The sequence below is a fragment of the Hyalangium versicolor genome, assembly GCF_020103695.1.
In the GTDB taxonomy this organism is placed as follows: Bacteria; Myxococcota; Myxococcia; order Myxococcales; family Myxococcaceae; genus Hyalangium; species Hyalangium versicolor.
This window is the reverse complement of sequence record NZ_JAHXBF010000028.1, coordinates 56,949-114,619: the sequence shown is the minus strand read 5'-3', so window position 1 is coordinate 114,619 and position 57,671 is coordinate 56,949. Positions and strand designations below refer to the sequence as shown.

Sequence of the window (57,671 nt, the reverse complement as noted above, 5' to 3'; positions counted from 1 at the left end):
GGCTGTCCGAGTGGACCTGGGTGCGTCCGGAAGCGGAGGACCTGGGGCCCGCCCGGAAGCTGGCGGTCCATGCGGAGGACGTGCTGGACGGAGTGCGGCGAGCCGACACGCTGGACGAGGCGGTGGCTGACTGCGTGTGGGTGGTGGGAACGAGTTCGCGCAAGGTGGAGGGGAAGCGGCGGCTGTCTCCCCGGGCCGTGGGAGAGGAGTTGGTGGCTCGGGCCGCGCAAGGGCCGGTGGCGGTCGTCTTCGGAGACGAGCGCAGCGGGCTGACGAACGCGGAGGTGGAGCGCTGCCACGATCTGTCCGCGGTGCCGACGGATCCTTCGCAGCCCTCCATCAACCTGGCGCAGGCGGTGTTGCTGTATGCCTACGAGGTGCGGATGGCTTCGTTGGCGGCGGCCCCTCCCGCGCCTGCTCCGCTGCCGGTGGCAGCCTCGGATGAGGAGCTGGCGAGGGTGGAGGCGACGCTGGGGGAGACACTGAAGACCGGAGGGTTCCTCGTGGATGAGCACCCGGGGCGTACGGGGCTGAGGGACTTGTTTGCGCCTCTGCGAAGGTCTCGGCTCACGAGGAACGAGGCTCGCTTGTGGCTGGCGGCGCTCCATACGCTCCGCAAGCGGCTCATCTCGGACCGAAGCCAACCTCCCAGCTGAGAACCCCTCTCCTCCTCGAACACCCGGCAAGCGGGGAGACAGCTCGAAGCGGTTCGCTCTGGGGGACCTACCTTCCTGGGAAAGGTCACCCCATCTGGAGCCAACCATGAATCACATGCCTTACGAAGACACCGGGATGAGCGCCAGCCCCGATCAGGAGCCCCAGCGAGAAGCACCGTCGCACGAGGATCCAGGCCGTACACCTCATTCCGCCGAGGGCACCGAGAACGAAAGGGAGGTTCCCCTGGAGGAGCCCGGCAAGACGCCCGGCTCGGCCGAGGGCGAGGACCCCGACAACCTGCCTGAAGCACCCCGCTACTGACCAACAGAGGACTGGACCTCCCGAAACTCCCCCCTATGCTCCACCAGTCTTGCGAATCGGTGGTCCATGTTCTTCCTCGATACTCTGAGCGAGTACCTCCAAAGCCTCCGGAATCCGGGTACTCAGCCAGAGCCTCCACCGCCTCCCCTCATCGAACCGGCCGCCGCTCGCCTCCATCTCGTGCGATGCCTCGAGCGATTGGAGAAAGAAGCACAGGCGCGAAGTCCTGACTCGCTTGAGTGGCAGACGCGGCAAAACGAGTACCTGCTCGACTTCTGGCACCGGGACGACGCGGTCGCGCGCTTCGCACAGCGCCTGAGCGAGCTCCTCGGCCACAGCATCGCGAGAGACGCCTCGAAGGAGGAGGTCACCTCTTGGATAAAGACGGGCCTTGCTCGCCGGCTGGGACTCCCGGAAGGCCTGCCTACCCGTACCCTCACCCTGGAGTTGGACCGGCTGGCGGGCATCGCCGCGGATGACGTCTTCAATTCCGCCTACGTCACGCGCACGGAGGTTGCCGTCTATGCCCAGGCCATCCGGGCGACACGCAAGGCGGGGCTGTCCCACGAGCTCACGCCTCTTGGCCGCGTCTTCCTGGAACTGAGCGGCAGGGATACCATCCGATGGCTGCTCCACATCGAAGCTGCCCAGGCCACCGGGAACTCTGATCCTTGGCGGCTGAGCAGGAACATCGCCCACCTGCTCTTGAAGAATTGTCCCTGGACACTCACCTGGAACAGAAGTCCCAGCATCGTCTCCGAACCGTTTCTCTCGTGGGTCGCGCTCCATCGCCTCAAGGCGCTCGGCCTGCTCTCCATCCGAGATCAGTTCCTCAATCACGAGACGACGCTGGACCTCTCACAGGTGGGACACGAACTCCTCATGGAGATCGCCAACGAGGAGGAGTCGCCCATGTCGCTGCTGGCGAGCTCTCTCATCGACGATCTCACACGCTCCGCGATCGAACTGGCCAGCGGTTCCGGCAACCAGAATGTCGCCAGCGCCCATGCCAGCGCCGCTGCCGAAGCGACAGCGCGTCAGGCACGGCTCGTGGCTCACGAACTCCGCAACGTCCTGGTGCCGGTCAAGACGACCCTCAGCGCGCTCTATCGGGAAGTGCTGCTGGCACCACCTGGCGAGGCGATAGGACGCAGGAGAGAGAGCATCGACAAGGGGCTCGATGCCGCATTCCGGTTCATCGAACAACTGGTCAAGGTCTCTGCTTTGGGAGCAGTGCCAACCGAGCTCTTCGATCCCTCGTCGGCCATTCGGGATGCGGTGTCCTCCATCACCGAGGAGAGCGGACTGCCGATCGAAACCTCTCTTCCGAAGGATCTTCCTCCCGTCACGGGTCACCGGGCTCGCTTCGTGTTGGCCATCAGCAACCTGCTGCGCAACGCGGCACAGGCCGTGGCACCCGAGTCCCCCCAGATTCGCCTCCTGGCATCCTCTATCGAGAATGCGCGTGCGGTGCTCATCACCATCGATGACAATGGCCCAGGCGTCCCCGAGAACATGCGCCAGGCCATCTTCAACGAGGGCGTCTTCCTCCGCCCAGGAGGCAGCGGACTGGGACTTGCCCTGGTCCGAGAGGTGTTCGAAAAGGAGATGAAGGGGCTGGTGGGCTGTACCTCCTCCCCCCTTGGCGGTGCACGATTCGTGCTCCGTGTACCTACCACTGGCCTGGAGCGGCGATGACTCCGTCCGGAAGAATCCTCATCGTCGACGATGAGCCTGCTTTCCTCGACACCTACCTCCTCATCCTGGGGACAGAGGGCTATGCCGTCGAGGCCGCCCCGGACGCCTCCACTGCCCTTTCGAAGCTCGAGGAGCCGGGGTGGGATCTGGTACTGCTCGACAGGAAGCTCCAGGGCCACTATGGCCCCGACACCGGACTGGACCTCATTCGCGACATCCAAGCGCGAGCCCCCGGTGCCAAGGTCATCCTCGTCACGGGAGTCGCGGACTCGGAGTCCGTGGAGCGCGCGTTCTCGGCAGGAGCCTATGACTACCTGGAGAAGAACGCGTATCTGGAGGCCATTCTCAAGGCCAAGGTCCGCAACGCCATGGAAGCGGCTCGCGAGCGGCGCATGGCCGCGTTGGCCAACGGTAAGCGGGAAGAGACGCTTCGAGAACTCTGGAGCCAGGTGCGCACGGAGCGCGATCCGCACCGGAAGGGCAAGCACCTCGAGGATCTCGTCGCGCTCCTGTTCAAGTCGATCCCTGGCTTCGAGCGGACCCAGACCGATCGCAAGAGTCTCGACGAGCAGATCGATATCCTCATTCCCAATGAATCGGCGGACCCTTTCTGGCAGCAATCGCAGTCGCAGTACTTCCTGGGCGAGTGCAAGAACTGGTCGAAGCCAGTAGACCCCAAGGAACTCGACTCCTTCCGCCTGGACATCAAGCGCCGCTACGGCCGCTGCCGGCTGGGCTTCTTCGTCGCTCTGGGAGGGTTCACCCGAGGCTCCCTCTCCCGGTTGGCGGCAGCGCGTGAGGACGATGCCCTCATCGTCACCCTGGAAGCTCCCCAGGTGAATGAGCTCGTCGAAGCCCGAGACCGGAACGCGAAGCTGAAAGAGCTGCACTCCCGAGCCGTGATGGCCAGCACCCAGGACACTTGATCCCATGGCCCGCAAGTCCCATCCCCGTCAGCCCTCGCCCCCCCAGGACAAGCCCCCGAGCCGAAGCCGCTGGGAGGGCAAGGCGAAGCCTGACTGGCTGTCGCGAGCCCTCGCCCGCGCGGGCGTCCTTCCCCTCCCCGAAGCCGAGGAGGCCATCCGCGCCGGCCGCGTCAGCATCAACGGACGCGTGGTGAAGCAGCCGCTCGCCCCCGTGCCCGAAGGCGCCGTGCTCAAAGTAGACGGAATCGCGATCCAACGTGAGGCGGAGACACGGGTGCTGGCCTTCCACAAGCCCGCGGACCTGCTCACCTCCACCGTGAGCCAGCACCGCACGGGCACGGTCTACGAGGTGCTGCTGCCCCAACTCCCGAACGAGCTTGCCGGCTACACCTGGCACGCCATCGGCCGGCTAGACCGGGGCACCACGGGGCTGCTGCTCTTCACCAACGACGAGAAGCTCGTAGCCCACGCCACGTCTCCGGAGACGCACCTGCCCAAGCGCTACGTAGCCACGGTTCAGGGAACGGCCACCGAAGACAAGGTCGAGCCCCTGCGCAAAGGCGTAATGCTGGAGGACGGCCCGACCCGGCCCGCCAAGGTGAAGCTCCGAGACGAACACACCGTGGAAGTCACCGTCACCGAGGGCCGCCACCACCAGGTGAAGCGCATGCTCGGAGCCGTGGGGTTGCCCGTGCGTGCCCTGCACCGCGAGGCCGTGGGCGGCGTCGAGCTGGACGTCTCCGAGGGCACCTTCCGCCTGCTCACGCCCGAGGAGATCTCCCAAGGCCTGCGCTACAGCGGAAGACCCCAAGGTCCGACGAGCACCCCGCCCGAGGTCCACGAGGGCTGAGTACAGGACAGCAGCAACGAGAGGGCCTCCTGCCTCCTGGCCCGCTGGACTATGCATCGAATGTTTGCGAGTCCTTCGCCGCGCGGAGCAGACGATGCACGCCCACCGCCTCCTCCTGCTTCACCTCCTCACCTTGATCTGGGGCCTTCTCATGACGACACCCGCGTCAGCAGCCACTCCCGATCCACTCCTCACCGAGCTGAAGCGGCTCACCGCCTACGAAGCCAAGGAGCCGCCAGACGTGAAGGAGGTGCGCTCGGAGAAGCGCGGAGACATGACGGTCACCGAGCTGACCTACACGAGTCCGCTCGGAGGCCCAGTCCCGGCCCTGCTCGTGCGTCCCTCGGGCAAAGGCCCCTTCCCGGCCGTGCTCTTCCAGCACTGGGGCGAGGGCAGCAAGACCGAGTTCCTCGATGAGGCGCTCTCGCTGGCCCACGCGGGCGTGGTGAGCCTGATCATCGACGCCCCCTTCGTCCGTCCCGATCCCTGGCGCAAGCCGGTGGTGGGCCTCCAGATGGGAGACACCGGGCGACAGGCCGTGGTGGACCTGCGACGAGGCGTGGACGTCCTGACCCTCCGCCCGGAGGTCGACAGCAAGCGCCTGGCGTACGTGGGCCACAGCTTCGGAGCGACCCTCGGAGGCGCCCTGGCCGGCGCGGAGCCCCGGCTGAAGGCCTTCGTGCTGATGTCCGGCTACGGCGACGTCTCGGAGCTCCTGCGCAACGGCCCCGGGCCCGCCGAGGCTTTGCGCAAGAGCACGCCCCCCGACAAGTACGAGGCCTTCTTGAAGACCCTCGCCCCCTTCGACGGCATCGTGGGCATCCGCGCGGCCTCCGCGGCCTTCTTCTTCCAGTACCCGCGCTCGGATCAAGCCGTCCCCTTCGACCGGATGCAGAAGTACTTTGAGGCCGCGCCCCAGACGAAGCTCCTCAAGACCTACGAGGGAGGCCACGAGTTCAACGAGGCCGCGCGCCGGGATCGAGCCCAGTGGCTGCGCACCTGGCTCGGCTTCGGAGAGCTGCCCGGCCTGGGCCTCCCGATGATCGCCGAGTCCCCCATCTCATCTCCCGCCTGGAAGGCAGCCCAGGCCCCCGAGGTGGTCAAGCTCCGCCCGGTCCTCACCATGCCCGGCATGGAGGAGATCGAGGTCCGCAAGGACATCGTCTACAAGCGCGCGGGCCCCCAGGAGCTCAAGCTCGACATCTACATCCCGGACGTGGCGAAGCGGCGCACCGTACCCGTGGTGGTGCTGGCCCACGGCCTGGTTCCCCCAAACATGGTGCCCTTCCTCAAGGACACCACCTCCTTCATCGGCGAGGCGCGCTGGTTGGCGGCCCACGGCCTCATCGTCGCGGTGCCGGAGCTCGGCACTCCCATCCGAGGCCCCGAACCCGCCCAGTGGTTCACAGGCGTGCCCGACGTGGCGGCGAACTTCCAGGATGCCATCGCCTTCGTGCGCCGAGAGGCAGCCACCTACCGGATCGATCCCGAGAAGGTCGCCGTCATGGCCCTCTCCGGAGGCGGCCTCTGGGGACTGACGCCTGCACTCAATGATCCACCGCCCTACCTCAAGTGCGCCGTGGCCTGGTACCCCCTGCTGGGCACCCTGCCCCCCCTGCCCTCGGAGCTGAACCCGCTGGAGCTGCTGCGCAAGACACAGAAGCCCGTGCCCATGCTCCTGGTCCGCGCCGGCCGGGACATGCCCCAGCTCAACGCCGTGATCGATGCCTTCGTGAAGGAAGCTCGGAGCCATAATGCGCCGCTCACGCTGCTCGAACTGCCGGAGGCTCAGCACTCCTTCGAACTGCTCGACGACGTGGAGAGCAGCCGGGACGCCATGCGCCGCACGGCGGCCTTCCTCAACGAGCACCTCCGCCCTTGAGACCAACACTCTCCGTGCAAGCTCCTTCAAAGCCCGGAGCCAGTCGCGTAGTTTTCCCCCGCAGCGTGGAAGGGTGCTCCGGGAATGGCTGACTTCGATCTGGTGGTGATTGGCTCTGGCCCCGCGGGTGAGCAGGGCGCCGTACAGGCTGCGCGCCTGGGCAAGCGCGTGGCCGTGGTGGAACGCGAGCCCGTGCTCGGCGGCACCGCGGCCAACACCGGCACCCTGCCCTCCAAGACCCTGCGCGAGACGGCGCTCTACCTCTCCGGTTACCGAGCGCGCGGCCTCTATGGCGTGGAGACCACCCTGCGCCACCAGGCCACGGTGACCGACTTCCTCTATCGCGAGCGCCGGGTGAAGGAGACCGAGCGCCAGCGCATCTCCGTCAACCTCCAGAACAACAAGGTGGAGCTGCTCCAGGGCCTCGGCTCGCTCAAGGACGCGCACACCGTCGTGGTGCGCCGCGAGGACCAGCCCGATCGTCGGCTCACGACCGATTGCGTCCTCATCGCCACGGGCTCCTCACCCTATCGCCCCCCGATGTACCCCTTCGGCGATCCCCGGGTGCATGACTCGGACGAGATCCTCGAGCTGCCCGCGCTGCCCAAGGCCCTGGTCGTCGTGGGCGGCGGAGTCATCGGCTGCGAGTACGCCTGCATGTTCGCCGCGCTGGGCACGGCGGTGACGCTGGTGGATCTCAAGAAGGAGCTGCTGGGCTTCCTGGACGACGAGTTCTCCGAGCTGCTGCGCCAGCGCATGGAGCAGCTCGGCGTGCGGATGCGCTTCGGGTTCTCGGTGGAGTCCATCCACGTACCGGAGCAATCCTCCGAGTGCATCCGCCTCACGCTCTCCGGCGGCGAGGTGCTCGAGGTGGATCAGGTGCTGGTGGCCTCGGGCCGCTCGGCCAACACCGCGGGGCTCGGACTGGAGCCACTGGGCGTCAAGTTCGGCAAGCGCGGCCACATCGAGGTGGGCCCCACGTACCAGACGGCTGTGCCCCACATCTACGCGGTGGGGGACGTGATCGGCTTTCCGGCGCTGGCCTCCACTTCCATGGAGCAGGCGCGTCTGGCGGTGCTCCATGCCTTCGGACACCCGTTCAAGCTCGCACCGGTGCTGCCCTACGGCATCTACACCATCCCCGAGGTCTCCATGGCCGGCGAGACGGAGGAGGCCCTGCGCGAGAAGGGCGTCCCCTACGTGGCGGGCCGCGCTGCCTTCCTCACCAACCCTCGGGGCCAGATCATCGGAGAGACGCACGGCCTGCTGAAGCTGCTCTTCCACCGGGACAGCCTCCAACTGCTGGGCGTCCACGTGCTGGGCGAGCAGGCCGCGGAGCTGGTGCACGTGGGCCTCACCGCGCTGGTGGCCGGCGCTGGCGCTCAGCTCTTCGTGGAGACGTGCTTCAACTACCCGACACTCTCCGAGGCCTACAAGACCGCCACCTACGACGCGATCCAGCAGCTCACGGCCGGGTCGCGGTGAGTACCGAGCGGCTCACCGCGTGCCCTTGAGACTCCCCACCGTGAGCCCCGTCATCAGCGGCGCCACGCGGTTGATGCCATCCCCAGAGGAGCGCGCCAGCGTGGTGGCCGGAGCGGCCGTCGCGGCCTTCGCGGGAGGCGCACCCTTGCTGCCCGAGGCGCCTCGCAGCAGCTCCCGCACACGGTTCCACCGGACCTTCTCGTCGGAGACCAGGCGGGAGAGCTCGTCACGCGCGGCGGGATCCTCCAGCTCGCTCGCCGCCGCCGCTACTTTGTCGAGGAACGGCATCAGGTAGCCAAAGTCCCTGTCGAATGCGTCGGGGTTCGCCACGTGTACCTCCGCCAAGAGCCGGGCAGGCACCCTACCCCATCCTTGCGCAGGGAGGGGAATCTCCGCCGTGCCGAGTGTCCACCGCTGGGGGCCCTGGGTCGGGCCGCCGCCACCCGACCGAGGGAAAGGAGCCAGGAACATCCGGTGGTGGAATGCACCGCGGGTGAACATTCTCTCCGAGAGAAGCCCTGCCAGAGCGCACCATGCAGCTTGAAGCCAACAAGCGGAACGGGCCCGCGTCCACGCTCACGAGCGCGACGGAGCCCTCGGAACCTGGCGAGGAGCAGGACTTCGAGGACTCCCTGCTCCAGGCGGTCGCCGAGCCCCCCTCGCCCCTGCGCCTGCCTGCCCCGGGGACACGCCTGGGGGGCCCCAGCGGAGATCGCTTCGAGATCCTCGAGAAGCTGGGGGGCGGAGCCATGGGCTGCGTCTTCCGAGCGTGGGACGAGGCGCTGCAGCGCACGGTGGCCCTGAAGTTCCTCATGCCTCGGGGCAAGCTGCCGGGCGGATTGGTGAGCTCGCTGCTCCAGCAGGAGGCCCGAGCCGCGGCCCATCTCGACCACGAGCACATCGTCCGCATCTTCGATGTCGCGGAGTGGGACACGCCTTCCTGGGCGCCCCGCGTCCCCTTCCTGGTGATGGAGTACCTGGAGGGCGAGCCCCTGGCCGTGCTGCTGCGGCGCGGGCGGCTGAACGTGCGCCGGGCGCTGGAGCTGCTGGAGGGCATCACCGCGGGGCTGGCCCACGCCCACGCGAGGCACGTCATCCACCGCGACCTCAAGCCTCGCAACATCTTCCTCACGAATGAGGGCCGGGTGAAGTTGCTCGACTTCGGCCTGGCCCACGTCATCCCAACGCCCACGGCCTCGACGCTCCCCCACCTGCCCATGGCGGGCTCACCTCCTTATATGGCTCCGGAGCAGTGGCGAGGCGCGCCGCAGGATGCTCGAACGGATGTCTGGGCCATCGGCGTGCTGCTGCACGAGATGCTCACCGGCGAGCCCCTCTATCGAGCCGAGTCGGCGGAGGAGGTCCGCGAGAAGGTGGTGGCTCCGGAGCCGGTGCCCTGGGTGATCGAGCGCCTCCCGGACCTGCCCGAGGGAGTAGCAGCACTGCTGGCCAAGGCCTTGGCCAAGGCACCCGAGGCACGTTTCCCCACGGCGGTAGAGCTGCACCAGCAGGTGTGCCAACTCCTGGAGCAACTCGGCCCCGCGTCTTCGAAACCAGCGACTGCGCCTCAACGCCGACAGGTCTCCCTGGTGGCCTGCCAGTTGGGAAGCGCTGGCGGCGACCTGGATGAACTGGAAGCCGAGGACGCGGGCGAGCTCCAGGCCGCCTTCCACCGCCTCTTCTCCGAGATTCTCCTCACGCATGGGGGCTCCGTGGCCTCGTGCCTGGGCAACCAGGGGCTCGCGTGCTTCGGCTATCCGCGAGCGCATGAAGATGATTCGGAGCAGGCAGTGCACACCGCGCTGAGCCTGGCCGAGACGCTGCCCGGGGCCCTTCACAAGGCCCTGCCCCACCTGCCGCGCTCGCGGTTCGAGGTGCGGGTGGGCGTGCACTCGGGCGCGGTGGTGGTGGATCGAGCCTTCTCCGATTCACAGCCCGGTGGGGTCCTCACGATCCAGGGGGAGGCGCCCTCGATGGCCGCGGAGTTGGCCCGGCAGGCGGATGCCGGCGCGGTGCTGCTCAGCGACACGACGTGGACACTGGTGCGCGGCGCCTTCAAAGCGGAGGCCCTGCCTCTCCCCACCCACTCTGGCACGGCGAACGAATCTCACGGAGTCGTCCACCGCCTGCTGGGTCCTCTTCAGGTCCCGCTGCGGTTCGCGCGGGTGCTGCATGCCGGTGGGCTCTCGCCCCTCGTGGGCCGGGAGCAGGAGTTGCGAGCGCTCACCGAGCGTTGGGAGCAGGCCATGCGCGGCGAGGGCGGCTGCGTGCTGCTGCTCGGCGAAGCGGGCCTGGGCAAGTCCCGCCTCATCCAGGAGCTGTGCGGGAGGGTGCCAACGGAGGTAGCAGCGGTGGCCAGAAGCCAGTGCTGGCCTCAACTGCGCAACAGCGCCTTCCACCCCATCATCGAGTTGCTGCGCACCCTGCTTCACCTGGGCCCGCAGCCCCACGAGGCCTCGCTGCGAGAGCAGCTGGGCGCGCTCGGCCTGGAGCCCGAAGCCGCGGGGCTGCTCGCACAACTGCTCTGTCCCTCCACCTCCACGCTCCTGCTGCTCCCACGGCTGGAGCCCGCGCAGCAGCAGGCCTGGCGCGCGAAGCTCGGCGCGGCGCTGATCTCCCTGGCACAGAAGGTCTCGGGCGGGTGCCCCATCCTCGCCATCCTGGAGGATGTGCACTGGGCCGATCCCTCCACGGTGGCGCTGCTGGGCATGCTGACCCAGCGGCTCGAGGGCAAGCGGCTGCTCCTGGTGCTGAGCGCACGCCCCGAGTTCCAGCCACCCTGGCCTCAGCCCGCCTCCCTGGAGCGGCTCGTGCTCGGGAGGCTGTCGCCGGAAATGTCCGCCACCCTGGTGAAGGAGGTCGCCCGGGGCCAGCCTCTGTCGACCGAGGCCGTGGAAGCCCTTGTGGCCAGGACGGATGGCGTGCCCCTTTTCATGGAGGAGATGGTGCGAAGGGTGATCGCGCTCGCCCCCCGCTCGGGCGCGCCGGTGGAGAAGCCCCCCATCCCCATCACCCTGCACGAGCTGCTGCTGGCTCGCCTGGACGCTCTGCCTTCGCGACAGCGAGCACTGGCGCAGCGCTGCGCCGTGGTGGGGCGTGACTTCAGCACCACCCTCCTCTCCTATCTGTGGGACCAGGAAGAGGGCTCGCTGGAAACGGAGCTGGCAGGGCTGCTCGCGTCCGGGCTGCTCCAGCAACAAGAGGAAGCCACGGGGTACCAGTTCCGGCACGTGCTCTTCCAGGAGGCGGCCTACCTGTCCCTCACGCGAAGCTTGCGGAGGCAGTACCACGCCCGCACCGCCCAGGCGCTGGCGGAGCATTTCCCCGAGGTCGCCGAGGAGCGTCCGGAGGTGCTCGCCCACCACCACACCCAGGCTGGGGCCCCCAGCCCCGCCATCCGCTGGTGGGTCCGAGCCGGCGAGCTGGCCGAGCGGCGCTCCGCGGACCCAGAGGCGGTGGGCCACTTCACCCAGGCGCTGAAGCTGCTGCGCGAGCTGCCGGATGAGGCGGAACGCAACCGGCACGAGTTGCTGATCCAGCTGATGCTGGGGCTCTCACGCATGAGGACGCAGGGCTTCCGTGCTCCCGAAGTCGAGCGGGCCTATGCGCGCGCCGAGGAGCTCTTGCTCACAGGCCAGGAGGGGACGTTCCGGCTGGGGCTGCTCACCTGGGGAATCTCCTCCTATTACTTCGGGCGGGCCGAGTTCGATCGGATGCTTCGGCTGGCCGAGGCCATGGTCTCCCGGGGCCGGAGCACGAGGGACCCGGCGATCCTCGTCGAGGGCCACCGGATGATGGCGACGGCGCTGCTCATGCGCGGAGAGCTGGTGGCCGCCTCGGAGCAGATCCAGCGGGCGGTGGCCTTCTCGCGCTTCCGGCCGGACCAGCACCCGGCCCTGCTGCTGGAGTACGGAATCGATCCCGCAGTGGCGGCGCTGGTCATCGGCTCGGGGATCCACGCGCTCCTGGGCCGGCTCTCCGAGGCCCGGCGGCAGACCCGAGAGGCCCTGCGCCTGGGGCGGAGGCTCGGCGATCCAAGAACGACCGCCTTCGCCCTCACGTACACGGCGCTGCACTGCGTGCACATCCGAGATCCTGAGTGCGCCCTGAAGCGGGCGGACGAGGCCATCACGCTCTGCCGAGAGCACCACTTCGACGCCTGGTTGCTGGTGTCACTGTTCACCAGGGGTTGGGCACTCGCCGAGTTGGGGCTGACGCGCGAAGGCGAGGACCTCATGCGGCAGGCCATCGGGCACTGGAAGAAAGCGGGCTGGTGGGCCCATCTGCCCGGGGCCGTGGCTCGCCTCGCCGAACTGCATCTGCGACAAGGACAAAGCGAGGAAGGGTTCCTGGCGCTGCGCGAGGCCCAGGAGTGGACGCGCAAAACGGGCGTGCACATGGAGGACTCGATCCACGCTCGGCTGCATGGAGAACTGCTGCGCCAGATCGGCCAGGAAGACCAGGCCCGGAGCCAGCTCCTGCGAGCGCTCATCATCGCCCGGCGGCAGCACCACCGGCTCGCCGAGCTACGCGCGGCCAGCAGCCTGGCCCGGCAGCTCCGGGACCAGGATCAGCGGCAGCGAGCGTGGCGCCTGCTGGAGCGGCGCTGCAACGGGTTCACCCCGCACCGAGAGCCCACGGACCTGCGGGAGGCGCGCGCGCTGCTGTCCGAGCTCGCACTCACGCATGCGCCTGGAGCACCTGTCGCGCCGCCAGGGAGCTGAGCGCGAGGATGGTCCACTGCGGGTTGACGGTGAGGCTGGTGGGGAACACCGAGGCGTCCGCCACGTACACGTTGTCGAACCCGACGACGCGGAAGGACTCGTCCACGACCCGCTCCGAAGCGTGAAGCGAGTGCGCTCCGGCCATGAGGTTTCCGCCCTGGGGATGCGCCGTGTTGACGAGCAGATCTTCCAGGCGAAGGGGGCGCTGGGAGAGCCGCTGCTCGAACTCGCGGATGACGGCAGGTTCCGGCTCCAGCTCCACGCCGGGACGGGTGGGCAGGATGACGCGTCGGGCCCCAGCCCCCCGGGCCAGCTCCAGCAGCGTCACCAGGGCAAAGCGCAGGTGGGCCTGATCCTCGGGGCCGAGCTGCCAGGAGAAGGCGCGGCCGTTCAGGAGATCGCCACGGGATTCGATGCGGCCATTGGGCTCGGAGCCCACCAGTGCGCCGATGTTGAGCAGGTGCCTATAGCGCTCCATCACCGAGCGGTGGCGGTCGAAGTAGAAGGGCAGCGTGAGGGCAAAGGCACCGGGAGGATTGAAGTAGGTCTCGAAGATGGCGCGGCCCTGGGGGTCCACGCTCCCGAGGGTGATCTGGTCCCCATCGAAGGCGTCCACCACCGCGGGCAGTTCGAGCGTCGCGGGCAGGGCGAAGTTGCAGCTCATCTGCTGGCCGACCCTGCCGTCCACGCCACTGCGCATGAGCAGGTGGCTGCTGGCGATCACCCCGCCCGCGATGACGATCCCCTTGCGTACCTGGATGCGGTGCAGTGCCCCACCGACGGAGCGCACCAGTACCGAGTCCGCGCGCCGTCCAGAGGCACTGAAGCTGACAGCGTCACTGAGCGGGATGAAGTCCACTCCGCGCGCCTCGGCCCAGGGGATGTACGTCTCCAGCATGGAGCGCTTGCAGAGATACTTGTTGCCCAGGTTCCACAGCCCGTCTCCCAGGGCTCGAGGCGCGTTGACCTCCACCACCCGCGCGGGTTCGAGCACACCAGCTCCGTGCTCCGTGTTGAGGGTCTCCACCGCCCGTTCGAAGGCGGCTCGAACGACCCCGTTGATACCGTCGGGAGACAACGTGCCAATCTCCAGCTCCCGGGCGACGCGATCGTACTCGCCGGCCAGCGAGCTCAGATCCAATCCATACTCCTGCTGCCAGCGCTCCTGCACACGAGCGGGCATCCGGTAGCAGACGGCGTTGTTGATGACGCTGGTGCCGCCGACGCACTCTCCCTGGAGGATGATCATGTCCGCGCGTTTGGTCTGCTGGATGCCGCCTTCCTTGTAGAGCCGGGCCACCATCTCCAGCTCGTACTCGGTGAAATCCTGAAGGGGTGAGTAGCGCGCGCCTCGCTCGATCACGGCGATGGAGGCGCCCGTCTCGGCGCTGGCCAGACGGTAGGCCATCATCGCCCCACCCGGCCCCGAGCCCACGACGAGGTAGTCCACCGCGTCGGGCAGGAGCGCACGCCCCTCCAGGGGAGTCGCCACGCGCGGAGCAAGGTCCCTGCGCTCTCGGCTGCCAGGAGGGCGCCAGTTGGCGGGGTCACTCTCGCTCCGAGGCAGCGGCGCCACCTCCGAGGGCGGTGGAGCCGAGGGCAGCTCCTCGCTCTGCAGCCGAGCCCTCGCTCCCGGGGGCACATAGCCAATGCGCGCGTGCTGGGTGCGGCCCGCATAGGCGGCAAAGAGCACCAGCGACTGGGCGGCCACGGAGAGCTGGAAGGCCATGTCCGCCATCTCGGGAACGAATGAACGATGCCGTTCCTCCTCGGGCCGCAGGAGGTACTTGCGCAGGAAGAACTTCCGCTCCTCGGGAGACATCACCGAGAAACCGGGGCGCAGCCCAAACAGTGGAGGAAGCACCACCTCCATGACCCAGAAGGGGAAATTGATCAGGCCCCGCTTGCGCCCACGGATCTCCGCGGCGTACCGATCCACGGCCTGCAACACATCCGAGCGCTCGCCCTCGGGAAGCAGCGCATCGTGGATGCCAGCGATGGCCTGAGCCCCGGGAGCATGAAACGAGGTGATGGTGTACTCCACGTTGAAGTAGAGGCTGCGCAAGGCCGCGAGCACGGCTACCACCACCGCGAACTCCAGTGAGTGGGCCAGCAGGTAGCCCGGAATGGGAATGGCCGCACCACCAGACCGGGCCACCGAGGCGCTGCCGACGCCCAACATCACGAGCCCCACGAAGCTGGCCAGCCCGAGCGAGAGGAAGAGCGTCCGTGAGAGCCCATCGCGCACGCGCTGGGAGCGCGCCATCAGCACACTGACCAGGGCGACGGTGACATAGAGGGTAAGGGAGTTGCCCAGCCCCGGGTCTGGAGACTCGAAGAGGGCATCCCAACCCACCGCGGGCAGACGACCCAAGCGCCCGATGAGCGAGACCACGACGACGACACACGCATAGCCAGCGATCGCGAACAGCACGTACCGCCAGATCTGAGTGGGCAGAGAGAAGGACGCCGGCAGCTTCTCCGCCAGTCGAGAGACAGACTCCTTCCGGGAGCGCGCCATCACCCAGAGGAAGAGGATCAGCATGCCGCCATCCACTCCCGCTGAGACGAGCAGGAAGTCCCGGTAGGGCGTGGTCGCGGGAGTGAGCTGGTGAAAGGCCAGAGAGCTGGCCACGGAAGCGGCGTGCCCGACGAACAGGGCAAGCGCGCACGTCCAGCGAAGCCCTCGGTTGTAGGCGCCAACGAAGGCAAGACTCGCCATGAGACTGATCTTCGCCACAGTGTTGGTGGCGAGGTACGCATTCTCATAGGTCATGTCGAAGAGCATGCGCACCTGGGCGGGCCAGGACGCGGACCCGAGCCCTCCGAGCAGCAGCAGCCCCAGGTAGCCGAGATAGGCCAGCCCCAACAGGCGAAGGATCCAGAAGCCGCTGTCGCGAGGAGGCCGAGCCACCCTCTCCTCGGTCCACTCCGGGGGGAACATCGCCGCGTTGGGGACCGCCGCGGCGCGAGGCGCCAGCACCTGGGCCACGAGCCGGCTGAGCCAAAGACAAACGGGGCCAACGAGCACCGCGTCCACGGACAACGTGATGAGGAAGCGCAAGGCCGCAGGTTCGATCTGGAGGATGAACGTCCCCGGCGTGTAATCCCAGAGAGCAGGCAACCCGCGGGCCCGATAGTGGTGCTCGAGATACAGATCGAGCACGTACAGCGGAACCAGGACGATGGCGTAGTGGACCAGCGAGCTCGACTTGCGGAAGGCCACCACGAGCGGCGCGGCGATCAGGCTGAAGATCGCCACCTCGGCGACACAGAGCCAGGGACTGGGAAACCGCACCACATCGAAGACGCGGGTGATGAGCAGCACCAGCGCCACCGTCACCATTGCCGTCACGCCCATGGCGAGCGGATAGCGCACACGGGCGGACAGCCGATCGAGCGGATCAACCCCCACCTGACCTCGGATGCTGAGAAAGGGAGACAAGGGCCCCTCCTTCGAAGAAAGGACCCCAGCAGGAAGCCTGCGCCTCTCCGCCTACCGTGGCCCGTACCGTGCTTGGAGGCAGAGTCCACTCCCACGAAATGTGACGCGACCCAGCCTGCCAGGGAGTCCTTCTCCGCCTGCCTGGACAGCCACGGCTCTGTGGTTCCTGAGCCCACGTGCGCCGCCAGGGTCTGCTGAGACCCGTAGAAAAACCCTCAGTGAGACACCGATTGACAGCTCTATCCGATTTCGCGAGGCTTGATACAAATCAAATAGTGTCATCCCCGTTCATCCCCCACGGAGGCATATGCAACGCCCTGGTCTTCACATCCTGGCCCTCTCTCTCGCCCTTGGAACCGCCGAAGCAGGCCCGGCCCAAGCCCCCGCCCTGGCCAAGAGCGTCACCACCGACAACCTGACTGTGTATTCAGGCACGCGGGCCACCTCTCCAGAGCAGGCTTTGCGCGACAACGCAGAGCGCTTCGGCCTGCCCGCCGGCCTCGAGAATCTGGTCCTGGTTCAGGTGAAGGAATCCCTTCTCGGCAAGCACTATCACTACCAGCAGATGCTGCTGGATCTGCCCGTTGACGGCGCGGAGATCGTTGTCTCGATCGGCAAGGACGGCCAGCTCCTGCAGATCTACAACTCGAGCCGGCATGTCAGCGCGGACATGGAGGAGGATGCGGTCAACCAACTGCATCTGAAGGCGCAGCTCTCCAGCGAGTCCGCCCTCGATCGCGCCTGGGCCAACATGCGGGTCCAGAATCCCCTGGTCGACCTGCCCAAGAGCGAGCAGGTCTGGATCCCCGGCAAGGACGGCTTCCAGCTCTCGTACAAGGTGTCCATCGCGGCGCAGATGCCTACCGGCGGCTTCGTGCAATACATCAACGCCCAGGATGGCAGCCTGATCGACTCCTACTCCACGTCCATGCCGCGCAACGGCAAGTTCGAGGAGCGCACCCTCGCCGAGCGCCAGCGGACACTCGGCTCGCCCCTGAATCGCAAGGCCGAGACGGCTGCGATCGAGCGGCAAAAGCGTCTGGCCAAGTCGGTGGCTTCGCCCACTCCGACCTTCGTCAACGGCTCCGGTTTCGTGTTCGATCCGGATCCGCGCACCACGCTGAACAACGACAGCTTGACGGACTCCTCGGCCGCGTCCGCCTTCGATGCGGCCTATTTCAACAAGCCGCTGCGCGACATCACGCTCAGTGGCGGCGTGTATTCGCTCGCCGGCGCATACGTCAACATCACGGACATCGAGTCGCCGAACACCGCGCCTTCCACCACCACCAACGGCGCCTGGACCGCCAAGCGTGGCAGTGATGCGTTCGACGACACCAACACCTACTTCCAGCTCGACCAGAACCAGCGCTACATCCAGTCGCTCGGGTTCACCAACATCATCAACCGCCCGCTCGATGTCGACACCAACGGCGTTGATGGTGACGACAACTCGCACTACAGCTACGGCGGCACCACGGACTACCTGGCCTTCGGTCATGGCTGCGTCAACGACAGCGAAGACGCCGACGTGATCCTCCACGAGTACGGCCATGGCATCCAGCACAACATCAACTCGAGCTGGTCCGGTGGTGATACCGGCGCCATGGGCGAGGGCTTTGGCGACTACTGGGCGGGTTCGTATTCCTACAGCACGCCGAATGGCCCCACGTACCACCCCGAGTGGGTGTTCAGCTGGGACGGTCATAGCGACTGCTGGAGCGGCCGGGCGCTGAACCGCACCGATGCCAAGTACAACAGCTCCAAGACCTATGGTGCGCACCAGTCGATCACCGAGGGCGGCGTCACCTTCCAGTCCGACGAGCTGTGGTCCGCGCCCCTGTTCCAGGCGCTGACCAGCCTGATGGCGAGTGGCAAGTCCCGCGCGAACGTCGACAAGATCATCCTCCAGGCGCACTTCGGCCTGGGCTCGGGCGTGAAGATGCCGGCGATGGCAACGGCCATCGTCAACGCCGCGCACACTCTGTTCCCGAACGATACGACCTACGAGAACACCTTCAGGACGAAGTTCCAGGCGCAAAACATCCTCACCTCGGTCATCACGGGCCCGACCATCAACGAGACCGAATCCAACAACACCCAGGCCACGGCCAACGTGATCTCCACCAGCGGCACCACCGTCAACGCCGCGATGGCCACGAGCAGCGATGTCGACTTCTTCAAGGTCACCCTGGCGGCGGGCAAGACCCTGACCGCGACGATGACGCCCAACTCGACCTCTGACTACGATCTGTACCTGATCAGCAGCACGGGCACCCAGTTGGCCCAGAGCATCAAGGGTACCGGCCAGGCGGACGTGGTCTCCCGGAGCAACACCGGCACGACGTCGGTCGACCTCTATGTCAAGGTGATCTACTACACCGGCGGCACCGGCTCGACCAACGGCAAGTACTCGCTGGTGACTGCCTGGTAATGGGCTGATCGTTGTAGCTTGAATTGAGAAGAGGCCCACCTGGAAACAGGTGGGCCTTTTTTCGTGGGGCTTCCGCGATCATCGCTTTCAGGTCAGCGAGACAGAAGGGACGAGGGAGTGGACACCGGCAGGGAGCGGTACTCCGATGCGTTCACGGCCACGAACGAAGCACTGATGGGAGCAGGATCCGGCTCACGGCTCACGGCCACGAGCCCAGGCTCCGGTGGACCATAGGGCCCATCCCATCAGCACGGGCTGGAAGAACAGCCGGACGAATCGCTTGGTATCCGTATCGAGGCCGAACGCGGAGATGCGCTTCGCGTACTGGTGCAGGTTGCCGGGAAAGACCAGCAGGTAGAAGGCGGCCAGTCCCAGGCCCATGAGCCCCTTGCGCCGACGAGTGAAGAGCAAGGACAGCCCGAGCCCTATCTCGACCACCCCCGACAGCAGGACCACGGTGTCCTTGTCCATGGGCACCCAGTCGGGCACCTGCGCCTGAAAAGGCGCCCGCGCGAAGGTGAGGTGCCCCGTGCCGGCCCCCACCATCATCGTGCCCAGCAGCTCACGGCCCGCGTTCTGCAAAGGTGTTGTTCGAGTTTCGTGCAGCATTCCGCCCCTCCTCTCAATCCTCCTCCCCTCAACAGGACTCCCCAGCGGGCCTGTTCCACGGCAGGGCTCGCGCACGCCCTGCATCCACCGGCGATTTGCCAACAGCCGCTTGAGACGGACGCCTGGCAGGTGTGGTTGCGAGCGGCGTCCCCAGGCATTGCACGCCGCGGCGTTTGGTTCAGCGGCGCAGCTCGAAGTAGAGCGTGCGCAGGTCCTCGGCCTCCTGACGCACGTGAGCGTCGAGCGCCGTGCGGGCCTCGGACGACAGGGCTCGGAGGCTGTCCCCCGCGTCCGTCTCGAGCTGCTCCAGGATGTCCTCCACCAGCAACTCCAGCAGGGCCTGGGCTTGAGGGCTCTCGAGGCTCGGTGGCGGACCCAGCTTGGACACCGCGCTCGCCAGCCGCGCCTCGTTCGCATACGCCGTCGCCATGCCGCGCAGGTCATCGAGGGAGAGCCACGCGCCGCGCTGCGGTGCCGGCTTCCACTTCGTCGCGCCGTGGAAGCGCTCGTCCTCCGCGAACTCGGCGATCTTGTGCTTGAGCACCGGCCGCACCTTCCCCTTCGCCGTGGGCACCCACAGGTCCTTCTGGGGCTTGAGAACGATGCCCTCCGCCAGGTTGCCTCGCAGCGGCGGCAGCCCGAACCAGCCCGGCACGTGGCTCTCGAACCCTGTCGGGTACTCCAGCGCATCCTCATAGCTGCCGATGAACAGCGGCTTCGCGGCGAGCACGCCCTCCGCCTCGCACAACTTCAGCAGCACGTCGTAGTCCAGGTAGTGCCGCTCCCCTCGCGCATCCTCGCGCGCGAGATCGAACGCGCAGAACTCGATGCGCGGCGAGTAGTACACCCCCGTCTGCACCGCCTGCACTCCCGGCACCGGCGGCACCTCCGGGTGCGGATAGGCCCCGCCGAACAGCTCTCCATAGAGGGCCACGCGCATCGCGTCCGGGTACCGCGACCGCACTTCCTGATGCAGCCGGAGCACCGCCGGGACGAGCCGGGGCAGCAACGCGGTGTGCCCGAAGAAGTCCTCGCCCTCTGCCAGCAGCGCCTTGCGCCGGGCGCAACGCACCGTCTGCCCGTCACTCAGCAGCGCGAAATTGGCACCATGGATCTTCTCGGTCACCACCCATGGGCTCTTCTTCAGCGCCCGGTATCCCGTGTCATCCAGCCCCCACTGCTCCGGGCGCTCGACGATCTTCTCGTAGCTCGTGTGCTGCGGCTCCGCCTCATTCATGTGAAAGCTCCTCGCGCCGCCCTTGACGCCTCACTGGTAGGATCCCAGACGCACAATTCGTGGCCAGGGCGAGGCTCGCGGGCAGCGTCACCGCCTGGCGCTCATGCGACGCCGAGGCCTGCCCCGCCCCGGCACCGAGGGCCAAGACGCGGGACAAAACAAATCGCCCGAGATGCTTTCCAGGCGAGCCGTGGCACGGCTGGAAATCTCGGGCTTTGAGAGCACACAGAGCCCCGAGTGTCCCGCATTTGGGACAACAACTTTCCCCAACCATGCGTGGAGAATTGTTTTGTCCCGAGGCTTGTCCACCGGAGCTGACCATGCGCGCCGAATCGTCGAACGAGGCCACCCGTAGCGAATCCACGACCAAGTCCGAGAGCAAGTCGGAGAAGGACAACCAGCGGGCGGAGAAAGCGAACGACGAGGCGAAGAAGGCCGCACAGGAAGCAAAGAAGGCCGCGGAGGAGGCAAAGAGGGCCGCCGACGAGGCCAACCGTGCCACCACCGAGGCAGCGCGCCGCAGCGCCACCCAGCGCGCCGAGCAGGCTGCCCGCAACGCCGCAGCCGCGAGCGCCAAGGCCCAGGCTGCCGCACAGACCGCGGAGCAGGCGGCCAAGGCCGCCCACCAGAGCGCCGGCTCGAACCCGGTGGATGCACGTGCGGCTCAGGCTGCCGACAAGGCGGCGGGCGCGGCGCGATCGGCGGCCCAGGCGGCCTCCCTGGCCTCGACTGACTCCGTGAAGACGCTCAACACGCTGCGCACGCCGGGCAAGGCGGACAGCTTCGCGGCCTCCAGCAGCGCCTCCGCCTCCAGTCCTGCCAGCAGCGCAGCGACGGCGGGAGTGCGAATGCCCCCGCTGCCCCCTGCCGCTCAGGCCACCGTCGATCAGGCCCGGCAAGCCCAGGCCACCGCACAGGCCGCCGCGGCCGCCAGCACCCGGGCTGAGTTGAATGTGCAGCAAGCGCAGACCGCGCTGCTCCAGGCACAGCGCGCGGCAACGCTTGCCCGGAACGATCTGGAAAAGGGCCCCCAGGGCCCCGATCGCGGGGGCTACCAGGCCAGGATGTTGAAGGATGCGGCCGACAGCGCGATGCGGAATCTGGCCGTGGCCCGGCAGACACTCGCCACCGCACAGGCCGAAGCCGCCACCGCCGCCACGAAGGCGCGCGAGGCCGCGGGTACCGCCAGCATGGCCGCGCTGAAGGTCGATCAGCTCGCCCTCCAGCAGCCGGCCGCCTTCGCCGCGCTGAACTCCCTGTCCACGGACACCCGCAGGGCCGCGACGATGGCCACCAATGGTGCCGCCCGCGCGGACGCCGCCTCCAAGCCTCAGCCCACGGCGACCGTGTCCTACGACTTGCGGTTCGAGCGGCAGGACAACGGAGGCCAGCACGACATCGTCTTCGACGGCGCGCTGATCGGCGGAGGCGGCAACGTGTACCCACCCGGAACGGACGCCAGCCAGATCCCCGGAGTGCTCCCCAACAACGGCACGGCTCCCACTGGAGAGCGCATCTATTACGTCAACGGCATCCAGAACACCGCGTCCTTCCAGTCACAGTCCATCCAGAACATCGCCAACACCACGGGCGCGGAGGTGGTGGGCATCCACAACTCCACCGAGGGCGGGGCCCTGGATCTTCAGCAGTGCCTGCTGGACAAGCTGCCCAGCTTCCCGTTGACGAACGCGGCCACGCGGGCCATGGCGCTGCAGATCGTCAAGGATCTGCAGGCGGGCAGGCCGGTGCACCTCATGGCGCACAGCCAGGGAGGGCTGGTGACCAGCGGCGCGCTCAAGCTGGCCAAGGAGTACTTGGAGACGGTCAAGCCAGGCACCAAGGCCCAGGCGGACGCGCTGCTCAAGAGCATCAAGGTGGAGACGTTCGGCTCGGCGGCGGCCAGCTGGCCGTATGGCCCGCAGTACACGCACTACATCAACGAGAGTGACACCGTGCCCATGATCGCGGGCCTGGGCCGCCAGATGGACCCTCAGCGCCAGGAGAATGCGGGCGGAGACCGGGCGACGATCCACATCATCCGGGACGATCCTCGCACGCCCAACCCGCTGCTCTGGAGCCCCGAGACCAATCTCGGCAATGGGGTCTCGGCGCACGACTTCAATGACGGCTACCTGTCCCACCGCCAGCCCTGGGACGCGGGTCACGCCAACAGCGCGGACCTGTCCGGTCCCAGCCCGGTGGCGGTGCGCGACCCGGAGTCCAACGAGCTCCAGGGTTACAACTACTACGTGCTCGACACCCAGGCGCCCGCGATGCAGCGGGCTCGCGAGCTGCGCAATGACGTGGAGCAGGTCTGGCAGGGTGTGGGCACTGGCGTCTCCATCATCAGCGATAGCATCAATGATGCGGGCACGGCGCTGGCCGACACCGTCGAGCAGACGGGCCAGGCGCTCAGCGACACCGCGTCCACCGTGGGCAGTTGGTTCAATTGACGCCGCCAGGAGCCCCGCGGAGTTGCTGACCGCCTCCGCGCCCCCGGATGATTCCTGACAAGCCCCTGTCACTGCGGGTGGGTAGGTCCTCCTCCTCTACCCCGTGCAGTCCAGGAGGATTGTCATGAAGCTCTATTTCCACCCCATGTCCGGAAACTCTCGCCGCGCGCTGCTCGTGGCCGCCCACCTCGAGGTGCCCCTCGAGCGCATCGTGGTCGACCTGCCCAAGGGCGAGCAACGCGGTGCGCCGCACCTGCAGCTCAACCCCAACGGGCTCGTTCCGGTCCTCGACGACGACGGCTTCCTGCTCTGGGAGTCGCGCGCCATCATGCAGTACCTGGCCGAGAAGACGCCGGGACAGACCCTGTTCCCGGCGGACGCGCGCGGCCGAGCCGATGTGAACCGCTGGCTCTTCTGGTGCGGGGCTCACATGGCCCCGGCGAACACGGTCCTGGTCTTCGAGAACTTCGTGAAGCCGCTGACGGGCCGCGGGCCGGCGGATCCCGCCGAGGTCGCGCGAGGAGAGGCGCTCATCGCGAAGCACGCCCCGGTCCTGGACGCGCACCTCGCTGGCAGGACCTGGGTCTCGCAGGATCGCCTGACGCTCGCGGATTACTCCCTGGCCGCGTCGTTTGCCCTCGCCGGTCCGGCACGCCTGCCGATCAGAGACTACGCGAACATCCGGGCCTGGCTGGGGCGCGTGCAGGAACTCGAGGCCTGGAAGCGCACCGCGCCGCCTGTGCCGCCCCCGGCCAGCCACAGCTGACACCCAGAGTCATGGCTGGGCGAGCAGCCGCACATAGTCGGCTTCTCCCAGGCCTCGCAGCGGGGTCGCGCTGTCCGCGACGACGTCATACAGCACGAAACCGCTCCCCGCGAACAGGAGGAGCGTCCGCCCATCCGCGCTGATGTCCTTCACGCGGGATACCGACTCAACCGGTATCTGGCGGGTCGTGTCGCGCTCGACGTCGTACTCGAACAGCCGGGGATAGTTGATGGGGGACCAGCTCTCGAGGAAATACACCGTCCTGCGGACCGGGCTCACCGCGTCGAATCTGTCGCCCGTGCTGCACCATCCCTCGTGACGCCGCCAGACCCGCTCCTGGCCCGTGCGCAGATCGATGCGCCGGTAGGTACCCGCTCCTGGCCCCTCGCAGTCGGTCTCCTCCCTCGAACCTTCGCGATAGAAGAGCATCGTGTCACCCAGCACCGCGGGAGTCAGCATCCCGCGGCGGACCTGCGGCAAGGCAGGTCCCACCTTCCACGGCTTCTTGCCCGTGGGGTCCAGCGTGGCGAGGCGCACGCCGCCACGTCCATGCCTCAGCGCGGTACGCGGCTCACCGGAGAGCACCATGTTTCCCGCGGTGTCGGTCATGCCTCGCGGGAGCACACGAACGCTCTCGGGCCGAGGGCCGAAGCTCCAGCTCCACCACTCTGTCAACGTCGTATCACTGATGGAGACAAGCACCCGCGAGCCGTCCTCCGTGAACATCGCGGGCATCTGAGCGAAGAAGCGCCCCTTCTCGGTCCATGTCTCCAGAGTGCCGGGGGTAATCGCCACGATTCCGTTGAGATCTCCCAGGACGAGGAAGTTCCCGCCCTTGGCGCGTCCTGCCTTGTCGGTGGGCACGGAGAGTGTGCGGCCAGAGACCACGAAGCTCACCAGCGGAGAGGGGTTGGCACCCTGGTCACCCGTGACTTGTAACGCCGCCGCCCAGCGCCCTGTCGGCGGATGCACGGCGAGAGACCAGAAGCCGCACGGGTGCGACCGGCGCTCGAACTGGCCCTTCTTCGGGCCGGCGAGCATGCGATGGTCCATGGTCTCCAGGCACTCCGCGAGGATTCGCGGACCGTTCGAGTCCATGTAGACGACACTCCCCTCCTTCGCGACGAGGAGCGGCACGGGAGACACGGGCTCTTCAGCCCTGGCCACGGTCGCGGACGCCACCAGGACCAGCAGCACGATGATTCGATGAATATGGAGCATGCGGCTGTGACGACCGGCTAGAGCCGGAATTCACGCGCCGTGCGATCGAAGAAGCCGATAAGGTCCAGCGTCGGCTTGCGGCACGAAGGAGCTCAGCCCATGGACCTGCAACATCTCCTTGTCCCCATCATCCCCTGCAATGACCTCGACGAGAGCCAGGCCTTCTATGAGCGCCTCGGCTTCCAGGTGGAATCGATCTACCCGACAGAGGGTTACCGGCTCTTGAAGGACTCGCGGGGCGCGCGCATTCATCTGACCCGCACGGTCCCGGGCTGGGTCGTTCCCGAGCGCAACCCCTACGGCGTCTATTTCTACGCCGAGAACATCGACGTGCTTGCCGCCCGCTTCGGCCGCCAGGCACAGGACAAGCCCTGGGGCCTCCGGGAGTTCGCCATCTCGGATCCGAGCGGCACGCTCGTGAGAATCGGCTGGCCGCGCTGAGACGCCACGCTCGGCGCTTCTCGAAGCGGCGCACCGCCCGCCACGGAAGAGGGGCCCCCCCGGGTTCCCCTCCCCTCGTTCCGCGGCGATTACTGCAGCAGCCTGTCGTAGCGCCGCGTGAAGTCTCCGAGCGAGTTCGCGGGAGGGACACCCTCTGCCGGCTCTGGGCTGGTATTGAAACCCTCCGAGCCGCCATCGGCCTTCTGGATCCCCTCGAACGCGAAGCTGAACCCGCCTCCCCTCGACTGAGCTACCCCGTGGCACCCCATGCAGCCGCCCATGTTGTATGAGCCCCCGTTGTACAAGGTGTTCTTGAGGACACCACCGTCCTGCTGGAAGTCGGAGATGGTTCCGTTGGTCGTCTCGCTGCCCGGGGGGGCGAAACCGCCGCTGAACACCTGCAGGGGATAGTCGGTTTCCACGACAATGTTCGCCATGTAATACGTCGAGGGGTCTGGGCCCGAGCCCTGCTGGGTGTAATCAACACCGGCCTGCTTGTCATACGGGGCGGTCTGCACGTTGACCAGCTTGTAATACTTCAGCAGGCTGAGCGGAGAGCCCTGTGGGGGTGGCGAAGGGTAGCCGCCAACGCAGCCGGCGGTGAAACCCCGCGTGTTGCAGAACCCGGAGCAGCACTGGAAGTTCGCCGTGCAGGGGGCGCCTTCGTCCGTGCACATGGATGCCGGAGGAGGAGCCGCGTATGCATCCAACGCGGCGTGCGCCTGGCGGTTGATATCGATGATCTGGGACGGGATGGCGTGTTTACGCCCGCGAACACAAATCTTATCCTGTGGCAGGCCACTGCGCTGGGGATTGTTTTGATAGTAGAGGCTGTACCCCTCATCGCACGGATCCCCGGAGGCAGTGAGCACCTGGCCTGTATTCGAGGTGGCGTTCTTCGAAGTGATCGTCGGCGTGAGCGGCTGTTGATTGGGAATGATCACCGCGCCGTTCTCATCCTCGATCGGGCTCGCGTTCGGACCGATGAGGAGGTTGTCTGCGTGCTCGAACGAGGCAAAGATGAAGTAGGGCGCCGACGGGGTCTTCTGAAGGATGTGGATGCCGACGAGCGCGTAATAGTTGGTGTCGTAGCAGAAATAGTTGGGGTTGCCAGGCTGGCCGCCGTACGTCTGCTTCGGGTCCTGGTGCACGTAATAGCGAACCTTTTTGATGATGTAGCGATTGCTGTTCGTATCGGCAACGGTAGCGCGGCGCCAGGCTGACTTGACCATCATGGCCCCATTCGGAAAGCTGACCTTGTCCGCGCTGCCGGCCGGCGGGTCCGCCTTGTAGTCCCTCAGATAGGTCGTCGTCCTCGCACGGACGTCTGGCGGTATACCCTTCCACCATTTCCCATCTCCGTGCGCCGACGAAACGATGTAATCGAAATACGCTCGGTTGACCTTGACCAGGAACAGGATCTGCGAGCGTCCCTTGGCATTGCCCGCATTGAGGTTGAGAGCCTCCTGCTCGTTCTTGCCGGCGAACATGAAGTCCTCTCCGATCTGGCTGTTCTCGTCGGCGGTGATGAACGTCTGATTCTCGGGCAAGTCGAGAGGGGACGTATCGCCGCACGGTGGGATCTGCCCGGCGGCGAGCGGTACGTTCTGCTCGACGTAACCTGTTCCCACCTCCTTGGGCTCATAGATGTATCGGGGCAGATCGTCGTAATACGCATCGGTTCCAAATGGGCCGTGCGGCTGGCTCGCATCGCCAGGGAAGACCTCGCTCTTGTGTCGGAACGTCATCCAGGTAGCCAGCTGACTGGAGTCTGATCCCTGTCCGGACTCCAGCCGCTTGCTCGTGTTGGGCTCGCCACGCGTCTTGAGGGTGCCGTCCTGGTCCTTGGAGGGCCAGCTCAGCGCGATGAACTCCTGCCAGGCGAAGACACCGGCCTCCGACAACGAGGCGTTGGGGGCCCCGCTCGGGACATCCGACGGCAGGCAGGGCGCCACGGTGATGGATGTCGGCTTATCGTTGCAGCCCGGTGGGTTGTCGTACTGCTTCGAGGGGCTCACGGTGCTCTGCTGGGACTTCACGCATGCATGCGAGATCGCGATCGCCACAACTGCTCCTGCAATCGCGCCCCAGACTCTCGATGCGTTCTTGGATTTTTGACTCATGATTTTGGCTGACAGACCCTTCTCCGCTGGACTCCCATCCGTTGACGAACACGAGCCGGGCAATGGTTGGCGGCCCTCAACACAGCAAGTGAAGTGCCATGTGGAATCCGTGCGGTTCCGTCCCTCTGCTGGAGAGAGATCCTGTCAAACAGAGCGGTTGACATGTCAGGCAGAGCGGTTGACATGTCAGCCAAGGCGGTTGACACGCTGCTCGCCCCGTCGTGCTACCCTGTGATCACCTCCATTCAGGCGAAGGGACGAGCGATGGCAGCGAGCGAGGAAGAGGGCCAGTCCACCCCCAGCGACAGCACCGACGAGTTCGACCTGGACGTGCGCATCCTCCCCGGCCCGCGCGGCAGTGGCCCCGCCCTGATGAACACGGGTCAGGCCACCAACTGCGGGACCAAGTGCCCGGAGTGCCTGGATCCCGATACCCATGTCCGGACGTGCGAACAGCGCACCTGCACAGCGACCTGCTACACGAACTGCGGCTCGGTTCGCTGTGACACCAAGGACCCGGACATGAGCTGTAAGAACTGCGCGTCGTTCCAGACCAACTGCAGGACCTGCGAGAACACGCACTGCAAGACATGTGTAGGTCCTTGCGCTTGATGGTGGGCGGAGCGACGAGTCCCTGGACTCCGGTGCTCGAGCCGGCACTGGCCGCGCGAGCCGTGGCCGTGGCTCGGGAGACCTGCGCACGGATGCGCGACTTCAGGCAGGTTGAGCGTGCAGCCGAGACCGCACTGGCGCAGAGCGCCTTCCCCGAGGTGGTGCGCTGGCGCCCATTGAGCGTATCGGGGGGTAGCAGCGGTCTGGCGGTGCTGGCCAGCTACATGGAGGCCTGCTTCCCCGGTGAGACCTGGGACACCTGGGGACATCAGCATCTGGCGCTGGCCAAGGGCGAAGTGGACGGCCGCTCTGAGCCCGCGCCTGGACTGTTCGCAGGGGTGTCGGGGCTGGCCTTCGGTGCATGGTTGTTGGCGCGCGGAGGGAGCCGGTACCGCAAGCTGCTGGGAGGCCTGGAGGAGTGGTTGCTTCCCCGTGTGGAGAGCGATGCGCGCGCGCTGGCTCAGGAGCGAGAGGGCCTGGCGGTTCACGCCTTCGATGCCATCTCCGGCCTCGCGGGCGTCGCGGCCTACCTGTTATGCAGGCGCCAGGAGCCCGCCGCGTCGGCGTGCTTGAGAGAGGTTCTCCAGGCACTGTGCTCGCTGGCCGTGGAGGACGGACCGCTCCCGCGGTGGCACACCCCTTCCATGTGTCTCGGCCCGGATGAGCAGAAGCAGACACCGTATGGGAACCTCAACTGTGGGCTGGCCCATGGGATCCCCGGGCCACTGGCGGTGCTCTCGCTCGCGCTCTCCTCCGGGGTGGAGGTGGAGGGATTGAGAGCGTCGGTGGAGCGGCTCGCGGCATGGTTGGCGGCGCAACGGGTCGAGGAGGAGTGGGGCGTCAACTGGCCGTACTCCGTGCCGCTTGCAGCGCCTTCGCCCGAGTTGCCGGCGCCCCAGCCCACACTGCCCAGCCGTGCCGCGTGGTGCTACGGCAGTCCCGGAGTCGCACGGGCCCTCTGGCTCGCGGGGCAGGCGCTGGGCCGGGCTGAACATCAGGAGCTCGCGCTCTCCGCCATGGAAGCCGTGTATCGCAAGCCGGTGGCCGCTCGACACATTGACTCGCCCACGCTCTGCCATGGCGTCGCGGGACTGCTCCAGATCACGCTGCGCTTCGCCCACGACACCCGCATGCCACACTTCAAGGCGGAGGCGGCCACGTTGACAGAGCAGCTCCTGGGCCAGTTCGATCCCGCACGACCGCTTGGCTATTACAGCCTCGAGCCTGGAGGCCGCGTGGTGGATGATCCGGGCTTCCTCGACGGCGCCGCGGGAGTCCCGTTGACGCTGTTGGCGGCAGCGACCGCGCAGGAGCCCGTCTGGGATCGGCTCCTCCTGCTCTCTTGAAGCGGAGGCGAACACCTGCATGGCGAAGAAGGAGAGGCTCTACGCGCCGCTGAATCACGTCGTGATTCGTGCCCCGCTCCTCCCCGTGGAGCGCTATGCGGAGCTGGCAGGCGACACCGAGTTGCGGCGGCAGCTCGAGGATCCGCGCGTCCGGTGTGCCCTCACCGTAGGCAGCGAGTCCCTCACCGAAGCACTGGCGCGTGGCGCCTCGGATGGGCGCAAGGCGTCCCAGATGTCTCGTGGGCTGCTGCGATACCTCATCCGGATGTCGACCCGGGCCACGCCTTACGGAACGTTCGCGGGTATTGCCCTCGCGTCCTGGGGTGAGGCCACCAACCTGTCTCTCTCCTCTCAGGTTCCACCCACCCATGCCCGCCCGGACATGCAGTGGCTACTGGCGCTGGTGGAGCGCCTCGATGCACGGCCAGCCGTACGTCAGGGTTTGCGCTGGCAAGCCCACCCCGCGGCAGTCGAGCGCGCGGGCCGGGTGCTGCTCGCGGAGCGTCCATCCAGGTCCGCTGGAACAGAGACAGGGGGCGTCTCCGTGCGTGCCACAGGAGCAGTGCGACGCGCGCTGGCGATGGCCCGGCGTCCTATTCCGTACCCGGAGCTGGCAAGCCACCTGCTCCAGACGACGCCCGGTGCCACGCAGCAGAAAGTGGAGGCACTGCTCACGCAGCTCTGGGAACAGGGGCTCCTCTTCACCGATCTGTACCCGCCGCTGCTGACGAGCAACCCGGCGGGGTATGTGCTGGCGCGCCTCTCGGGATTGCCCGCAGCGGAGCCCGAGCGACGAGAACTCGAGGCACTCGTCGCGGAGCTGAAGGCGTGGGATCAACTGCCCCTCACCGAACGGCCGGAGGCCTATCGGCGCACTGTCCTCCGAGCCCGTGCGATCGAGCCCCAAGTGGGAGCCCCTCCCCTGCAGGTCGACATGGCCCTGCCGCTCGCGGGCCGCACCCTCTCTCGACGCGTGGGTCAGGAGGTGGCTCGTGCGGGTGAGCTGCTGCTGCGCCTCTCTCCCATGCAAGGGCTGCCAAGCCTCCACGGGTACCGGAGCCGGTTCCTGGAGCGCTATGGCGAGTGGACCGAAGTCCCTCTGCTCGAGTTGCTGGATCCCGCAGTGGGGCTGGGAGCCCTGGGTGGACATAGCCAGGGCCCGGCCGCGCCCACTCCTGCCAACCCTCGGCGCGAGGACGCGTTGCTTCACCTGGCGCTCCGGGCACATCGAGAGCGGCGGCGGATCGTCGAGCTGGACGATGCCACCCTGGAGTCACTGGAGAGCGCCCCGCTTCAAGGTGAGCATGCACCACGCTCCATGGAGCTGTTCGTCACCGTGGCTGCGTCATCGGTCCAGGCGATCGACGCGGGAGACTTCCAGCTCGTCCTTGCCCCCAGCGCGGGTGTCTCCACCGCCGGGCGCAGCCTGGGACGCTTTGCGCACCTGCTCGGAGAGGAAGCGAATGAGGCCCTGAGGGAAACCGCGAGGGCTGAGGAGTCCCTGGCGCCAGATCGCCTCTTCGCCGAACTCACCTACCCGCCTCGGGATGGGCGCTCCGCCAACGTCTCCATCCGCCCGGAGGTGAGAAGCCACGAACTCGCCCTGCGGACCAGTGCCGCGGACGGCGAGCGGCGGTTGGCCCTCGACACGCTGGTGGTGGGCGTGCGCGACGGGCGATTCTACCTGCGCTCCACGGCGCATCCGTCCGAGGTGATCGTCACTTCCGGGCACCTGCTCAACTCCCGCCGTGCGCCAGCGGTGGCGCAGTTTCTCTCCGAGCTGGGCCATGACGGACAGCGCCAGCTCCTGGACTTTCACTGGGGGCCCGCTGAGGGCTTGCCCATGCTGCCGCGTGTGCAGCGAGGCAGGGTGGTTCTCTCAGCGGCCCGGTGGCGCATCACCCGAGCCATGCGGGACGCGGAGCTTCCCTCGAAGGATTCAGCGGCTTTTGCCGAGGCACTGCGATCCTGGCGAGAGCGGTGGGACGTCCCCCGGCGCGTGCTCCTCACCGTGGCGGACAATCGGCTTCTGCTCGATCTCGACTGTGCAGCCCACGTGGAGGAACTGCGCACGGAGCTGGAGGCGCTGCGTGGAGAAGGAGTGCTCCTGTACGAGGCGCTTCCCGATGTGGATCAGGCCTGGATGGAGGGTCCCGGTGGGCACTTCCTGGCCGAACTGGTGGTACCGCTCGTTCTGCGTCCCCAGCCAACACCTCCCAAGCCCAAGAAGGCGCACGGCCCCCGCTTGCTCGGCCAGAGCCAGGGACGAGCACTCCCAGCCCGGGTCCGCCCGCCAGGGAGCGAGTGGATCTTCGCCAAGCTCTACTGTGGGCTCCAGGAAGAGGAGGAGCTCATTGCTGGCCCGGTGAGGGAGTTCGCTGGAGGCGCGGTCCAGCAAGGAGAGGCAAAGGAATGGTTCTTCCTACGGTATGCCGATCCCGAGCCGCATCTGCGGCTGCGGCTGCGCGGCGAGGCCGGAACACTCACGGACCGGCTGATGCCAGCCCTGTGCCGCTGGGGAGCGGGGTTGGTGGAGCAGCAGCGTATGCGCCGTTTCGTCATCGATACCTATGAGCCCGAGCTGGGCCGCTATGGTGGCGAGAAGGGCCTGGCCATCTCAGAGGCGCTCTTTGCTGCGGACAGCCAGGCTGTGGCGGAACTCCTGGGGCTGTTGCTGACGCGAAAGGTGCAGGTGGAGCGCCTGTTGCTAGCGGTGCTGACCCTGGATGCGCTGCTGGCTGGACTGGGGCTGAATGAGGAAGCGCGGCTGGCCTGGTGCGAGGCGAACGTGTGGACTCGGTCCGCGAGCGCTGCAACCTACCGGCAGCATGCGGAGAAGCTCCAGGCACTGCTGATGGGAGAACTCGGCGAAGCGGAAGTGGAGCGCATTCTCGCGCAGCGGCGGGCGTCGCTCGAACCTCTGGGCACGCAGCTTCGTGAACTGGCCACGAGCCGCGTGCTGCTCCACCCTCCGGAGGAGCTGTACGGCAGCTATCTCCACCTGCATTGCAACCGCCTGCTGGGCCTGGATGGAGCGGCCGAGCGAGAGGCGTTGGAGCTGCTGCTTCGGACCCGGCGGACGCTCGCCCGCAGGCGGGCCTGATCGTCAAAAGGCCCACCTGGAGCAGGTGGGCCTCATCTCAACGGGTGGGCATCATGGCCCTCCCACGAGGTTAGAAGTAGTTGAGCAGGATCGTCCCGGAGCAGGTCAGGGAGCCGACATTCTCAACGGTGAGGTAGAACTCCCGCTCGGCGGTCCCGTCCGTATTGATCTTCTGCTGATAGTAGGTCTTCGTCACCTCGAGCTGGCAGGGGGTGACGGTCGATGCACCCGCCGGAGACAGGCCAGCCGCGTAGACGCGATCGAGCGGGTTGGCGTTGTTCCACACCCAGGTGCCGGAAGCGCCGGGGCTCAGGGAGCCCGTGGACCAGGACGAGTTCGCACTGGTGATCACCGCCAGTTGCACGTCACCCTGGCACGCGATCGCACCGACGTTCTTCACCGTGAACTTGAACTCGCGCTCGCCGCCGGGCTGCTGGGCGTACCAGGTACGGGTCACTTCAAGCTCGCACGGGGTAGTGCTGGTCGCGCCGGAGGGCGAGATGCCGACGACATGCGTGGCGGTGAGGGGGTTGGCATTGTTCCAGGTCCAGGACTTCGACGCGCCCACGTCGATCCCGCCCGTCGCCCAGGTGGCGGCTCGCGTCTGATACGAGAGCAGGATGTTGGTACCGCAGGCGATGCTGCCCGTGTTCTTGATGGCGAAGTGAAACTCGCGCTCACCGCCGTACTGTTGGGTGTCCCAGGTACGCGTGACTTCGAAGCGGCACGCGCTCGAGGTGCTCGCTCCGGTTGGCGACAAGCCCACCTTGTATGCGGCGGTGAGGTTGGAGTTGTTCCAATACCAGTGCTGGGTTGCACCGGCCGCGACGGAACCCGAGTACCACGACGACGCGAGCGCCATGGCACCTGGAGTCACTGCCATCTCCCTCACGCCCTCGGCAGCCGCGGCGGCCCGGCCATCGAGCGCAACAGAAGGCACCGAGTCCTGGGTCGTGTCCCCGAAAGGACTCGTGAACTCCTGCGCGGGCGCGTCGCTGGTGCTCGCGTCGTCCTGCATCTCCCCGAGTTCCCCTCCGCATCCCGTGAGGACCATCGTTCCGAAGACAGCGAGCGCGACAAGATTGATGCTCTTCATTGGTGAGCCATTTCTTTCCGCCGGATGGGCTGACAACTCTCCCGTGCACGTCGGCTCCGGCAGCCGACTGCTTGGGCAAAAGCTCTGCAGGTGTATGGAATCCGCTCGGGCAGCCCTTGTCGGGGCGTTCCGGTAAGGCGTCTCTTCCGTGCTTCACTGGCAATTACGCCGGTGATTTTCTTTCTTCCCGCCCGGCCTTTTTTTTTCGCGAAGAGGGCGGCGGTGCTCGATCCCGGAGCCGGACGAGGGGAAAATTCTCAGCAAATCCGAGCCCTTACCTCGCACCCCATCACCGTGCCCCGTCCTGGTTCAGACGTGGACCAACGAGGCTTTCTGGGCAGGTTCTTACCGGCGGGCAGATCTTCCCCGGCAACTCCTTGCCGTTTGCAGCGGCCTTCTCACGCCGGCACAGAGCGGGATGAGGTGAGCGAGCCGCTGGCATGAGCGGTGCTCTGGAACCGGGCAGGCCACAGCAACGCTGGCCTGAATCTCGATTCGCACACTCACAACAAAGGAACATGGTTCATGAGACTCCACAACGCGTGGAAGGGTGTCTGGCTTGCCTCAACGTTGTCGCTCTTTGGCTGCGGTGACGATGAGCCGCCCCGCCTCACCAAGGTCACGGTGACCTGCAGCCCTGCCCCTGTCCCGGCTGGCCGCACCGCGAAATGCTCCGCCAGCGCCCAGGACCAGGACGGCAAGCCCTTCCCGGCCTACAACTACCACTGGAGCTCCAGCGACGAGGCGATTGCACTGGTGGACGAAGACGGACAGGTCTCGACCTTCAAGCCAGGCACGGTGAACATCAAGGCGAGTGCCACCGAGGGCGATTCAACCCAGGAGGGCACGTTCTCCCTCACCGCCAGCGCGGCGCAATCCACCGTCCACCAGGGCGTCATCTCCAGCAACCAGACCTGGCGCGCGTCGGAGAACCCCCACCTGGTGAAGGGCACGGTGACCGTGAAGGGCTCCACCAACCCCGTGCTGACCCTGGAGGAGGGGACCTTGGTCCGCTTCGAGCAGGGCGCCCAGTTGATCATTGGTGACGACAATGACGGGGCTGGGACTCTGCACGCGGAAGGCTCCCCTTTTGCTCCCATCCTCCTCACGGCCGACTCCGACAGTCCCCAGCCTGGGTACTGGCAGGGCATCAGCGTGACGGGACAGGCCGCCCAGGGTACCGTCCTCTCCAACGTCACCATTGAATACGCGGGCGGCGTCATCCCCAACGCCGGCGACCTGGAAGATCTCCTCAAGACCCTGGCGGCAGGCTTGCGTGTCACGGGAGGAGACGATGAGACAGGCACCCTGCGCCCGGTCACCGTCCGGGACGTCACCATCCAGAAGAGCCAGAACCATGGTGTCCTCCTGACGGGTGCGGGGCTCAAGAACGACTCCGCACGGCTGACCGTGCTCGACACCGCAGGCGTCGCCGTGAGGGCGACCGCCAACGAGGTCGGCACACTCCCTGACGACAGCTCCCTCCAGGGCAACACCACCAACGCCGTGCAGATCCTCGAGGGCCCTGTCACCACTTCCCAGACGTGGCCGAACCTGGGCGTTCCCTACCAGCTCATCACGACCCTGGATCTGGGCCTGGCCATCGGGCTCACGGTGGCCTCCCCATCCGCTCCCACGCTCACCTTGAGCCCCGGGACGGAGTTCCAGATGCCTGCCGAGGGCTACATCTCCATCGGCGCGCAGGATGAGAATGGGGCGCTCGTGCCCGGAAAGCTCAAGGCCGAGGGCTCGGCGCAGGCCCCCATCCGCTTCGTCCCCGCCTCCGCCTCGCCCACCAAGGGCTTCTGGTCGGGCCTGTTCTTCTATGGCCCCTCGGGCTCGGCGCTGGATTACGTCACCGTCACCCACGCGGGCCTCCCGCTCTACGGCTTCATGGGCGGGGGGAACATCAACGTGTTCTCCAGCATGGGATTCTTCGTGAACCACAGCACGCTCAGCGACTCGTCCGGGTGTGGCGTCGCGATAGATGTCTCCTCGGGACTCGTCGTGGACTTGAGCATGCCGAGCCTCGGCAACGTCTTCACCAACAATGACGGCGAGGCGCAGTGCAAGAAGTGAGCGCCCATGAGACTCCCTGTGCGAGGTGAAGGCCTACGGCTGGGTCTGAGGTAGAGTTCCAGTCCTCTGCTCGGCGGAGCCAGGAGGTGCAACGTGGGAGGGCTGATTGGCGAGGTGCCATGTACCTGCTGGCGGGAAGGGCGTACCAGCCCTCCCCCTCCCCTCATTCGCGAGCGCGTCATCGAAGGAAAGGGTGGTTTTCCCACGCTCGACATTCCGTGGGAGCAGGACTCCCCCGAGTGGAAGGCCTTCAACGACTGGGCGCAGACCGCTACCTGCCTCCATCGCTCGAGGTTCCTGGGTATGTTCGAAGAGGTGGAGCGCTGGCACAATCTCCTCCTCCTCCATCAGAAGATGGAGAGCTCCGGGCCCGATCGCTACCCCACGCTGCGGGCGGTCGTCCCCACGTGGGAGACGATTTCGTCGTGGTTCATGAAAAAGGTGGTGGCATCCGAGGACTCGGCCCGCGCCCTTGCGGAGATCCAGGCCTTCCGCATCGATCATGCTCCCAGACAGTGGGTGCTGACCTCTGGACAGTGGGGGGGTGAGGTGATGACGGTGGGTGCTGAGGGAGGCCTGTGTTACGGCACGACCCCGGAACTCGAGCTGGGCATCTTCCCTCCCGACTTCGTTGCGTTGCGGAGGGGAGATGTGATCTTCCGCTCGAAGCACTTCATGCACCGGCAACTGAGCACTACGAGCGATGAGGTTGAGCTGATCGACATCGAGACCCGCCGGCGCGTAGTGCTCCCCTGGGGCATTCCGTTCCAGGAACTGGGACCTCATGAGATGCACGTCAAACTCGAGTACCTCCCGATGGAGCTCGACTACGTCCTCGGAACTCTCGAGCGGCTCTTCCAGTATTCTGTGGAGACACGGAACCCGGTGCACTGGGGGATCTGAGCACCGGAGTGCAGCCTCTGTTACCTGTCCGCGCCCCGAACCCACTCTCCCCTGGAGCAACGTTGGGTCGGGGGGGTAAGAGACTGCACTCGAGGAGACTCGCATGCCGAAAACGATGACGGTGCCCCAGGTCATGAAGCAGCTCGAGGCACAGGGCGACGAGAAGGTGCGCCAGCGCTACGTGCGCGATGGCTCGGGCGAGAACGTCTTCGGCGTGCTGCTCGGCAAGATCCGCGGCCTCGCAGAGTCGCTCGGGACGAACCACGGGCTCGGCCTGGAACTGTGGGCGACGGGCAACCACGAGGCACGCATCCTCGCGTGCATGCTGCTCGATCCCGCGGCGCTCACCGAGAAGGAGGCGCGCGCTCTCCTCGAGCCGCTCTCGAACCCGACCCTGGTCGACGAGCTCGTCGGACGCGTGCTCGTACATGCGCCCATCGCCGAGGCGCTGCAGGTGCGGTGGATGGACGGCAGCAAGGAGCTTCCCCGCCGCGCCGGGTGGAAGATCCTCGCCGGGCGCATCGCGCGCGGGCTCGCGAAGGAGCTCAACGTCCGCGCAACGCTCGCGCGAATCGAGCGTGAGTTGCCGCCCGCACCCTACCGGGTAAAAGAGGGCATCAACTTCTGCCTCGTCTGGATCGGCATCCACCTACCCGAGTACACCCCGGAGGCCATCGCCATCGGTGAGCGCCTCGGCCGATGGGACCCTCGACCAGTTCCAAAGGGCTGCACGTCGAGCTATGCGCCGGAGTGGATCGCGGCGTCGCTCGCGCTGCGTCGAGGCGAGAAGACCGCGGCACGCAAGGCGATGGAGGCGACCGCAAAGGCGAAGGCCGCTCCGGTCAGGAAGAAGAGCACCGGGAAGAGGCCTTCTGCCTCGAAGCGGGCGCGTTGACATCGCGCGCCTTCCCATTGTGACAGAACAAACACGCATCAGGTGTTTGAGCCTCCTGCCTGCCAATCCGTGACAGGCAAGAGGACTCGTACAGCGTGTGGGCAAGGCTACGGACAAGTCACCTCGACGTTACTGACGAAGCACTGCAAGGTGTAATCGGACTCCTCCGAGGGACAGCTCTCGAAGTGCCACACCTTCTTGTACGCGGTCTGGGTGCCCCACGTGAAGGTCTCTCCCACGCAGCAGTACTCCGCACGGAACCCAGTCTCCGAGGTGAAGGTTGCGTCCGAGTACCAACGAATATTGGTCGGATTCGGAGGGCTCTGGAGGCACTCTCCACCCCCTTCGATGGGGGGCTCCGCAAGCGCTTGCCTCGGCGCCGTCATGATACCCGCCGCGCTTCCAACAGCCATGGCCACTCCCAGGGTGATGATCGTCTTCTTGGACATCGACCTCTCCGTTGAAAAGCTTCCATATGGGTATATGGAAGCTGTGGGGTGAATGGTGGGCGCTTCAAAAGCTACCTGAACAAGGTTTACCGCAGTAACGACAGACAGGGCTATGTCAGATGTTGATGCTCTGGGGAATGGCTGAAGGTAGGAGCGTTGCGTAGAGCGTGCGCTTCCCCAAGGTGTTGGCCGCCTGGATGTGCTTCTCGATGGCCTGTAGCGCGCACTGGAACTTGCCCAGCACCAGGAGCGCCCGGGGGTCGGACAACTGGCCTCCGTACTGGCCAAGCACCGTGAAGTAAACGTTGCCCAGGCCCGCCAGCACCGCCTGCTGGAGGATGGACTGGTTGAGCGGAGGCAGCAGATCCAACAACTGCGTCGCCTCGGCCCCCGAGGCGCTCGAGCCCGGGAAGGGTGCGTAGCCGGCGAGCGGAATGGCCGGCGTGAAGCTCATCGCGGTGCGCTGCGGGAAGTTCACCGCCGCGTGCTCGACGCTCGCGGTAAAGATGACCTGGGTGAGCAGCTTCCTCAGGTAGTCGAGTGTGGCGATGCACGGCGTCTTGTCGGCCCCTCCCTCGCCGATGTCCTGCAGGTGCCCCGCGCTCACCAGTTCCTGCACCCAGGCCTGCAGCTCGTAGTCGCCCACCACGTCCGCGTCCCCGGAGTAGTAGAGCGCGGTGTAATCCGACACCCAGCCGTGGATGGCATTCCAGAGGGCCAGCGCATCATCCCGGTAGGGGTAGTCGGGCAGGTCCTCCGGTGAGGCGATGCCCTGGCGGACGAGCTTCTCGGGGAAGAACGACTCGTTGTAGCGCACCGCCTTCACGGCGGTGGCGGCCACCACGTTGGACGACTCGATGGTGCCCGCAAGGAGCTGGTCCACCGGCCCCCCCGGAGTGATGAGCGAGGTCTGCGCGCTGTAGTTGATGAACAACGTGCCCGCGAAGTGCGGGGTGAGCAGCACGTAGAGCGGATGCTGTGGATCCAACTGCCGCTCCGTGGTGAGCACGAACGGTTCGGTGAGCAGGTGCGTGAGCCCCAGGTGGCTGATGAGCTCGTGGTAGTTCCCATCCGCGATGTTGACGCACGTCTTGGCGAGCGTCCACGCGAGCCCTCCGTCCGGGTAGAAGACGGGGCTGTTCGCGTCCTGCCCGATCTGGATGGACACAGGGCGCAGCGAGCCCCGCCCCCCGCCCAGGCGCGGCACATAGAAGAGAGCCTTGGGGGCGAACACATACTTCTGCTGGGGCGTAGTGCCCGGTACCAACTGCGCGAGCGCCTTGTAGTCCACGAGGTACAAGTGCCCGGCTTCCACGGCCTGCTGGCGCGTCCATCCGGCCTCTCCCGTGACGCGCTGGAACAGCTCATCCGAGGGCAGCAGACCCGAGAGATCCGCGAGCGTCGCCCGCTGGAGGATGCCCGCGTTGGGGCCGGCGACACGCAGCGCGGCGAACGCCTCGTCCGTGAGGTACACGCCCGCGGTCCACGGCAGCACCACCTTACGGAACTGCGCGTCGTAGTCCTGAAGATCCGTGGCACGCCCGTAGAGCCCCGCCTTCGTCAGCACGAAATCGAGCACGGACCTGAGCAACTGGGACAACCAGGACTCGATGCTCTTGGCATCCTTCCCGATGGCCTTGTCGAGCACCGACTCCCCTGCTTGCACGAGCCTGTCGAGCACCTCATGGCCAGCCGACGAGCCCTGGGGCGGGCGGGTGACCTTGCGCGCATGCGCGTTCTGGGCAAGCCCCGCCAGATCCTTGCGCGCATCGCTGAGCAGCGACTGGAAGGCCACGATGTCTCGCTTGTCGAGATCCCGGTTCTTCAGCGCGGCATCGAACACGCTCGCCTCCGGGGGAGCGGCCTCGGTGTAGATGGCGGTCGTGGTCGCGCTCGAGTTCCCCTGGCCGAGCTTGACGGGGATCTGCACATCGAAGCTGAAGAGGTTGGGGAGCAGCACATCCACGAAGTTCTCCCCCAACAGAATGGCCGTCTCAGCGATCTGGAGGGCCCAGTTGAGCGAGATGTCCACGGGGATGGGCGTCGCCGCCATGGGCAGCTTGGCGACGATGGCCGGATAGTCATATACGTACTGGGTCTGCTTCTGGGCCAACGTCTGCGCACGAATCGCGCGGTTTTCCGGCGTGTCGTTCTGAGGCAGGACGGGAGAAGAGAACAGGCTCATGGACAGCTCCCTGGAAGGATGGCGGGTGGCACGCTCCTTCTAGCCATACTTGGGCTCGGTGTGAACACATTCAGGTTCCGCGCGGTTCATCCGCTTATGCGCCGCAGGCTCACGTTGTAGCTGAAAGGGCGAGTGATGACCTTCGCCACCTCCCATCTGGCACGCAGTACGAGCGCACGGAATGCCTCGAGCGTGCGCGGGCGTATGGTGAACTCCTGCGCGAACTTCGTGGGGCCATCGCCGCGCGTCACCGAGCCCACCACGAGGGAGTCCCCCGGCGTGCCAAGGCGAAGGGCCTCGAGATGGGTGACGATCTCCTCGTCCGAGCCGTACTCGAACAGCCCTCCCTCGGACGAGCAGCCCACTACCGCGTCCCCAAGCTCCGAGTCTCGCAGCAGCTTGCGCAACGGCTCCACGTCGCGCCAGTCGTAGTGCACGCGCCGGAAGCTCACGTCCAGTTCGCGCAGCGGGCCGCCCTCGGCACGGAGCGCGGCGATGGCACGGGCTCCGAAGGCGGGCCCGCTCTCGTCGGGGTCCAACACGTGGATGGAGATCCGCCGTCTGGACAAGGTCTGGGGGTAATCCTTGCGCAGCAGCAACAGCGCGTTCCAGCTGTCTGCCGCAGGCCCCCCGGCGATGTTGAAGAGGTGGAGCGGGCGCTGCGGACGAGCGCTCAGCACGGGAGCAAGCCCCTCGGCGAGGAGGCGGGCCATGTCCTCCAAGCGAAGGCGTGCCAACATCGTTGGCGCGGCGGCGGCGATCTGCCGGTCCACGCCTCTGGCCCATCCCCGGCCCAGGTTCTCGGGGCCGAGCTTGCCCAGATACATCGTCATCCCACCCAGCACCCCACCCGCTCCCGCCATCAGCCCACGTCCCAGCACCGACCGGCCTGCCACGAGTCTCAGCAACAGGCGCTGCAGAGGCTTGGGGACCTTGGCTCGGCGCTGCTCGTCCCGCTTGAACTTCTCGAGCATGGCGGCAATCGCCGCGTCATCGAGCTTCGCGTCGAACGCCGGGTGCGTCACGTCGATGACGGGGACCTCGAGGCCGTCGTCCGTGACCGCGTAGTACACACCGGGCCGCTTGTTCTTCTCGGGAATGAGGGTCGTCATCTCGGCTCGCCTGGTAGGTGCGCCCGCCTGCACTGAGACCTCACTGTCCATATAGCAGCCCGGCGCGGCACTCTGGACATCGAACAGGCCCTGCATTTCCGGCAGATTGCTTCTACTTCTGGGTCTTCGAGCGCGCTGACTCGCCGCGCTGCGACGCCTTGCGGCGCCTGGAACCTGTCGTGGGCTTCGCCCGAGGCCGTACTTCCTTGAACGCGTAGAAGCGCCTTCTCACAAAGTACATGGCGTTCATCAGAGCGTCCACGGGCCCCACCCCATAGGAGTAATGAATGCCCTCCGTCACGTGCTCGAAGAGGATCGGGCAGTACCAGTCTCGATTGTCCGCAAGGGGCGCGGGGCGGCCAATCGTGACTCGGGAAGTTCGCCGTGTCCCATCACGGGTCTCGTAGGACCAGTAGTCGTCCGCGATCGGATCATCAATGGCAGCAAGCTTGGGACGCCAGTCCTTCACAATATCTCCTCCCTGTCCCACGCCCCGCGCACAGTCGGCCGAGCCGTCACACTCATATTGGGAGGGCCTTCCGGGTGTAGTATCTTGGGACGGGTGTCGACCACCGAAGGCATCTTGCACCTACCTCGTAGCGCAGTAGGCCGTGTACCCGCACTGATCGAGGCGAGGTCGCCGTCATGACACGAGAGTGCATGCGAGCCAGCCTCCTCATCGGCCTGAGCGTTCTCCTCGTCGAATGTGCGGCGCCAACTCCGAATCCGCATGTCGTCCATCCCAAGCTTGGAGAAACGCTGACGAGCGTTCCGGGCCCCTTGCCAAACTTCGGACCGTTCGCGACCGTCGGAGAAGCCATTCTCGCCGCCTGCCCGATCATCATGAGACAGCCGCACGCACTGATTCCGGTCCCGAGAACCCATCAGAACTTCAGCGTATACTGGAAAACAGCGAGCGAATATTGTGCATGGCTGTATTCCGTCGATGGTGAGCATGTAGATATGAGCCTGATGGCAACGAGCCCCGTTCAGGACGACCCGTCCAAGCGGCGGTGTGACTTGCCGGCCCAAGTCGCCGATGGACGCCATCCAGAAGCCACCATGGTTTACCTCGTGATGCTCCACAATCACGCTGCAGGCGAGAACCTCTCGTTCAATGACCTCTATGCCATTGCCGATATGGCGCATATCCACGGCATCACGACGCGGTTTCGAGGACAACAAACATCGATGAGCATCGTTGCGTTCATTGGTAAAGAACAGGGCGGGCAACCAGAGTGCGCAGGCTTTTATCATTACGTGCCGGCCCAGAGCGACGAAATCCTGAGATACACGGTCGACAATGAACACCTGACGAAAAAAGCCGTCGCTCGTGTCACCTGGTCCGATGAGGGAAATCCAAGCATCCTGCCCATTGAGGAGCGGCAATAATGAAGGCGAAAAGCCTCCTGTTTCTGCCCATCGTCATGGTTCTAGGGTGCATTCACTCTCGGGACTGGTTTCAGCCTGAGGATTCCAGCCTCCAGATGCTCAGCTACGACGCCATCTTCGAGGGTGCACCCATCGATGGAGCAATGCTCAGGGCGCTCAAAGTCGCCGCTGACGATTTCTTCTCCGCCAGGGAAACTCCACGCGCCTGTATCGATACGCCGGAGGCGCACAGGTATTACGCTGTCCGGCGCGGTGAAACCATCTACGTAGCTATCGTGCAGGATCCCGCTTATTGCGGTCGCGCGTACCACTCGGTCGACTCAGGAGTCAGGTATGCGATCAGTGGCGACGGTCGCATCCTCCGCCGACTGCTCGACGGGGAGCCGGACCTGAATGCACCGCCAGACGGCGGAACCACGCCAATCATCCTCGATGGAGGGGGCGCAGCAATCGACGTGACCGTCCCTCCGGATGCGCGGGTCGGTTTCCCTGTATCTGCCGATGCCGGCATCCCTTCGCCCGATGCAGGTACGCCGCAACCATGAAAGAGCACGCCAATGATCGGCCTGCCTGCGGCTCGTCCAACGAGGTCACGCCTCGAACCGACACGACTCAAGGCATTGCAATAACCCGGGCGATCTCGTCCTCTGCGATCGACATCCCGCACTTTCGGCGGCGCGTCTCCGGATGCGGCTGTGAGTTGGCGTCCCGCCGCTTCCCAAACTGGCAGCGAGCATAAGTGGCAGCAGTGGCTTGACATAGTGTACTATCAACACCATGATGGCGAGAATGGGAACTCCGCTCCCCACCTGCCTGCTCCGCCGCGAGTACGAGCCCGCTGCCCTGCTCAAGGCGCATCCACCCGTCCTGCGTCATCCGCACAAGCAACTGCTGTTCGAGTTGACCTGCCCACCCGGTGCCGTCCACTCGGGACGCATTGTCCTCACCCGGTGGCGCGCCGCGCCCTTGCCCACGACCGTCGCGCTCGCCCCAACGAAGAGCCTCGCGGTGCCCGGGACCTACGACTACAACGGGGACGACGCCGGGGTGTGGCACGTGAACTTCGCCGACCCTCAGCTCTTCGTCGCCTACGGCTCGGCGCTGCTCGCCCAGGATGAACTGCAGGCCGCTGAGCACCCCGTACTCGGGGCACTGCGGGAGGCACTGCTTGCGGAAGGACTCCCGGCAAAGACAGAGGTCAATGGTGAGGCATCTCCGGTCCTGGTCCTGGGGGCCGAGCGACGCTGCTCCATCGCGACGGCTCCGGACAGTGCCGCGGGCCGCCCACTCGGCCTCTACGGCAACCGGTTCGCCGAGGCCTCGCCCAAGGTGGTTCGTGCCGCAGTGCAGGTGCTGCAGCCTCCCACCCGAAGCAACCTCATCGCCATCGCAGCCCCCGCTGGCGGACGTGGACCGTATTTCCGCCGACAGCTCGAGCAGATCCTCACCACCGCGTACACGGGCTTCGCTGCCGCCGTTGCAGAATCCCAGCAGCGGTGGCCCGGTCAAGCTGTCGAAATCCGTACCGGGTTCTGGGGTTGCGGTGCGTTTGGCGGCAACCGCCACGCGATGACGCTGCTCCAACTGCTCGCGGCGCGGCTCGCCGGCGTCGACCACCTTCGGTTCTACACCTTCGACGACGCAGGCCAAGCCGCCTTTCGCACTGGTTCCAAAGACCTCGATGCGGTCATCGCAGCGGGCGCTCCTGGCGAAGCGCTCGCTGAACTCATTGAGCGCATCGCGGACCTTGACTACGAATGGGGCGTGAGCGACGGGAATTGATGGCGCCAGAGGACCAACAGCGATGGGAGCGCATGCTGGCCCTGGAGGCCCGCGGTCGACGGCATGAGGCACTCCAGGCGGCTGAAGAGCTCGCGGCCTCCCTTCGCCAATACCCGGAGGACTGGAGGGACCAGTGGGTCGCGTCGGTCTGCGAAGAGGTCATCGACAGGAATCCCGTGCCACCCGAGTTCGGCATTCCGCAGATGCGCTACCCGCTGCTGCGCGACCTCATCTGTCCCGTCTTGCTGCGGAGGTACTCCCGGCGCGATGCGAATGCCGCCCGGTGGTTTGCATGGCTGATGAATCGCTACAGCGGCGCGACCAGGCTCTGGGCGAGCCTGCCTCCGGAGGCACAGAGCCCTTTGGCCATGTTGAGGAAGGCGGATGAGTGGAACCCTGGTGACGTCCGGGTCATGGCTCCCCTCGTGGAGCACCTCGCGGGGTGGTTCCACCATGCGATGCACGAGCTGCCCATGGGCGTCTTGTACGGGATGAACGGAGCGAGCATCGAGCAGTGCGGGGAGATGCTCGAAGAGCTGGAGCGGATGGAGGAGTGGATTCGACGCCTGGGGTGGGAAGACAGGTATGCACGGGCGCTCGAATATTGGAGACACCAGGTGCGGTGCTATTCCGCCTACCTCTCGCAGGCAGAGATCCGATCCTACGAGGCCTACCTCCAGCTGCACTTCCCGGACTGGCGCCTCTGAGGCCCCGCCTTTCGCTCGAGGGCTCTGCGAAGCCCTCTTCTGCGATATCCTCGCAAGTCTTCACTACCAGGAGGACACATGCGGAGAAGTCTTGGAGCGCTGCTGATCGCTGGACTGCTGGCAGCGTGCGGCGGTGTCGACACGGGTGCGGAGACTCAGCCTGCGCAGGAGGACGGTGCAGCGGGTGACGTGACGGCGATGGCCTGTTCCGACTGCCCGTGGCTTTACGTGCGGTGTATGTCGCGCGCCACCACTCCCGAGGCTCAGGCGACTTGCGAAGAAGCCCGTCTTCTCTGCGAGGAAACGTTCTGCACCTATGGTGCTGCCGCCGAGTAAAGCGGAAGGCGAAGGAGCCCCCGCAGGTGGCGGTAGTCCGTGATCGGGCCCGGCGAGCAGGCGGCAAACCGCCCGCTCAGCCGTGGTACACGCGCGAGGCGACGATCTTCCCGCCCTTCACCTCCAGCACCTCCGCCACTGGCATGGGCGCCTCATTGGGCGCGTGCCGCACGTACTCCATGAAGACCCGGTCCTCATTGGCCGTGAGCGCCGTCTCCTCGTAGCGCAGGCCGGGCAGCCGGGCGATCGCCTCCCTCCACCACTTCGCCAACGCCTGCTTGCCCACCAGCTTGCCGCCCGTCTCCGGGTGCAACACCCGGATCTTCGGCGAGGTGTGGGTGCAGTCCTCCGCGTAGAGCGCCACTAGCACCTCCACATCATGCGCGTTGAAAGCACGCAGCCAGGCCCGTGCCACCGAGAAGTTTTCGCTCGCACTCATGGTTCAATCCCTCGAAATCAGAAGACAGGGCCCCGCGCTGCAACCGCCGGGCCTCCTCTATATAAAGGTACAGGCCTGATCGGTAGGCGGAGGTGGGGGTACGTGTGCCCCCATCGAGATGCGGATTTGGCTGGAAAGTTCAACCTGTGGGAAGTAGAGGCCCCGCCTGCCCTGTTCCCCCAGGCGTTTTTCAAGAACAGAAGGACCGGATCGTGGCCTCCAACGTACCCATCGAAAAGATTCGCAACATCGGCATCTCCGCCCACATCGACTCGGGCAAGACGACGCTCTCCGAGCGCATCCTCTATTACACGGGCCGCATCCACGAGATCCATGAGGTCCGTGGCAAGGACGGCGTCGGCGCGAAGATGGACTCGATGGATCTCGAGCGCGAGAAGGGCATCACCATCCAGTCCGCCGCCACGTACGCCATGTGGGGCGACTACAACATCAACCTGATCGACACCCCGGGACACGTGGACTTCACCATCGAGGTGGAGCGTGCGCTCCGCGTGCTCGACGGCGCCATCCTCGTGCTGTGCTCCGTGTCCGGCGTGCAGTCCCAGTCCATCACCGTGGACCGGCAGATGAAGCGCTACAAGGTTCCGCGCATCGCGTTCGTTAACAAGATGGACCGCGCTGGCGCCAACTATGATCGCGTGGCCGCGCAGCTGAAGGAGAAGCTGCACCACCACCCGGTGAAGCTCCAGTTCCCGATCGGCGCCGAGGACCGCTTCCAGGGCCTGATCGATCTCGTCAGCATGAAGGCCTTCTACTTCGATGGTGAGAACGGCGAGATCATCCGCGAGGAGGCCATCCCCGCGGACATGCTGGACGAGGCCAAGACGCGCCGCCAGGAGCTGATCGAGGGCGTGGCCGAGGTGGATGATCAGCTCGGCGAGCTGTTCCTCGCCGACGCCGCCATCACCGAGGAGCAGATCCGCGCCGCCGTCCGCCGGGCGACCATCGCCCTGAAGATGACGCCGGTCATGTGCGGTTCGGCCTACAAGAACAAGGGCGTGCAGCTGCTGCTGGACGCGGTGACCGGCTACCTTCCCAACCCGAAGGAAGCCACCAACATCGCCCTGGACCAGAAGAACAACGAGGCCCAGGTCGTCCTCGAGTCCGATCCGACCAAGCCCTTCGTGGGCCTGGCGTTCAAGCTGGAGGATGGGCGCTACGGTCAGCTGACGTACATGCGCGTCTACCAGGGCCGCGTGGCCAAGGGCGACTTCATCATCAACCAGTCGAACCAGAAGAAGGTCAAGGTTCCTCGTATCGTGCGCATGCACTCCAACGAGATGAACGACATCAACGAGGGACAGGCCGGTGACATCATCGCCCTGTTCGGCGTGGAGTGTGCCTCCGGCGACACGTTCACCGACGGCGAAGTGCAGTACACGATGACGTCCATGCACGTGCCGGACGCCGTCATCTCGCTCGCGGTGTCTCCGAAGGAGCGCACCAGCACGGCCAACTTCTCCAAGGCCCTCAACCGGTTCACCAAGGAGGACCCCACCTTCCGCGTGCACCGCGACGAGGAGAGCGCCCAGACGATCATCAGCGGCATGGGCGAGCTGCACCTGGAGATCTACATCGAGCGCATGAAGCGCGAGTACAACTGCGAGGTGATCGCCGGCAAGCCGCAGGTGGCCTACCGCGAGACGATCAGCCAGAAGGGCGAGTTCGCCTACACGCACAAGAAGCAGACCGGTGGTTCCGGTCAGTTCGCCCGCGTGTGCGGCTACGTCGAGCCCCTGCCGGCCGACGCCGTGCAGCAGTACGAGTTCGTGGATGACATCGTCGGCGGCTCCATCCCCCGCGAGTTCATCCCCGCGTGCGACAAGGGCTTCCAGGAGGCCATCAAGAAGGGCAACCTCATCGGCTTCCCCGTGGTGGGCGTGCGCGTGGTCATCAACGACGGCGCGTTCCACGCGGTGGACTCGAGCGAGCAGGCCTTCAAGACCGCCGCCATCATGGGCTTCCGTGAGGGTTACGCGGCCGCCAAGCCGATCATCCTCGAGCCCGTCATGAAGGTGGAAGTGCAGGCCCCGGAGGACTTCCAGGGCTCGGTGGTGGGTCAGCTGAACCAGCGCCGCGGCACCATCCTCAGCACCGAGAACCGCGAGGGCTACCTGGTGGCCGTGGCCGAGGTGCCGCTGAACACCATGTTCGGTTACTCCACGGACCTGCGCTCGGCGACCCAGGGCAAGGGTGAGTTCACCATGGAGTTCGCGAAGTACTCGCCCGTACCGAAGGCCGAGGGCGAGGCGCTGATGGCGGCCTACCGCGAGAAGCTGGCCGCCGAGCAGGCCGCGCGCAAGTAGTCCGCGCTGGCTGACACGAATCATCCAAGCAGTCGCGGGAGGGCGCCTCGCGGGTGGAGGCGCCCTCTCCCTTTTTCCGGCTCCGCCTGTGCGGGTGCCCGCCACCCGCGACAGGAAAACATGACGTTCGAAGAATTGAAGTTGGCGGAGCCCCTGCTCCGCGCAGTGAAGGAAGAGGGCTACAACACCCCCACCCCCATCCAGCAGCAGGCGATTCCTCCCGCGCTGGAGGGCCGTGACGTGCTGGGCTGCGCCCAGACGGGCACGGGCAAGACGGCGGCGTTCGCGCTCCCCATCCTTCACCGGCTCTCCACGGGCCGTGCAGCGCCTGCGGCGAACGGCCGCCCCATCCGCGCGCTGATCCTCACCCCCACTCGCGAGCTGGCCAGCCAGATCGTCGAGAGCTTCCAGGCCTACGGGCGCCACACGAAGCTGACGTGGGCGGTGGTGTTCGGCGGTGTCGGGCAGAACGCGCAGGAGCAGACGCTGCGCCGCGGCGTGGACGTGCTGGTGGCCACCCCCGGGCGCTTGCTGGATCTGATGAGCCAGGGGTTCGTCTCGTACAAGGCGCTCGAAGTGTTCGTGCTGGACGAGGCGGACCGCATGCTGGACATGGGGTTCATCCATGACGTGAAGCGCGTCATCGCCCAGCTGCCGCAGAAGCGGCAGACGCTGTTCTTCTCCGCGACGATGCCTCCGGAGATCCAGGCGCTCTCGAAGAGCCTGCTGAAGGATCCGGCCAAGGTGGAGGTGGTGCCGCAGTCCACCACGGCGGAGAAGGTGGAGCAGAAGCTGTACTTCGTGGAGCGCGAGCAGAAGCGCCACCTGCTGGTGCACCTGCTGGGCGACACGAGCATCCGCCGCGCGCTGGTGTTCACTCGCACGAAGCACGGCGCCAACCGCGTGACGAAGCAGCTCATGGCTGCGCGCATCACCGCCGAGGCCATCCACGGCAACAAGAGCCAGAATGCCCGCGAGCGGGCGCTGGACGCGTTCAAGGACGGAAGCTGCCGGGTGCTGGTGGCCACGGACATCGCGGCGCGGGGCATCGACATCGAGGGCATCACCCACGTCATCAACTTCGATCTGCCCAACATCCCCGAGTCCTACGTGCACCGCATCGGCCGCACGGGCCGCGCGGGCGCGGCGGGCACGGCGCTCTCCTTCTGCGACATGGAGGAGCGCGCGTACCTGAAGGACATCGAGCGCACCATCCGGCGGAATGTGCCGGTGGTGGGCGACCACCCGTTCCGCTCGGGCTCCTCGGCTCCGGCACCCACCTCGCTAGACTCAGCCCAGGCCGGACAGGCTCAGGGCGGTGGTCAGCGCCACGGGGGCGGCCAGCGGCACCCCGGAGGCCAGCGCGGCGGTGAGTCCCGTGGGGGCGGCGCCCAGGCGCACGGCCCTCGTCGAGAGGGACGCGGCCGGAGGCGAGGCCAAGGGCGTCCGGGGGGCCAGGGCGGCTCCCGGCAGTCCCAGGGCGGCGGCCAGCACCGGAGCTCCGAGGGACGGCCTTCCTCGGGCCAGGCACAGGCGCAGGGCGCTCCGGCTTCCCGGCCGGCGCCGCCTCCGGTTCGCAACGCTCCGAAGTGGCTCTGAAGTGGCTCTAAGCGGGGGCTCTACCACCTCAGAGTGATGAGGCCCGCGGAGCCCGGCAGCGGCAAAGGATCGAAGGGCTGGAGCCGGGGTGCGCCCCCCAGCCCGGCCGAGTTGGCGTAGTCAGGCGAGCTGGTCCCTCCCGGTTGCCAGGAGGATCCCGCTTGCGTGGCCAGCAGCGTCGCACTGGAGTGCGCCCACGAAGAGCCGCCTCCGCCGCCTCCGCCGCCTCCGCCGCTGTACGTCCACTTCTGGGCTCCGCTTCCCCCGCCAAACCAGCCCGAGCCCCCTCCCCCGCTCGTGCCATTGCCCATGCCATAGCCTTCCAGGTGCCCGATGGCGGCCTGGGTGATGAGCGTGCACCTGCGTGCCGCGCCTCCCTGGTTGGCGGCACCTGCCAGCCCATTGCTGGCACAGGCGGTCTTGAAGGGGCTCTGATCGTTGCTGATGCCCGCGGAGCCGCCAGCCGTCTGGGTGGCTCCGCCTCCCGCTCCCGAGCCCGTCTTGACGTGGTTGTTGGCGCGCCCGTTCTGGCCGTTGCCACCCACGGCACCGCCCGCGCCGCCGGCTCCTGCCAGAGGATCGCTCGTCTTCGAGCACCCGCCACATCCGTCAACGCCTCCGCCACCGCCCCCCGCGGCGATGAGCATGACCTGCCCGTTGCGCAGGACATACGAGGCCCCCCCTCCCCCTCCCATCGATTCGCCTCCGTTGGCGACGCGGACTTCGAGGGTGTCTCCAGCGGTGACAGGGAACGACGCCTGAAGCCAGGCACCACCACCACCCGCCCCTGGAGCGCCGCCGCCACCCCCAGCGCCCCACAGTTGAAACTCAGCGCGAGTCTGTCCCTCGGGCACGACCAGGGTGTCCACCTGCCCCCCGGTATTCCATGCGGCGATAGGGGGCGTGGACACGAGCGCATGAGTCCCCGAGGTCGCTTGCTCCCCCCAGCCTGCCGGGCTCGGGAGCACCGAACTCTCGGGGCCACACCCGACGGCCAGCGTCCATGCAGCGGCCAGCACCATGAGGGAACGAGCCGAGAGGGAGCCTTCGGTGGCTGCCGCTCTCACGGCGGGTGTGCGGCAAAGGTGGGATGAACGGGCCAAGGACCACTCTCGTCGGGAATGCATGAACCCTCCACGGCTCATCTCTTGGAGCCTCGAGGGTGTGACAGCGCCCGCCGCCAGCCGTCGCAAAAAAGTGCGAGGCGGGTTGAGACGGGGCAGGCAGGCGGTGAAAGGGCTCCGCTCGGGGCGCCTCCCAGCGGTCTCGCTCTGAGGTAAAGAGGGGCCCGTGACCCTTCTCCGCGCCGCCAACGTCCAGCTCACCTTCGGAAGCCGCACCGTCTTCGAGGGACTCACCCTCACCATCGAGGAGGGAGAGCGCGTCGGCCTTGTGGGCGTGAATGGTTCAGGCAAGTCCTCGCTGATGAAGATCCTCGCGGGGGTGTCTCGCCCGGATGCGGGAGAGCTGCAGCTGCGCCGAGGCGCTCGCGTCACCTACCTGCCCCAGGAGCCCGAGTTCCCCGAGGGCTCCACGGTCGCCTCGGAGCTGTCCGTGGCGCAGGGGCCACTGAAGGAGGCCCTGACGGCCCACGCGGAGCTGAGCCGCAAGCTGGAGACCACTCCCGCCGAGGCGCACGAGAAGCTGCTGGAGCAGTTGTCCGCGCTGTCGGACCGCATCGAGCAGTTGGGCGGCTGGGGCACGGAACACCACGCGAAGACGCTGCTGGATCGGCTGGGCGTGAAGGACTGGGAGCGGCCGGTGGCGCAGCTCTCGGGAGGCCTGCGCAAGCGCGTGGCGATCGCCCGGGCGCTGCTCACGCAGCCGGAGCTGCTGATGTTGGACGAGCCCACCAACCACCTGGACGCGGACACGGTGGACTGGCTGGAAGAGGAGCTGGACAAGCTCCCCGGCTCGCTGTTGCTGGTGACGCACGATCGCTACTTCCTGGACGGGCTGGTGGATCGGATTGTCGAGATCCAGCCTGGCGAGGGCGTCGTCTCGTACCCCGGTAACTACGAAGCGTACGTGGAGCAGAAGCTGGTCGCTCAGGAGAACGCGGCCCTCGCCCAGCACAAGCGCGAGCGGTGGATCGCCCAGGAAGTGGCATGGCTGCGGCGAGGCCCCGAGGCCCGGCGCACGAAGAGCAAGGCGCGCATCGATCGCGCGCGCAAGCTGATGGCGGAGAGAGGATTCGAGCGTCCGAAGGTGGCGGCGCTCCAGGTGCTGGCGGCGCCTCGGCTGGGACACACCGTCATCGAGGCGGAGGGCGTGAACAAGTCCTTCGGCGAGCGGCGCGTGCTGAAGAACGTGGACTTCCGGCTCCAGCGCGGCGAGCGCGTGGGCATCGTGGGTCCCAACGGCGCGGGCAAGACGACCTTCCTGCGCGTGCTGCTGGGCGAACTGCCTCCGGATGACGGGAAGCTCGTCATCGGCAAGAACACGAAGGTCGCGTACTACGACCAGACCCGGGCCTCGCTGGATCCAGAGCAGACAGTGTACGAGGCGGCCTCGCCCGGTGAGGACTGGGTGGAGATCGGCGACAAGAAGATCGCCCTGCGCGACTACCTGGACGATCTGCTGTTCCCCGTCCCCATGCAGAAGCAGAAGGTGGGGGCGCTGTCCGGAGGCGAGCGCAACCGGCTGCTGCTGGCGCGGCTGTTCCTGGAAGGCGCCAACGTGCTGGTGCTGGACGAGCCCACGAACGACCTGGACATCGTCACGCTGAACGTCCTGGAAGGGCTGCTGTTGAGCTTCACCGGGAGCGTGCTGCTGGTGACGCACGACCGGTACTTCCTGGACAAGGTGGCCACGTCCATCGTGGCCTTCGAGGGTGAAGGGCGCGTCGTCCGGTACGAGGGCAACTACGCCATGTACCGGCGGCTGAAGGACCAGGCCGAGGCAACCCGGGCCGCCGAGGCCGCACCAACCGCGCCGAAGAAGGAGTCCCCTGCCCCAGCGCCCTCCGAGCCCGCAAAGCCGGCGCGCAAGCCTGGGAAGCTCTCGTACAAGGAGCAACGCGAGTTGGACGGGATGGAGGCGGCGATCGAGGCCGCCGAGACTCGCAAGGCGGAGCTGGAGGCGAAGCTGGCGGACCCGGCCGTCTACAGCAGCGCCTCGAAGGTGCCGGAGATCCAGCGCGAGTTGGAGGCGGCCTCCTCCGAAGTGGATCGGCTGTACACGCGCTGGCAGGAGCTGCAGAACCTCGTCAGCGGCTCCTGACGTCCAAGCGGGGGCACCTCCCTACCCGCGAAGAGCACCCTCAAGGGTTGCGGTAGCAATCGGTGTCGGCGTTCCAGTCGACAGGCGCGCCCATGTCCACCACCTCGAAGTCCGTGACGGCCAGCGAGGCCAGTGCCAGATCATTGGTGATGCCCACCTCGCTCCACTTGTGTGTGGTGAAGCGATCGCTGGCCAGCGTGAGGGGAATGTTGCCCCCATCCGAGAGGAACATCCCGTAGCGCTGCAAGGCCTTCGCGAGGGTGCGCGCCCCCGCCGAGGCCAGGCCATTGACGTTGAAGCTGGACTTGAGCCGGAAGCGAACACCGTAGGGCGGCATGTCAGGCCCACCGCTCGTGGGAAACGTGGAGTGCGTCCCAGGCGCAACGTAGATGCCGTCGCGGATGCGCGCGTTGGGAAGGATGAAGCGCAGCGCGTGCTTCACCTCTCCCGAGTACACCTCGTCCGCATTGGCGATCATGCCTGCGATGGGGAAGCCAGCTCCATCCGCCGAGGAGCAGCCCTTCCCACGGAGCGTACTGCCATACGCCTTGGTCAGATCCCACACCGCCACGCAGCCGCCTTGGAACTGTGCCGTGCTGGAACCCGTGATGTCGGCCCTCCACATCTCGTAGAGCTTCTTGCCGGGCTCGTCGACCACCAGCAGGTGACAGTCACCGTCGCCGGTGCAGGCGTACCCGCTCTCCCCTTCGAGCGCCCCCCCGGCAGGAACCGGGAAGGGCACTTGGTCGCAGTCGGGAGTGTAGAAGTCGTCGGTAGGCGTGAATGCGCGAAACGGCGTGCCCGCCGGAGCCTTCAACACCACCAGGCTGCGATCCGTTCGGAAGTTCCCCGAACCCCATCCACCGGCAGCACTCAACGCCTGGATGATGGTGTCCGACTGGGAGTGTTTGGTCAGCCCGGATACGTCGGTGGTCCAGGGGTGGCACTGCTCGAACAACTGACCCGCCGCGCACGCGCCTCCTGTGCTCGGTCCGGTCCCCGCATCCGGTTCCGGCGAAGAACCTCCGTCTGGGCCGCCATCCTGTGTCCCTCCCCCCGAACTCCCGCAGCCCGCCATCACCATCAACGTCAACAGTGCCAGCGCTCGCATGAGTCACCTCTCGGGGGGAGAGCCTATACCTCCTGCTAGCCAAGCCGCACTCGGAGGACGACCTTTCCGGTGGCACGCCGCTGCTCCAGGTCTCTCAGCGCCTGTGCGCCCTGCTCCAGAGGGTACACAGGGCCGACCAGTGGCTCGACGATGCCCTGCTCCGCGAGCGCAGCGAGATCCTTCGCGATGGCCGGCGTGAGCGCGGGATCATTCATCAGGAACGCCCCCCACGCCACTCCCACCACGTCGATGTTCCGCAGCAGCAGCCGGTTCGCCGCCACCTCCGGAATGCGTCCGCTGGTGAAGCCCACCACCAGCAACCGGCCCTCGGGCGCCAGGCACTTGAGGCTCTTGTCGAAGATGTCTCCGCCCACCGGGTCCATCACCACGTCCGCGCCGCGCCCGTCCGTCTTCTCGCGCACCTGCTGCACCCAGTCTCCCGTGGAGAGGACCACCTCCTGTGCTCCGGCCCGCCGCGCCACCTCGGCCTTGCGCTCGTCACTGACCACCGCCAGCACTCGCGCCCCAGCCCCTCGCGCTACCTGGATCGTCGCCGTTCCCACGCCTCCCGCGGCGCCGTGCACCACCACCGTCTCTCCCTTCTTCAGCCGCCCACGCCGGTGCAGCGCGAAGTGAGCCGTGTGGTAGTTCATCACCATGCCCGCAGCCGCCTCCATGCTCCACCGGTCCGGGATGCGGAACGCCATCTCCGGCGGGGCCTTCACGACCTCGGCGAAGCCTCCGAACATGATGAAGGCCATCACCCGATCCCCCGCCTTCACCTCCGCACCCGCCGGAGCCCGGCGCACCACGCCCGCCACCTCGACTCCCGGAACGAACGGCACCGGTGGCTTCATCTGGTACAGCCCTCGCGTCAGCAGCAGGTCGGGAAAGCTCACTCCCGCTGCCGCCACGTCGATGAGCACCTGATCGTCCGCCTCGGGCTCCGGAAGGTCCACCAATTGGAGCCCATCGGGGCCCTCCAGCCGCTGAAGCTGCAGTGCGCGCATGTCGCCTCCTCCTCTCCGGAGGAACACCCGCCGGAGTGTCCGGCGTTCTGGTTCGCGCCGGACGCCTCGTCAAGCATCGTCCGCTCAAGTTCTCCACCGCAGGCACGAAGGAGGCTCCCTCCGGGCGAGGTCCGAGCCAACTGGCATGCCTGTCATACCAGTTCGCTTCATGGCCGCCGCCCGAGGGGATGCGCCATGAAGGTCGCCCCTCCTTGAGCGACGCCCCTCATCCCCACACGCAGGCCAGCAGGCCGCTGTTCAACCGAGCCGCTACTCCGCCATCAACGTCACCATGGGATCGACCCGCGCCGCCCTGAACGCGGGCAGCACCGTGGACACGAGCGCCGCGACAATCATCACCGCTGGCGCCCCCATGAAGGCGGCGGGATCCCACGCGCTCACGGCGTACAACTGGCGATCCAACAACTGCGCGAGCACGAAGGCCGCCGCCAGCCCCAGCGACACCCCGGCACTCACCGCGAACAGTCCCCGCCGCAGCACGAGCCACACCAACGCCCCCCGGCTCGCCCCCAGCGCCAGGCGCACCCCGAGTTCCCGGGTCCGCTGGCTCACGCGATAGGACAGCGCGCCGTAAAGCCCCACCACCGCCAACACCAGCGCCATGCCCGCCATCAACCCCAGCAGCAGCGTGTTGAAGCGCCGCTGCTCCAGCGAGTGCGCGATCACCTGATCCATGCGTCCGAGATCCGCCACCGGCTGCATCTCGTCCACCGTCCAGATCTCCTTCCGCACCGCTTCCGAGAAATGATGGGTTTGCCCCGATGTCCGCACGACCAGGTTCTGCGGCAGCGTCCTCACGAACCGCGACAGCAGCCCCATGGGCATCTGCCCCAGGGGAACGTAGACAATGGGCGGTGCCGCCTGATCCAGGCTCAGCTCGCGCACGTCCCGCACCACCCCGATGATCTCCCGAGGCGTCGGGTCGGCGATCTCCGGAATCGCGCTCCCCATGAGGAGCTGCTTCCCCAGGGGCTCCTCTCCCGGCCAGTACCGGCGCGCCGCCGCCTCGTTGATGACCGCCACCGGAGGGCCTCCACTGCGATCCAGATCGTCCAGCAGCCGCCCGCGGACCAGCTCGATCTTCAACGCCTCGAAGTAGCCGCGCGTCACCGGACGGTAGAGCGCATTCCCCATCTCCTCGACGCTGCCAGGCCCCTCCTTGCGCTCCGGAACGATGAACTCCAGCCGCAGCCCGGGCTCCAGCGGGAGCGTCAGCGTGAAGCCCACCGACTCCACCCCCGGCAACCCCTTCAGCCGCGCCTGCACCTGCTGCGTGAAGGACTCGAGTGCCTCGGGGCTGCCATAGTGGGACTCCGGCAGCGACAGCTTCACCGTGCGCACATCCTGCGAGTCGAAGCCCGGCGCCACACTCCTCAGCAGCACGAAGCTCTTGCCCAACAGCGCGGCCGCCACCAGCAGAATGACGGCGAGCGCCACCTGCCCCACCACCAACACCCACTGGGCACGCCCCCGCGGTGTCGTTGGCGTCACCCGCATCGCGTTCACGCGGAGCAAGCCCCGCGAATCCATCCGCGAGGCACTCCACGCGGGCAACAGCCCGAAGAACACCCCCGCCGCCAGCGAGACGCCCAGGGTGTAGAGGAGCACCACTCCATCAATGCGGAGCTCGTCCGGCCGAGGCAAATCCTCCGGAGCCAGCGCGAGCAGCGTGGGCAGCGTCCACGCGGCCAGCCCCAGCCCCAGCGCTCCTCCGGCGCAGGACAGGAGCACACTCTCGGTGAGCATCTGGCGCGCGATGCGGCGCGGAGTCGCCCCCAGCGCCGAGCATACCGAGAGATCCTGCTCCCGACGGGTGGCTCGAGCGAGCTGCAGGTTGGCCATGTTCACGCACGCAATCAGCAACACCAGCCCCACCGCGCCCAGCAGCACCAGCAGCGCCCGCTTGACGCCACGCACCCGCACGGACTGGAGCCGGTCCGCCTCCAGCCACTGCCCCGAGCGCAGCGCTTCCGGCCGGCGGGCGCGGAGCTGCTCGCCCTGCGCCCTCACCAGGCCGTCCACCCGCTCCGGCTCCACCTCCGGCTTCAACCGGCCCACCACCACCAGGTAGTGCGCATCCTCCGTGGTCGCCAGATTGATCCGCAGCGGCGTCCATAGCTGCGCCTGGCGAGGGGAGTGCAAGTCCGGCGGCGCAATCCCCACGACGGTGTAGCCCTCGCCGTTCAGGGTGATGGAGCGCCCCAGCACGGTGGCCTGCGCCCCGAAGCGCTGCTGCCACAACTCGTACCCCAGAATCACCACCCGCGGCCCGCCCTCGGCGCCCTCCTCCGGCAGAAAGGCACGGCCCAACACGGGCGAGATGCCGAGCACCTCGAAGAACGAGGGCGTCACCCGAGCGCCGACGATGCTCTCCGGAGGGCCCTCCCCGCTCAGGTTGAAGCCAGCGTCGACCACGGGCCAGGCCGCCAGCCCAGAGAAGGGCTGCCCCTGCCTCAGCAGGTACGCGTACTGGGGCACGGAGAGCGGCGCGTCATCCCGGCCCACGTCGTGCCGCATCACCCGGAACAAGCGCTCCGGCTCCAGGAACGGCAGCGGCCGCAACAGCACCCCGTTGACGACGCTGAAGATGGCCGTGTTCGCCCCGATGGCCAGGGTCAGTGAGAGGACGGCGAGCGCGGTGAATCCCGGGCTCCTGCGAAGAAGGCGGGCGGC

The 57,671-nt window shown here is 66.8% G+C and carries 41 protein-coding genes (2 of these 41 cut by a window edge); 25 read left to right on the top strand and 16 right to left on the bottom strand.

The genetic code is table 11. From position 1 onward, the window contains the following. From KY501_RS42515 to sthA, 7 genes are all read left to right on the top strand, one after another. Positions 1–656 carry the 3' portion of an RNA methyltransferase gene (locus KY501_RS42515; RefSeq protein WP_224369881.1) on the top strand. Its footprint begins 85 nt before the window's first position, so only the last 656 of its 741 coding nucleotides appear in the window; its start codon lies off the left edge, out of view; it ends in the stop codon at positions 654–656. 106 nt (positions 657–762) lie between these two features. Next, positions 763–978 carry a hypothetical protein gene (locus KY501_RS42510; protein WP_224369879.1) on the top strand — a complete coding sequence of 72 codons (216 nt, stop codon included), beginning with the start codon at positions 763–765 and terminating at the stop codon, positions 976–978. A 198-nt stretch (positions 979–1,176) separates the two neighbouring features. Beyond that, the gene (locus tag KY501_RS42505) at positions 1,177–2,676 is read left to right on the top strand and encodes a sensor histidine kinase (RefSeq protein WP_224369877.1); all 1,500 of its coding nucleotides are present in this window, start codon (positions 1,177–1,179) and stop codon (positions 2,674–2,676) included. After that, entirely contained in the window at positions 2,673–3,602 is a 930-nt protein-coding gene (locus KY501_RS42500) for a response regulator (protein WP_224369875.1), read from the top strand. The genes KY501_RS42505 and KY501_RS42500 overlap by 4 nt, the downstream gene beginning before the upstream one ends. Before the next feature lie 4 nt (positions 3,603–3,606). Continuing rightward, positions 3,607–4,452, top strand: coding sequence for a pseudouridine synthase (locus KY501_RS42495; RefSeq protein WP_224369873.1), 846 nt, complete (start codon positions 3,607–3,609; stop codon positions 4,450–4,452). A 151-nt stretch (positions 4,453–4,603) separates the two neighbouring features. Continuing rightward, positions 4,604–6,334 (top strand): alpha/beta hydrolase family protein, encoded by a 1,731-nt coding sequence (locus tag KY501_RS42490; protein ID WP_224369871.1) that lies wholly within the window; start codon positions 4,604–4,606, stop codon positions 6,332–6,334. 84 nt (positions 6,335–6,418) lie between these two features. Further along, positions 6,419–7,819 (top strand): Si-specific NAD(P)(+) transhydrogenase, encoded by a 1,401-nt coding sequence (sthA, locus tag KY501_RS42485; RefSeq protein WP_224369869.1) that lies wholly within the window; start codon positions 6,419–6,421, stop codon positions 7,817–7,819. A 12-nt stretch (positions 7,820–7,831) separates the two neighbouring features. On the opposite strand, the gene encD is transcribed toward sthA, so the two are convergent. Further along, positions 7,832–8,149 carry an encapsulin nanocompartment cargo ferric reductase EncD gene (gene encD, locus KY501_RS42480; RefSeq protein ID WP_224369867.1) on the bottom strand — a complete coding sequence of 106 codons (318 nt, stop codon included), beginning with the start codon at positions 8,147–8,149 and terminating at the stop codon, positions 7,832–7,834. Positions 8,150–8,352: 203 nt separating this feature from the next. Between encD and KY501_RS42475 the strand changes: the two genes are divergently transcribed. Next, positions 8,353–12,543, top strand: coding sequence for a protein kinase domain-containing protein (locus KY501_RS42475; RefSeq protein ID WP_224369865.1), 4,191 nt, complete (start codon positions 8,353–8,355; stop codon positions 12,541–12,543). Here KY501_RS42475 and KY501_RS42470 read toward each other — a convergent pair. Further along, the gene (locus tag KY501_RS42470; protein WP_224369863.1) at positions 12,500–15,988 is read right to left on the bottom strand and encodes a GMC family oxidoreductase N-terminal domain-containing protein; all 3,489 of its coding nucleotides are present in this window, start codon (positions 15,986–15,988) and stop codon (positions 12,500–12,502) included. The genes KY501_RS42475 and KY501_RS42470 overlap by 44 nt on opposite strands. A gap of 307 nt (positions 15,989–16,295) precedes the next feature. Here KY501_RS42470 and KY501_RS42465 point away from each other — a divergent pair, with 307 nt between their 5' ends. Continuing rightward, complete coding sequence (locus KY501_RS42465) at positions 16,296–18,422, top strand: M4 family metallopeptidase (RefSeq protein ID WP_224369861.1); 2,127 nt, start codon at positions 16,296–16,298, stop codon at positions 18,420–18,422. Positions 18,423–18,614: 192 nt separating this feature from the next. On the opposite strand, the gene KY501_RS42460 is transcribed toward KY501_RS42465, so the two are convergent. Further along, positions 18,615–19,031, bottom strand: a complete 417-nt coding sequence (locus KY501_RS42460) for a DoxX family protein (protein ID WP_224369860.1) — start codon at positions 19,029–19,031, stop codon at positions 18,615–18,617. Positions 19,032–19,209: 178 nt separating this feature from the next. After that, positions 19,210–20,268 (bottom strand): RNA ligase family protein, encoded by a 1,059-nt coding sequence (locus KY501_RS42455; RefSeq protein WP_224369858.1) that lies wholly within the window; start codon positions 20,266–20,268, stop codon positions 19,210–19,212. Between the two features lie 320 nt (positions 20,269–20,588). Between KY501_RS42455 and KY501_RS42450 the strand changes: the two genes are divergently transcribed. Both KY501_RS42450 and KY501_RS42445 read left to right on the top strand, forming a co-directional pair. Further along, a complete protein-coding gene (locus KY501_RS42450) occupies positions 20,589–22,721 on the top strand; it encodes a hypothetical protein (protein ID WP_224369856.1) in 2,133 nt (710 codons plus the stop codon). Positions 22,722–22,845: 124 nt separating this feature from the next. Continuing rightward, positions 22,846–23,487: a glutathione S-transferase family protein gene (locus KY501_RS42445; RefSeq protein WP_224369854.1), complete on the top strand. Its 642-nt coding sequence runs from the start codon at positions 22,846–22,848 to the stop codon at positions 23,485–23,487. Positions 23,488–23,496: 9 nt separating this feature from the next. Here KY501_RS42445 and KY501_RS42440 read toward each other — a convergent pair whose 3' ends face one another. Further along, complete coding sequence (locus KY501_RS42440) at positions 23,497–24,708, bottom strand: hypothetical protein (RefSeq protein WP_224369852.1); 1,212 nt, start codon at positions 24,706–24,708, stop codon at positions 23,497–23,499. Positions 24,709–24,807: 99 nt separating this feature from the next. Between KY501_RS42440 and KY501_RS42435 the strand changes: the two genes are divergently transcribed. Beyond that, positions 24,808–25,149, top strand: coding sequence for a VOC family protein (locus KY501_RS42435; RefSeq protein ID WP_224369850.1), 342 nt, complete (start codon positions 24,808–24,810; stop codon positions 25,147–25,149). Between the two features lie 89 nt (positions 25,150–25,238). Here KY501_RS42435 and KY501_RS42430 read toward each other — a convergent pair whose 3' ends face one another. Further along, a complete protein-coding gene (locus KY501_RS42430; protein WP_224369848.1) occupies positions 25,239–27,215 on the bottom strand; it encodes a hypothetical protein in 1,977 nt (658 codons plus the stop codon). Between the two features lie 240 nt (positions 27,216–27,455). Here KY501_RS42430 and KY501_RS42425 point away from each other — a divergent pair, with 240 nt between their 5' ends. The 3 genes from KY501_RS42425 to KY501_RS42415 are packed head-to-tail and all read left to right on the top strand — an operon-like array spanning position 27,456 to position 32,333. Further along, on the top strand, positions 27,456–27,884 hold the full coding sequence (locus KY501_RS42425) for a hypothetical protein (protein ID WP_224369846.1): 429 nt from the start codon (positions 27,456–27,458) through the stop codon (positions 27,882–27,884). After that, positions 27,884–29,230 carry a lanthionine synthetase C family protein gene (locus tag KY501_RS42420; protein ID WP_224369915.1) on the top strand — a complete coding sequence of 449 codons (1,347 nt, stop codon included), beginning with the start codon at positions 27,884–27,886 and terminating at the stop codon, positions 29,228–29,230. The genes KY501_RS42425 and KY501_RS42420 overlap by 1 nt, the downstream gene beginning before the upstream one ends. Positions 29,231–29,249: 19 nt before the next feature. Continuing rightward, on the top strand, positions 29,250–32,333 hold the full coding sequence (locus KY501_RS42415; protein ID WP_224369844.1) for a lantibiotic dehydratase: 3,084 nt from the start codon (positions 29,250–29,252) through the stop codon (positions 32,331–32,333). Between the two features lie 70 nt (positions 32,334–32,403). On the opposite strand, the gene KY501_RS42410 is transcribed toward KY501_RS42415, so the two are convergent. Then, a complete protein-coding gene (locus KY501_RS42410) occupies positions 32,404–33,429 on the bottom strand; it encodes a hypothetical protein (RefSeq protein ID WP_224369842.1) in 1,026 nt (341 codons plus the stop codon). 525 nt (positions 33,430–33,954) lie between these two features. Between KY501_RS42410 and KY501_RS42405 the strand changes: the two genes are divergently transcribed. The 3 genes from KY501_RS42405 (at position 33,955) to KY501_RS42395 (ending at position 37,306) form a co-directional block, all read left to right on the top strand. Next, positions 33,955–35,508, top strand: a complete 1,554-nt coding sequence (locus KY501_RS42405) for an Ig-like domain-containing protein (RefSeq protein ID WP_224369840.1) — start codon at positions 33,955–33,957, stop codon at positions 35,506–35,508. Between the two features lie 93 nt (positions 35,509–35,601). Next, a complete protein-coding gene (locus tag KY501_RS42400) occupies positions 35,602–36,411 on the top strand; it encodes a hypothetical protein (RefSeq protein WP_224369838.1) in 810 nt (269 codons plus the stop codon). A gap of 103 nt (positions 36,412–36,514) precedes the next feature. After that, complete coding sequence (locus tag KY501_RS42395; protein ID WP_224369836.1) at positions 36,515–37,306, top strand: DNA alkylation repair protein; 792 nt, start codon at positions 36,515–36,517, stop codon at positions 37,304–37,306. Positions 37,307–37,413: 107 nt separating this feature from the next. Here the strand turns inward: KY501_RS42395 and KY501_RS42390 are convergent, their stop codons facing one another. The 4 genes from KY501_RS42390 to KY501_RS42375 all read right to left on the bottom strand — a co-directional run bounded on the left by KY501_RS42390 (position 37,414) and on the right by KY501_RS42375 (position 41,521). Next, positions 37,414–37,755, bottom strand: coding sequence for a hypothetical protein (locus KY501_RS42390; RefSeq protein ID WP_224369834.1), 342 nt, complete (start codon positions 37,753–37,755; stop codon positions 37,414–37,416). A gap of 115 nt (positions 37,756–37,870) precedes the next feature. Next, positions 37,871–39,940, bottom strand: coding sequence for a lipoxygenase family protein (locus KY501_RS42385; protein WP_224369832.1), 2,070 nt, complete (start codon positions 39,938–39,940; stop codon positions 37,871–37,873). 86 nt (positions 39,941–40,026) lie between these two features. Further along, positions 40,027–41,052: a hypothetical protein gene (locus KY501_RS42380; RefSeq protein WP_224369830.1), complete on the bottom strand. Its 1,026-nt coding sequence runs from the start codon at positions 41,050–41,052 to the stop codon at positions 40,027–40,029. 112 nt (positions 41,053–41,164) lie between these two features. Next, a complete protein-coding gene (locus tag KY501_RS42375; RefSeq protein ID WP_224369828.1) occupies positions 41,165–41,521 on the bottom strand; it encodes a hypothetical protein in 357 nt (118 codons plus the stop codon). 191 nt (positions 41,522–41,712) lie between these two features. On the opposite strand from KY501_RS42375, the gene KY501_RS42370 reads away from it, so the two are divergent. The 4 genes from KY501_RS42370 to KY501_RS42355 all read left to right on the top strand — a co-directional run bounded on the left by KY501_RS42370 (position 41,713) and on the right by KY501_RS42355 (position 44,933). Continuing rightward, on the top strand, positions 41,713–42,444 hold the full coding sequence (locus tag KY501_RS42370; RefSeq protein ID WP_224369826.1) for a hypothetical protein: 732 nt from the start codon (positions 41,713–41,715) through the stop codon (positions 42,442–42,444). Continuing rightward, positions 42,444–42,989: a hypothetical protein gene (locus KY501_RS42365; protein ID WP_224369824.1), complete on the top strand. Its 546-nt coding sequence runs from the start codon at positions 42,444–42,446 to the stop codon at positions 42,987–42,989. The genes KY501_RS42370 and KY501_RS42365 overlap by 1 nt, the downstream gene beginning before the upstream one ends. A gap of 244 nt (positions 42,990–43,233) precedes the next feature. Beyond that, positions 43,234–44,226 (top strand): poly(ADP-ribose) glycohydrolase, encoded by a 993-nt coding sequence (locus tag KY501_RS42360; protein WP_224369822.1) that lies wholly within the window; start codon positions 43,234–43,236, stop codon positions 44,224–44,226. A gap of 32 nt (positions 44,227–44,258) precedes the next feature. Then, entirely contained in the window at positions 44,259–44,933 is a 675-nt protein-coding gene (locus KY501_RS42355) for a hypothetical protein (protein ID WP_224369820.1), read from the top strand. 412 nt (positions 44,934–45,345) lie between these two features. Here KY501_RS42355 and KY501_RS42350 read toward each other — a convergent pair whose 3' ends face one another. Next, positions 45,346–45,708: a nuclear transport factor 2 family protein gene (locus KY501_RS42350; protein WP_224369818.1), complete on the bottom strand. Its 363-nt coding sequence runs from the start codon at positions 45,706–45,708 to the stop codon at positions 45,346–45,348. A gap of 212 nt (positions 45,709–45,920) precedes the next feature. On the opposite strand from KY501_RS42350, the gene fusA reads away from it, so the two are divergent. After that, the gene (gene fusA, locus KY501_RS42345; protein WP_224369816.1) at positions 45,921–48,035 is read left to right on the top strand and encodes an elongation factor G; all 2,115 of its coding nucleotides are present in this window, start codon (positions 45,921–45,923) and stop codon (positions 48,033–48,035) included. Between the two features lie 120 nt (positions 48,036–48,155). Next, entirely contained in the window at positions 48,156–49,634 is a 1,479-nt protein-coding gene (locus tag KY501_RS42340; protein WP_224369814.1) for a DEAD/DEAH box helicase, read from the top strand. A 20-nt stretch (positions 49,635–49,654) separates the two neighbouring features. Here KY501_RS42340 and KY501_RS42335 read toward each other — a convergent pair whose 3' ends face one another. Continuing rightward, positions 49,655–50,545 carry a hypothetical protein gene (locus KY501_RS42335; RefSeq protein ID WP_224369813.1) on the bottom strand — a complete coding sequence of 297 codons (891 nt, stop codon included), beginning with the start codon at positions 50,543–50,545 and terminating at the stop codon, positions 49,655–49,657. Positions 50,546–50,924: 379 nt separating this feature from the next. Here KY501_RS42335 and KY501_RS42330 point away from each other — a divergent pair, with 379 nt between their 5' ends. Then, entirely contained in the window at positions 50,925–52,856 is a 1,932-nt protein-coding gene (locus KY501_RS42330; protein ID WP_224369811.1) for an ABC-F family ATP-binding cassette domain-containing protein, read from the top strand. Positions 52,857–52,896: 40 nt separating this feature from the next. Here KY501_RS42330 and KY501_RS42325 read toward each other — a convergent pair whose 3' ends face one another. The 3 genes from KY501_RS42325 to KY501_RS42315 form a co-directional block, all read right to left on the bottom strand. After that, entirely contained in the window at positions 52,897–53,967 is a 1,071-nt protein-coding gene (locus tag KY501_RS42325; RefSeq protein ID WP_224369809.1) for a hypothetical protein, read from the bottom strand. A 35-nt stretch (positions 53,968–54,002) separates the two neighbouring features. Continuing rightward, positions 54,003–54,977, bottom strand: a complete 975-nt coding sequence (locus tag KY501_RS42320; protein ID WP_224369807.1) for an NADPH:quinone oxidoreductase family protein — start codon at positions 54,975–54,977, stop codon at positions 54,003–54,005. Positions 54,978–55,247: 270 nt separating this feature from the next. Beyond that, a protein-coding gene (locus KY501_RS42315; RefSeq protein ID WP_224369805.1) for an ABC transporter permease crosses the window boundary here: on the bottom strand, positions 55,248–57,671 show its 3' portion. 30 nt of this gene lie beyond the right edge of the window; the window shows 2,424 of its 2,454 coding nt (coding positions 31–2,454); the start codon falls outside the window, past its right edge; its stop codon occupies positions 55,248–55,250.

What these genes read in the sequence shown, in the direction of transcription:
- KY501_RS42510 (WP_224369879.1), top strand. Translation starts at nt 763, where the DNA reads ATGAATCACATGCCTTACGAAGACACCGGGATGAGCGCCAGCCCCGAT.
- KY501_RS42500 (WP_224369875.1), top strand. Translation starts at nt 2,673, where the DNA reads ATGACTCCGTCCGGAAGAATCCTCATCGTCGACGATGAGCCTGCTTTC.
- KY501_RS42495 (WP_224369873.1), top strand. Translation starts at nt 3,607, where the DNA reads ATGGCCCGCAAGTCCCATCCCCGTCAGCCCTCGCCCCCCCAGGACAAG.
- KY501_RS42490 (WP_224369871.1), top strand. Translation starts at nt 4,604, where the DNA reads ATGACGACACCCGCGTCAGCAGCCACTCCCGATCCACTCCTCACCGAG.
- sthA (WP_224369869.1), top strand. Translation starts at nt 6,419, where the DNA reads ATGGCTGACTTCGATCTGGTGGTGATTGGCTCTGGCCCCGCGGGTGAG.
- KY501_RS42475 (WP_224369865.1), top strand. Translation starts at nt 8,353, where the DNA reads ATGCAGCTTGAAGCCAACAAGCGGAACGGGCCCGCGTCCACGCTCACG.
- KY501_RS42465 (WP_224369861.1), top strand. Translation starts at nt 16,296, where the DNA reads ATGCAACGCCCTGGTCTTCACATCCTGGCCCTCTCTCTCGCCCTTGGA.
- KY501_RS42460 (WP_224369860.1), bottom strand. Translation starts at nt 19,031, where the DNA reads ATGCTGCACGAAACTCGAACAACACCTTTGCAGAACGCGGGCCGTGAG.
- KY501_RS42455 (WP_224369858.1), bottom strand. Translation starts at nt 20,268, where the DNA reads ATGAATGAGGCGGAGCCGCAGCACACGAGCTACGAGAAGATCGTCGAG.
- KY501_RS42450 (WP_224369856.1), top strand. Translation starts at nt 20,589, where the DNA reads ATGCGCGCCGAATCGTCGAACGAGGCCACCCGTAGCGAATCCACGACC.
- KY501_RS42445 (WP_224369854.1), top strand. Translation starts at nt 22,846, where the DNA reads ATGAAGCTCTATTTCCACCCCATGTCCGGAAACTCTCGCCGCGCGCTG.
- KY501_RS42440 (WP_224369852.1), bottom strand. Translation starts at nt 24,708, where the DNA reads ATGCTCCATATTCATCGAATCATCGTGCTGCTGGTCCTGGTGGCGTCC.
- KY501_RS42435 (WP_224369850.1), top strand. Translation starts at nt 24,808, where the DNA reads ATGGACCTGCAACATCTCCTTGTCCCCATCATCCCCTGCAATGACCTC.
- KY501_RS42425 (WP_224369846.1), top strand. Translation starts at nt 27,456, where the DNA reads ATGTCAGCCAAGGCGGTTGACACGCTGCTCGCCCCGTCGTGCTACCCT.
- KY501_RS42420 (WP_224369915.1), top strand. Translation starts at nt 27,884, where the DNA reads ATGGTGGGCGGAGCGACGAGTCCCTGGACTCCGGTGCTCGAGCCGGCA.
- KY501_RS42415 (WP_224369844.1), top strand. Translation starts at nt 29,250, where the DNA reads ATGGCGAAGAAGGAGAGGCTCTACGCGCCGCTGAATCACGTCGTGATT.
- KY501_RS42410 (WP_224369842.1), bottom strand. Translation starts at nt 33,429, where the DNA reads ATGAAGAGCATCAATCTTGTCGCGCTCGCTGTCTTCGGAACGATGGTC.
- KY501_RS42405 (WP_224369840.1), top strand. Translation starts at nt 33,955, where the DNA reads ATGAGACTCCACAACGCGTGGAAGGGTGTCTGGCTTGCCTCAACGTTG.
- KY501_RS42395 (WP_224369836.1), top strand. Translation starts at nt 36,515, where the DNA reads ATGCCGAAAACGATGACGGTGCCCCAGGTCATGAAGCAGCTCGAGGCA.
- KY501_RS42390 (WP_224369834.1), bottom strand. Translation starts at nt 37,755, where the DNA reads ATGTCCAAGAAGACGATCATCACCCTGGGAGTGGCCATGGCTGTTGGA.
- KY501_RS42385 (WP_224369832.1), bottom strand. Translation starts at nt 39,940, where the DNA reads ATGAGCCTGTTCTCTTCTCCCGTCCTGCCTCAGAACGACACGCCGGAA.
- KY501_RS42380 (WP_224369830.1), bottom strand. Translation starts at nt 41,052, where the DNA reads ATGACGACCCTCATTCCCGAGAAGAACAAGCGGCCCGGTGTGTACTAC.
- KY501_RS42370 (WP_224369826.1), top strand. Translation starts at nt 41,713, where the DNA reads ATGCGAGCCAGCCTCCTCATCGGCCTGAGCGTTCTCCTCGTCGAATGT.
- KY501_RS42365 (WP_224369824.1), top strand. Translation starts at nt 42,444, where the DNA reads ATGAAGGCGAAAAGCCTCCTGTTTCTGCCCATCGTCATGGTTCTAGGG.
- KY501_RS42360 (WP_224369822.1), top strand. Translation starts at nt 43,234, where the DNA reads ATGGGAACTCCGCTCCCCACCTGCCTGCTCCGCCGCGAGTACGAGCCC.
- KY501_RS42355 (WP_224369820.1), top strand. Translation starts at nt 44,259, where the DNA reads ATGCTGGCCCTGGAGGCCCGCGGTCGACGGCATGAGGCACTCCAGGCG.
- KY501_RS42350 (WP_224369818.1), bottom strand. Translation starts at nt 45,708, where the DNA reads ATGAGTGCGAGCGAAAACTTCTCGGTGGCACGGGCCTGGCTGCGTGCT.
- KY501_RS42340 (WP_224369814.1), top strand. Translation starts at nt 48,156, where the DNA reads ATGACGTTCGAAGAATTGAAGTTGGCGGAGCCCCTGCTCCGCGCAGTG.
- KY501_RS42325 (WP_224369809.1), bottom strand. Translation starts at nt 53,967, where the DNA reads ATGCGAGCGCTGGCACTGTTGACGTTGATGGTGATGGCGGGCTGCGGG.
- KY501_RS42320 (WP_224369807.1), bottom strand. Translation starts at nt 54,977, where the DNA reads ATGCGCGCACTGCAGCTTCAGCGGCTGGAGGGCCCCGATGGGCTCCAA.